The organism is Litoreibacter albidus (assembly GCF_900107015.1).
GTDB classification, from domain to species: Bacteria; Pseudomonadota; Alphaproteobacteria; order Rhodobacterales; family Rhodobacteraceae; genus Litoreibacter; species Litoreibacter albidus.
This window is the reverse complement of sequence record NZ_FNOI01000001.1, coordinates 341,144-398,814: the sequence shown is the minus strand read 5'-3', so window position 1 is coordinate 398,814 and position 57,671 is coordinate 341,144. Positions and strand designations below refer to the sequence as shown.

Genomic DNA, 57,671 nt, shown 5'->3' with positions numbered 1-57,671 from the left:
GGGTGGCGACGTATTTTTCGATGAGCACGACGTCGTTGCCAAAGGCCTTTTGGGCTTCGGTCTGTGCCGCCTCTAACTCTTGCGCAAATTGCGCGGGGTCGTCGACACGGCGCATACCTTTGCCGCCGCCGCCCGCGACGGCCTTGATCAACACTGGGTAGCCAATCTTATCCGCCTCAGCGGCGAGGTTGTCTTGGCCCTCGCCGTGGTAGCCGGGAACGACAGGCACACCGGCCTCCACCATCAACGCCTTCGCGGCGTCTTTCAGACCCATCGCGCGGATAGCATGGGCGGAAGGGCCGATAAACGCCAGACCTGCGCGCTCAACCTCCTCCACAAAATCGGGGTTCTCCGACAGGAATCCGTAGCCCGGATGGATGCCTTGGGCACCCGTTACTTTGGCCGCCGCGATGATCGCGCCCCCGCGCAGGTAGCTTTCCGCAGGTGTGGCGCCGCCGAGCGACACCGCCTCATCCGCCATCTGCACGTGTCGGGCGCGCGCATCTACGTCGGAATGAACCGCGACCGTGCGCACCCCCAAACGGCGGCAAGTGTCGATGATCCGGCATGCAATTTCGCCGCGGTTAGCGATAAGTACTTTAGTGAACATCTGTGACGCCTCGTGTTGCTGCTTGTGCAGGCCACGCGGCAACGCCGCAGGCCTGAGCGATCCGAAGGGGCTCGATGCCCCTTTGGAGCGCCCCCCTTTCGAAGATGACGGAGCTTAACACGCTCACTCTACGCACCCGCATCACATCCGGAACACGCCGAAGCGTGTCTCCTCGATTGGCGCATTCAGCGCGGCGCGCAGGGACAGGGCCAGCACGTCACGCGCTTTGCGCGGGTCGACGATGCCGTCGTCCCAAAGCCGCGCGGACGCATAGAGCGGGTGGGATTGCTCCTCGAACATATCAATCGTCGGCTGCTTGAACGCGGCCTCTTCCTCCACGGACCAAGTCCCCCCCTTGCGCTCAATCCCGTCGCGTTTGACCGTGGCCAAAACGCCGGCCGCTTGTGGCCCGCCCATCACCGAAATGCGGCTATTCGGCCACGACCACATAAAGCGCGGCTGGTATGCCCGTCCCGACATACCGTAATTGCCGGCCCCGAAAGAGCCACCAACCACCATGGTGATCTTCGGCACAGAGGTCGTCGCCACGGCTGTTACCATCTTGGCCCCGTGCCGCGCGATGCCCTCATTTTCATATTGGCGCCCGACCATGAAGCCGGTGATATTTTGCAAGAACACAAGCGGGATGTTGCGCTGCGAACAAAGCTCTACAAAGTGCGCGCCCTTTTGGGCCGCTTCGGAAAACAGCACCCCGTTGTTGGCGACAATGCCAACCTGCATGCCGCAAATCTGGGCGAAGCCGGTCACCAGCGTCTCCCCGAACCGCTTCTTGAACTCGTCAAAGCGCGAGCCATCAACGACCCGCGCGATCACCTCGCGGATGTCATAGGGGGTGGTCAGCGACGCGGGCACCACGCCCAGCAGTTCGGCAGGATCGTAAAGTGGCGCGTCGTATGAGGTACCCGCTAATTGCGGGGAAGCACCTAAGTTGCCCACCGCTTGTCGCGCCAAGGCAAGTGCGTGCGTGTCGTCTTCGGCCAGATAGTCCGCCACGCCGGACAGGCGTGTGTGCACGTCGCCGCCGCCCAAATCCTCGGATGTCACCACCTCCCCCGTTGCGGCCTTCACCAAGGGGGGCCCCGCAAGGAAGATCGTGCCTTGTTCTTTCACGATGATTGTCACGTCGGACATGGCAGGCACATAAGCACCGCCCGCTGTGCATGACCCCATGACCACGGCGATCTGTGCGATGCCTTTCGCCGACATACGGGCCTGATTGTAGAAGATGCGCCCGAAGTGGTCGCGGTCCGGAAACACCTCGTCCTGATTGGGCAGGTTCGCGCCGCCACTGTCCACAAGGTAGACGCACGGCAGATGGTTTTCTTCGGCGATTTCCTGCGCCCGAAGGTGCTTCTTGACGGTCATCGGGTAATACGTGCCGCCCTTCACCGTGGCGTCATTGCAGACCACCATCACCTGACGCCCCTGCACCAAACCGATGCCCGCGATCACCCCCGCGCATGGGGCCGCGCCGCCGTATAACCCGTGCGCTGCTGTGGCACCGACCTCAAGGAAGGGCGAGCCGGGATCGAGCAGGTTCGCCACGCGGTCACGCGGCAGCATTTTTCCGCGCCCCACGTGACGCTCGCGGGAGCCTTCCCCCCCACCCAGCGCCGCGGCCTTGGCCGCATCTTGCACCACGCGCAAAGCGTCAAGGTTTGCCGCCTCATTGGCGCGAAACGCCTCTGATCCGGCTGCGATGTTGGAGGTCAGTTTCATAATAATCCCTCGGTGTTACAGCGTGCAGGGCCCTGCCCGACTTTACCTAAAGCGTCACTCATTCTTTGAACTCACAATATCCGGCGGAGGAGCGCCCTTCCAAACAGGCCGCCAGCTCGCCCGACAGTCCGGCCAACTCACTTACTTCGCATCCCAGCCGCGCGCTTTGAGCGCCAGTTGTTTTGGTGTCGGCGACCTCTTGGCACTTCTGCACGACGTAGCCCGTCCATTGCCCCATCAAATCCAAAAGCTCGGATGATCCGCTGCTGGTCACCGCCTCAATCACTTGACCTTGCAGGTCTTTCACCGTGCCGGACCAGTCTTCGCGCACCTCAGAAAGGCACGCGGCATGCGCATCTGTGCCGGCCTCATACGAGACACAAGGCTGGAACATCAGCTCCACACATTGCGGCCATGTGGTGCCCTGCTCCATGTTTTCCAAACAGGCCAGCACAAGGATTTTATCCTGTGCCAATGGCGTCTCCGCTATGGCGGGGCTGACGGCAAGCGCTGCGATGAGGGCCAAGTATTTCATGGGCGATCCTTCAGGTCACATCGCGCGGGGCGACGGGGGATTTGGTGGCCCAATCGGCAGGACCATGTTGCGTGACTAACCCGCCGAGCGGGCCGACGTGGTATTCATAGTGCCGTGCCGCATCAAACGGCTCAGGCCCGCAAATAACAACCATGCGTGTGGCTTTGGCAGCCGTAGGCCGCGCGCGGCAGTCGGTGCGCTTGGCCTCAGGGTGCGTGTCAAGGTAGCGGGCGGCGTAGGTCTCGATGATCTGGGTCTCGGTCAACTCAAGCGTCGCGCGTTGGTATTGCGCGACGGCGAGGATGCCGACGAGGCACAGCAGGGCGAGACCTGCGTAGTGGAGGGGGCGGAGGGTCACGAACTTTCCTTGTCCCAAGTCGTGTCCAACTTGAGAATAGAACGCTGCGAATGTTGTTTCATGGGCGCAAGGTCAGGTAAGAAAATAGATATCTCGGTGTCACCACTGAGAATTGCCCACCTCAGATCACGGACGATTTGATTTAGAGCAGAAGATTTCTTGATAACTTCATAGTCAAGCCCATGATCCACCTCTTCAAAGCCCAATTTTATACTCTGAGTTAGTGACGAAAGAGAACACTTTTCTTCCCAGCCAACCCATTGGACACCACCACGCATTTCACCAAAAATAGGTTGTCTTTCCCCTTCGTCCGAGAGGATCGACACCTGAAAGGGTTGCCCATCTATTCCTTCCTGAATTCGCCCATGCTTGAAAGCATTCACGGCGTCCCGGTTCTTAATTAGACGTGCTTCCCCAGATATAAACCGAGAAAACTCGTCTCGATCAAAGTCTTCCATCTTTTCCCCAGAAAGGAAAATAAACTCCAACCACTCACTAAATCTAAGCGCTCGCCCATCCTGCAAAATTGCGAACTTCTGAGGAACCTTTCCCAAAGAGATGCTCTCGAGAGCCTTGTTCAACTCGTCATTGCGAAGGGCACTGAGTGTTTTCGGCAGTGGGCCAAATGGATAGGCTGATAACAGGTGCAGTATAAGTGTTTCAGAAGATAGGTATCTAATAAAACGAAAAAAAGATGTCTTCGTTTTGATATGCCGTTCGGCATTGTCGGGTATGAGATCTCGCTCATTTCCAATAGTGTCAGATACAAAAGCGGGCAGCTCAAATTGCGCCGCCAGCCTAAGATAGTACTTCGGGTCAAACGCCTTGTAAAACAACCAATCTGCCTCAAACATCGTGTCCGAGTAACGAGGATATTTTTTGCGAAGAGCAGGGATGCGCTCAGCTTTGAACTGCTCGGAGATCACCCCATCGCCCCCATCAGCTCCCGACCGACCAGCATGCGTCTGATCTCAGACGTACCCGCGCCGATCTCCATCAGTTTGGCGTCGCGGAACAGGCGCGCAACCGGAGCGTCGGCGAGGAAGCCTGCGCCGCCCATGGCTTGCACGGCTTGGTGGGCTTGGACCATCGCTTGCTCGGACGCATAGAGACAGCAGGCTGCGGCGTCTTGGCGGGTGATGTTGCCACGGTCACAGGCACGGCCCGCCTCGTAGACATAGGCGCGGGCGGAGTTCATGGCGGTGTACATGTCCGCGATTTTGCCCTGCATCAGCTGGAACGAGCCGATGGGCTGGCCGAACTGCTTGCGCTCGACCATGTAGGGCATGACCTCGTCCAGACAGGCGGCCATGATGCCAGTACCGATGCCCGCCAGAACCACGCGTTCATAGTCGAGGCCGGACATCAGGACACGCACGCCGCGCCCCTCCTCGCCCAAGACATTCTCGAACGGGATTTCAACATCGTCGAAGATCAGCTCTGCGGTGTTGGAGCCGCGCATGCCAAGTTTGTCAAAATGCGGCGAGGTGGAGAAGCCTTTCATCGACTTCTCAACAATGAAGGCGGTGATGCCCTTGGGGCCAGCCTCCGGATCCGTCTTGGCATATACAACCAGTGTGGAGGCGTCTGGGCCGTTGGTGATCCAATACTTGTTGCCGTTCAGGCGGTAATGATCATTGCGCTTTTCCGCCTTCAGCGACATCGACACCACGTCAGAGCCTGCGCCCGCCTCTGACATAGCCAGCGCGCCGACATGTTCACCGGACATCAGCCCAGGCAGAAACCTGGCCTTCTGCTCGGCTGTGCCGTTCAATTTGATCTGGTTCACGCACAGGTTGGAGTGCGCCCCGTAGGACAGCGACACGGAGGCGGAGGCGCGGGCAATTTCTTCAACCGCGATCACATGGGCAAGGTAGCTCATGCCGGAGCCGCCATCTTCCTCAGGGACCGTAATACCAAGAAGGCCAAGCTCCCCCATCTCCGCCCACAGGTGCGCGGGGAATTCGTTGGAGGCGTCGACCTCGGCGGCCAGCGGCTTAACGCGATCTTGTGCCCAGCGGTGCACCATGTCGCGCAGCGCGTTTACATCTTCACCTAAATCGAAATTCATCGAGGCGTTAAACATGGCCGTTATCCCAGTTATTGAACACTCGTTCAAATATTAGTATGGAGTCTTGCGCCGGTCAACACCATCCGCTCGCTAACGGTTTCTTAAGGTGATCCAGCCATCACGAGGAGTGCTATCAACAAAATTGCGATTCTGCGGGGATTGTTTCGGCGATCACTGCCGAAAGGTAAGGAATACCATACCTGAAATAGCTTTGAGCGCCCTTAAGTCATTGTCAAATCAGCATTTACCTTGCGCTTCAATCAGATTCTGCCTCACTTTCGCCACACTACCTGACCCGACAAATTGAGTATCGAAATGATCTATCTAGCCTTCTACAGGGGAGAGGGTCGGCCTTTAAGCGACACGCTCGTCAAGTGGGTGACCCGCTCCGAGTTCTCGCATTGTGAATTATTAGTGAGTAACCGCCCACCCAAAACCGGTGAAACCCATCGCTGCGCGACAGCGCAAGGCAAGAACGGTGGCGTCTGCGTACGCGACCTATATTTCCGCGAAGGGGCGTATGAATTCGTGCAGGTGCCTTGGGCCCCGCACGACACCTTTGAGCGCGCCGCACGCCATGTCGGTCGCGGCTACGACTACTGGGGGCTGTTGATGAGCCAGTTCATCAACCTGCGCCGCCATGTGGAGGATCGCTGGTTCTGCTCAAAACTATGCGCACAGGCGTTAGGTTTGGCAGAAGCACACACCTACGCCCCCGGGGACTTGAAACGCATCGTCGAGGAACACAACCGCGTCTACCGTATGGCGCATATGGCGGCGAAAGCAGTCCCCGCACCGCACGCGCCCGCTGCAACCGCGCACGGGCTTGGCCCGGTGCCGCCTGCCCATCCGCCCGCAAACAAGCCCAGCCAACCCGTGAGTGGCTTGGGTGCGCTAGCCCGCGAGGGCCGCGCGGCCCTGCAAGGCGCGGGCCTCGCTTTGAATTATACGGGCGATCAGCGCGCAGTCCTCAACGGAGAAAGTCAGCGGCAGGCGCATGTCCAAGAGACCAGAGAGAATTTCATCCGTCCGCGCCAAAGCTTGCGGCCGCGCATAGCGCCAACTGTCGTATCGCGAGGTAAAGGCTTTGGGTTCGGCCGCGCCAAACCACTTAAGCTCCACACCGCGGGCGGCGCAACGCGCGGTGAACTCATTGATTTCTGCACTGGTGGCCTGCGGGAGCCGGAACTGGATTGAGGATCCAACAAAGACCCCGCGCGGGTCGCGCTCGATAACCGACAGGCCGGGGGCGTTGCGCAGACCCGCCTCCATCGCGGCGTAGCGGGCGTTCCAAGCCGCGACCTGCGCGGGCAACTTGACCAACTGCGGGCGCAAGATCGCCGCGCGCAGGTTGTCCATACGGCCGGATATATTCGGCGTGACATATTTTACCTGCTCGAACACCTCGGGCGGCGGTGCTGCCAAGTGCCGCTCGTAGAGCATGTAAGAGCCGGACATGATCGTCGCCCGCGCCATAACCTCCGCGTCATCAGAGACAAGGAAACCGCCCTCACCTGAATTTACATGCTTGTAGGTCTGGCATGAATAGCATCCTGCGACCCCGTGCCTGCCGGACGGCACCCCCTGCCAGCTTGCCCCCATAGTGTGCGCGCAGTCCTCAATCACCGCAACGCCAGCCGCGTCGCAGATTGCCATCAAGCGGTCCATGTCGCACAGATGGCCGCGCATGTGCGACAGCAACAAATACTTCGCGGCGGACGCTTCTATCTGCGCCTCCAGATCATCTAGGTCTATGGTCAGGTTCTCCGCAGTCTCCACGAACAATGGCTCCGCGCCCACCGAGGCAATAGCGCCAGGCACAGGGGCCAATGTGAAACCGTTCGACAAGACGGTGTCGCCCGCTTTGACGCCCACAGCGCGGAGCGCACAACCGATCGCATACCCGCCGGACGCAACGGCCAGCGCATATTTCGCGCCCGTAAAGGCCGCGAACTCCTGCTCTAGCAAGGCAGTCTCACTCAACTCCCCTTCGACCACGTTATAGCGGTGCAGACGCCCGTGCTGGAGCACCGCCATCGCGGCGGCTATGCCTTCGTCGGGGATGGGTTCTTGCTGGGTAAAGCTGCCGTCAAAAACTTCGAACATCGCTTACGTCTCCGGATAGTGCGCCGCGAAGCTTGGGCGGGCGCGGAAATACAGTCAAGCCATGAGGCGCCCAACGATGTCATCAAGGTCATCGAAGTGGTCCATCAACGCCTCCGGCTTGAGGGCAGCAACGTCAAAACTCCCCGGCCCGAACGTGACAAGGATCGACGGCGCGCCTGCATTGGCGGAGGTATCGCGGTCGGTTTGCGTATCGCCGACCAACACGGCCCGCGCAGGGTCTCCGCCTGCCCGTCGCACAGCCTCAATGAACGGCGCTGGATCCGGCTTGCGCACAGGCAACGTGTCCGCGCCCACAAGACTGTCGAAAGCATCGCGAAAATCCAGCGCTGCCATCAGTTGCTCCGCCAGCCCCTCAGGCTTGTTCGTGCAAATGCCGACTTTGTAGCCTGCGTCGCGCAGCCGAGCGATTGCCTCGCGCGCGCCTGGATAGAGTGTGGTGTGGGTGCAGATGTCTTGACCGTAAGCCTCAAGCAGGATCGGGAACTGCGTATCGACGTCACTGTCGTCATAGGACAGGCCCAGCCGCGTGAACCCCGCGTTCAGCATAGCCCGCGCCCCGCGCACCGCCGTGCCCGCATCCGTTTCGGCCGTCAGCACGTCACCGTGGCCCAACCCTCGAAAGCACGCATTAGCCGCCGCAAGCAGGTCACCGCTGGTATCAGCCAGTGTTCCATCAAGATCAAATATTACCGTGCGCATAAAAATGCCTCCTGTAACGCGGCGAAACCTGTTGTGACGCAGGCGCACCTTGCGCCGCAGCCCGATACGGATAGAACGGGGCCAACAAGAAGGAAAGGCCGGGCAACCGGGAAAGGCAGCTATCGTGAGCAGCAAACCAGTCGCATTAGTTCTCTTGGCCGCGGGCCAAGGAAGCCGCATGAACTCCAACCTCCCAAAGGTGTTGCACCAGATCGGCGCGGCCCCCTTGGCGGTGCACGCCCTGCGTGCGGCCTCAACGCTTGAGCCGGAAAAGAGCGTTGTGGTCACAGGCCACGGGGCGGAGATGGTGGAAACCACCCTATCTAAACATGACGACGAACTCATTTTCGTGCGCCAGACCGAGCAGAACGGAACAGCCCACGCCGTTGACCAAGCCCGCGCGGCCTTGGACGGTTTCACCGGCGATGTCGTTGTGCTGTACGGCGATACCCCCTTCGTATCAGGCGAAACCCTGCAAAGCATGGTCGACGCCCGTGAAACCGCAGACGTCGTGGTTTTGGGCTTTAACGCGAAGGATCCAGGACGGTATGGCCGCTTGATCATCAACGGCACGTCCCTTGATGCCATCGTTGAGGCGAAAGATGCGACGCCGGAGCAGCTTGCCATGACCCTGTGCAACTCAGGCGTGGTCATGTGCGCGGCACAAACCATGTTTGAGCTGATAGCTGACGTGAAAAACGAGAACGCCAGCGAAGAATACTACCTGACCGATATCATTGGCCTCGCCCGTGCCCGCGATCTAACCGCCGTAGCCGTGACTTGCGACGAGGCGGAAACGCTGGGCATTAACACACGGTTGGAACTGGCCGCTGCTGAAGCCGCGTTCCAAGCCCGCAAACGCACCGAGGCGCTGGAGGACGGCGTGTCGCTCGCCTCGCCCGAAAGCACATTTTTCGCCTATGACACGGTTTTGGGACGCGACGCTGTGATCGGCCCCAACGTGGTCTTCGGCCCAGACGTGACGGTTGAGTCCGGCGCAGAAATCAAGGCATTCAGCCATCTTGAGGGGTGCCACGTTTCGCAAGGCGCTGTCGTCGGCCCCTTCGCCCGCCTGCGCCCCGGAGCTGAACTGGAAGAAGGTGCCAAGGTTGGCAACTTTGTCGAGATCAAAAACGCTACGCTGGCCGAAGGCGCGAAGGTAAACCACCTCTCTTACGTCGGCGACGCCCATGTCGGCGCTGGCGCGAACGTTGGCGCGGGCACCATTACCTGCAATTACGACGGTGTTTTCAAGCACCGCACGGTCATTGGCGCGGGTGCGTTCATCGGATCGAACACCTTGCTGGTCGCCCCCGTGGAAGTTGGCGCAGAGGCCATGACTGGCTCCGGCACCGTAGTGACTGAAGATGTACCCGACGGCGACTTGGCCCTGTCGCGCGTGCGTCAAACAAATAAGACAGGCCTCGCACGCAAGCTGATGCAAATGCTGCGCGCCAAAAAGATGAAGAAGGACGCTTAAATGTGTGGAATTGTTGGAGTTCTTGGAACTCATGAAGTCGCCCCGATCATTGTCGAGGCCCTGAAGCGGCTTGAATATCGCGGCTATGACAGCGCGGGTATCGCGACGGTGAATGACGGTGCCCTTGATCGGCGTCGCGCAGTCGGCAAGCTGATTAACCTGTCGGATCTGTTGGTTCATGAGCCGCTTGCTGGCAAGTCGGGCATCGGCCACACCCGTTGGGCCACCCATGGCGCGCCCACCGTCAACAACGCGCACCCGCACCGCTCTGGCCCCGTTGCCGTCGTCCACAACGGCATCATTGAGAACTTCAAGGACCTGCGCGCTGACCTCGCAAAAGATGGTTACGCGGCTGAAACGGACACCGACACCGAGACCATCGTGCTGTTGGCGCGCCGGTTCCTAGAGCAAGGTCTCTCGGCACGTGAAGCAGCTGAGAAAACGATCGCCCTGCTCGACGGCGCGTTTGCGCTGTGCTTCTTGTTCAACGGTGAAGACGACCTGATGATCGCCGCGCGCAAGGGCTCGCCTTTGGCCGTCGGCTACGGTGATGGCGAAATGTACGTCGGCTCCGACGCGATTGCCCTCGCCCCGATGACCAACCGTGTGGCCTATCTGGAAGAAGGCGACAGCGCATTCCTCACGCGCACCAGCATCGAAATCGTGGATGCGGACGGCAAACCCGCGAACCGTGCGATCAAGACGCTTGCCCTTGACGAGGCACGCATTGAAAAGGCTGGTCACAAACACTTCATGGCCAAAGAAATCGCGGAGCAGCCAATCGTCTTGGCCGACGCGCTGAAGGCCTACAGCTCCAACGACGCGAAGGGGATCGCGCTGCCCAGTGGCACCATTGACTTCACCAAATGTGACCGCATCACCATGGTCGCCTGTGGCACAGCGAACCTAGCGTGCCAAGTTGCGAAATACTGGTTTGAGCAAATCGCAGGCCTGCCCGTCGACGTCGATATTGCCTCCGAATTCCGCTACCGTAAGCCGGTCGTGTCCGACAAGTCCTACGCCCTCTTCGTCTCCCAGTCTGGCGAAACTGCCGACACTCTGGCCGCGCTTCGCTACGCGAAAGAACGCGCCGCCATGATCTTGTCGGTGGTGAACGTGCCCGAAAGCTCCATCGCGCGAGAAAGCGACTTGGCGCTGCCGATCATGGCCGGTGTCGAGGTCGGCGTGGCGTCGACCAAAGCATTCACCTGCCAGCTTCTTGCCCTCGCCGCCTTGGCGTTGAAAGCGGGCCATCAACGCGGCCACATCTCTGACGCGGAGATGGCGAAGCACATGGATGACCTCAATTTGCTACCTGGCATTTTGAACCAATCCCTGTCACTTGAGAAAGCAATCGAGCGCATCGCGGGCAAGATTGCATCGGCCCAAGACGTGCTGTTCTTGGGGCGCGGGTCAATGTTCCCCTTGGCTCTGGAAGGCGCCCTTAAGTTGAAAGAAATCAGCTACATACACGCCGAAGGTTATGCGTCGGGTGAACTAAAACACGGCCCCATCGCGCTTATCGACAAGACGGTGCCGGTCGTCGTCATGGCGCCAACGGACGAGCTGTTCGATAAGACCGTCTCCAACATGCAAGAGGTGATGGCGCGTGGGGGCAAGGTCGTTTTGATCACCGATGCCGAGGGTGCGAAAGAGGCAAGCGACGGCGTTTGGCAAACCATCGTCATGCCAACCATCAGCCCCTTTCTTGCCCCGATCCTGTACGCGGTTCCGGCGCAGCTTCTGGCATACCACACAGCCGTCGCCAAAGGCACCGACGTCGACCAACCTCGCAACCTAGCCAAGTCAGTGACGGTAGAATGAACGTAGAAGACGCGATTGCGCACCTAGAAAACCTGTCCGACCCCGCGAAAGCAGAGAGCCTTGCCGCCCATCACGGCGTGGAGCGCCCATATCTGGGTGTGCCCACTGCCAAGCTCGACGAACTGGCGAAGGAGTGGCGTGGCGACGATCTGAACGCGCGTCTGGCGCTCGCTAAGGGGCTTTGGGAGAGCAACATTCACGAGGGGCGCATCTGTGCCGCGAAACTTCTAACGCAGGCCCGCCTGCGTCCGGATGATGCGGGCGCATGGGCTTTACTGGTGTCATGGCTGGCTGATCTGGACGAGACCGCCATCGCCGATCACGTTGCCAACGCTGGCGGCAAGCGGGTCGTATGGGACACGTCGCGGCTGGATGAAATGGATGATTGGATCGCGTCGGAGCACGTCTGGACCCGCCGTGCGGCCCTTGCGTTCACCCAACCGTGGACCAAACAGAACAAGTCCAAGCTGGAGGATGAGGCCGTCCGCGACCGCGTTTTAGGCTGGGCTGCCCTACTCGCGGAAGACCACGACCCGCTGATACAGCGCGCCATCGCGTGGTGGCTGCGGGATTTGTCGCGCCACGATGTACCGCGCGTTCAGGCGTTCTTGGAGGAGCACGGCGAGCGGATGACCCGCTCTGCCCGCCGCGAGGCTGCGCAAATGATGAAGCGCCAGTCTTAACTTTTCGAGACAGTCAACGTCGCGAGATCAGTCAAGCTGAGGTTTAGCGCCCGCATTGCAGCCAGAGAAATCCGGCTGCCTGCGGATGCTTCGCCCTCAATCGGGATCAGTTTCACCTGCACCACAGCGCCGCCAGTGGTCTTGACCGAGCCTTGGGTCTCGGCCTTAACCAAGGGGGTCCGCAGCCAGAACCCTTGCTCCGTAGGATCGCCCAATGTGGCGACCGTTGTGCCCAGCACCGCGCCACCGCCCGCAGGAGCTGCCGTCGCTGCGGATTTTTCCGCCGCCGTTGTTTTATCCAAGGAAGCCGCGGTACGTCCAACGCCGCCGACCACACCTGTTTCCGTAGGCCGTGCCACGGGCTTCGCGGCTGGCACGCTGTCCCCGCCTGCCCCCGCCGGTGTGGTCTGAGACCCGCCAAGAGGGTTGGAGAACTGGCCACCACACGCGGATAGCGTGAAGAGGACGACTATGGGAAGGATGTGTTGTTTCATAGGCGATAGGTTAACTGCTCCGAAACACTTCATCAACGACCTTAGTTGGGTTGTCGCGGCTTGCCGCGCACACTACCTTGAGAGAATGAAAACACCTCTCGTCGACCCGTTCCACCGTGCCATCACTTACCTTCGCCTGTCCGTTACGGACCGCTGCGACTTTCGCTGCGTGTATTGCATGTCTGAAAACATGCAGTTTTTGCCGAAGAAAGAGTTGCTGACACTGGAGGAGCTGGACCGCATGTGCACGGCGTTCATCGGTATGGGCGTCGAAAAGCTTCGCATCACCGGCGGCGAACCGTTGGTGCGACGTGGTATCATGGGATTTTTCGAGGGCATGCGCCGTCACCTCGACAGCGGCGCGTTGAAAGAGCTGACGTTGACCACGAACGGCTCTCAGTTGGAAAAATACGCAGCTGACCTATACGCCGCTGGTGTGCGCCGCGTGAACATATCCCTCGACACGTTGAACGAGAAGAAATTCGCCGAGATCACCCGTTGGGGCCGCCTGCCGCAGGTTTTGCGCGGCGTCGACGCAGCCTTGAAGGCTGGACTGAAGGTGAAAATCAACGCGGTGGCGTTGAAGGACTTCAACGAAGACGAGTTGTTCGACATCGCCGCGTGGTGCGCCGATCTGGGCATGGATTTGACGTTTATCGAAGTCATGCCCATGGGCGACATCGGCAATGAAAACCGCATCGGTCAGTTTTGGTCGCTGGACGATCTGCGCGCCAGTTTGGCGGAAGAATTCACCCTGACAGACCTACCCGACCGCACCGGCGGGCCCGCACGCTATATGCGGCTGGAAGAAACCGGCCAAAAAATCGGCCTGATCACGCCGCTGTCCCACAACTTTTGCGAAAGCTGCAACCGTGTGCGCATCACCTGTACGGGTGAAATCTACACTTGCTTGGGACAGGAAGGGAAATCCGACCTGCGCGGCCCACTTCGGGCGTCGGAAAGTGACGGACCGCTGGAGGACGCCATTCGCGCTGCGATCGGCCTGAAACCCAAGGGTCATGACTTTGATTACTCCCGCCAAGAGTTGGGCGGCCAGATGACGCGACACATGAGCCATACCGGCGGCTAACGAGGCCTCCTTTTGATCAGCCTGCGCAAGCCCCGCTGGCCTGCGCAGGATGCATATGCCACATAGGTGGCAACCGCATCACTGGCATCGGACCTTTATGACCTTCTTTGAAATTTTGCTGCTGCTCTCAGCCGCCTTCGGTGCGGGCGTGTTAAACACAATCGCGGGCGGCGGTACGTTCCTGACATTTCCCGCCCTTGTGTTCGTGGGCATCCCGCCGGTTATTGCGAATGCCACATCCACCTTCGCGGCCCTTCCGGGCTATCTGGGCGGCGCGTTGGGCTTTCGCCAAGAGGTCATGGCTTTTGACCGAAAACAACTTTTGCGCCTCATTGGCATTGGCCTTCTGGGCGGCGCGTTCGGGTCATGCCTGCTGCTGGTGTCGTCCGACCAAGCATTCTCTGCACTGGTCCCATTCCTGTTGCTCCTCGCCACACTGATCTTCTTGTTCGGCGCACAGGTTCGCGCGTGGGCGGCCAAACGGTCGCAATCTGTCACGCCATACGGGTTTGTCAGCATGTTCATCGTCTCCACCTACGGGGGCTACTTCAACGGCGGGTTGGGCATTATATTGCTGGCGCTGTTCTCGCTGTGGGGCATGACCAATATCCACCAAATGAACGGCCTAAAAACCGCCATGAGCTTCATCTTGTCCCTGATCTCTGTCGCCATTTTCGCAAGCGCGGGTATCATTGAGTGGAAAGCGGGCTTGCTGATGATGGTCGCAACCACCGCTGGCGGCTATGCTGGTGCCCCGATCTCGCGGGCGCTGCCTATGCCGGTGGTGCGGGGAATCGTGGCCACGGTCGGCTTCGTGATGAGCGGCGTCTTCTTTTACCGCGTCTTCATTGCTGGCTAGCCGCAAAACTCCGCTACCGTGAGTAAACCGTGTGGCGGCCGTGAATTGGGCGCTGCGCGTATATGCACACGCACAACGCTGCTCTAAGCAGTCGGCAGGCACACCCGTATTTTCGTGCCGCTTTGTGTTTTTGTGTGGAGGTCTGTCTGATGGACAGCCTAGGATTTCTTGCCTACGGGTTCGTTTTGCTATCCGCGTCGACCAACGACATCCGCTGGTTGCGCGCGGCGCTGTTCGGCTCGAACCTGTTGTTCATCGCCTATGGCTACGCGCTAGAGTTGATGCCGATCTTCCTATTCAATCTGCTTTTGGGCTGCATCAACGGCTATCAGGCCTACCGTGCGTGGCGTCGCCCGATCATTGTTCTTCATCCGACAGAAAAAGGCGGGGTTCCCCCCGCCTTCGTTCATTCAGCTCGGTAGGCGTTGCTCCACAATTTCGGCCCACCAACTGCAACCCGCAGGGATGGCTTCATCGTTGAAGTTGTACTCTGGGTGGTGAACCATGGCGGTGTCGCCGTTGCCGACAAGGATGTATGCGCCCGGGCGCTCTTCCAGAAGGTAGGCGAAATCCTCCCCGCCCATCACCAACGGTGCCTCTTCACACGCGCCCGATACTTTGGTCGCGACGGAGGCTGCGAATTCGGTCTGCTCCTCGTGGTTCACCATGACGGGATACCCCTTCATGTAGTTCACCTCGGCGGACCCACCGAAGGTTGCAGCCACGCCTTCACAAATTTCCGGCACGCGTTTCGCCGCAAGGTCGCGCATTTCAGTCGACATCGTGCGCACGGTGCCCTTGATGGTAACGGTCTCAGGGATCACGTTGAACGCTTTGCTCTCCGTCTCGAAGGACGTGACTGAGCATACGATGTTCTGAACAGGGTCCGCATTGCGCGACACCAAGGTTTGCAATGCCAGCACCGCGTTAGATGCCATAACCGTTGTGTCCACCGTCTCATGTGGCTTCGCGGCGTGGCCGCCCAACCCCTTCATCGTGACCTCAAATGTGTCGGTTGCCGCAAAAAACGCGCCCGCGCGGATCGAGAAGCTACCCACCGGTTTCCCCGGCCAGTTGTGCATGCCGTATACTTCGTCGATCGACCAGCGGTCCATCAGGCCATCTTCACACATCTCGCGACCGCCGCCGCCGCCCTCTTCCGCAGGTTGGAAAATCACGACGACAGTGCCGTCAAAATTGCGCGTCTCCGACAGGTATTTGGCAGCGCCCAACAGCATGGCAGTGTGACCATCGTGTCCACAAGCATGCATCGCACCCGGCGTTTTGGAGGCATAGTCCAACCCCGTGGCCTCAAGGATGGGCAGCGCATCCATGTCGGCGCGCAAGCCGATGGTCTTGCCGGATTTGTTCGACTTGCCCTTGATAACGGCAACAACCCCCGTCCGGCCAATGCCCTCAACGACCTCATCGCATCCGAACGCTTTCAGTTTCTCCGCGACCAGCGCAGAGGTGCGGTGCGTTTCAAACAGGATTTCTGGGTTCTCGTGGATGTCGCGACGCCATTCAGTGATCTCTGGCAGGAGTTCGGCAAAGCGGTTTTTAACAGGCATGGATAAGTCCTCTTTCGGGTTAGTAGGTAGGGTTATGCGGCAGGCTCAAGTTCATTCGGCAAGATGATCCACCAGCTTTGCCATGAATGCCTGACCTGCCTCGAATTGGGAGACCTCAAGGAATTCGTTCGGCTGGTGGGCTTGCGCGATATCGCCGGGGCCGCAAATGATGGCGGAGTAGTCTTTCTCTTGGAATTGCCCCGCCTCCGTGCCGTAACTGACAACATGGGTCGCGTTGTCGCCGGTCAGTTGTCGCACCAGACGTTCGGCCTCGCCGTCGTTCTCCGGCTGCAATGGGGGCACGTGAAAACGCTCAGTCACTTCGATGCGTGTTTCGGGCACAACCGCCTGCATCGCAGCCTCCACTTCCGCCACACGCGCAAACAAGGCGTCGCGGTAGGTGGCAATGTCGTCGCCAGGTACCAGCCTGAAGTCGATGCCGAATTCACAATCCTTCGCGGTGATGTTGTGCGCTGTGCCACCCCAGATCTTACCCGTGTGGGCCGTCGTGAATGGCGGATCAAACTGCGCGGCAATCGGAGAAGGCGTCGCAGCGATATTGGCGTCGTTGATCTGGTTGGCCCATTCGATCAGTTTCACGCCATACATAATCGCGTTCACACCCGTGTGCAGCAGGGAGGAATGAACCTCGAAGCCATGCACATGGATCCACCAGCCGTAGCCGCCTTTGTGACCTGAAACAGCCTTCATCATAGAGGGCTCCCCCACCACCACGGCGCTGGCGGCGGGCAAGTGTTTACGCATCTCGGCGATCATTGGCGGCGCACCAAGGCAGCCGACTTCCTCGTCGTAGCTGAGTGCGATTTGCAAGGGGCGCTTCACGCCCCGCTCCAATGCGAGAGGTACGGCTGCAAGCGCCAAGGCATCGAATCCCTTCATATCGCAGGTACCGCGCCCGAAGAGTTTTCCGTCTTTTTCCACCACCGTGAACGGGTCGGTATCCCACGCCTGGCCCTCGACAGGAACGACATCCGTGTGCCCAGAAAGTACAACCCCGCCCGCGACATCCGGCCCGACGTTGGCGTATAGAGACGCCTTATTTCCCTCTTCATTATAGACACGGGTTGCGATGACGCCGTGACCTTTAAGGTAGTCTTCCACCCAGTCGATAAGGTCAAGGTTACTGACATTACTGACTGTTTTAAAAGATACTAGCTTGTCGAGAATGGCGCGCGCATCCATGGGCCGTCCTTGCATTTTTGAGAGATTATCAATCGGCAGGTTGGTCCCCCGATGTCCCAGCGTCAAGACCTGTGCTTAAGAATTCACCTCATGCCGCGACAACGCGCATTTCTTTCACAAAAACCGTTGCTATGAAAAATTTCGGTGATAAACTTACGACGAGCGCCGGGGGACACTGGTGCCGTTCAACAGGGGGTATTGAATGCCAGACGGGCCCGCGCCAGTCCTACAGCCCGTACTTGATGTACGGGGTCTAAAGACCGTATTTAAAACTCGCTCCGGCGAGGTCCATGCCGTGAATGACGTCAGTTTTGACGTCCGTCCGGGAGAGTTGTTGGGAGTCGTTGGAGAAAGCGGCTCCGGCAAATCGGTGACGATGATGTCGCTGATTGGCCTGCTGCCTTCCCCACCTGCGGACATCCGTGGCGGGGAGGTGCTTTTTGAAGGCAACGATCTGCTCACAACCGATGCGGAAACCTTGCGCAAAGTGCGCGGCGGGCGGATCGGCTTTATCTTTCAAGACCCGATGACCTCCCTGAACCCCGTGTTCAACGTCGGCTTCCAGATCATGGAGCCACTGCGCAGGCATATGGGCCTGAGCAAAGCTGACGCGCGCATTCGCGCCGCTGAGTTGCTGGAGCTTGTCGGCATCCCCGATGCGCAAAGACGTCTCAAAGACTACCCGCACCAGTTTTCCGGCGGTATGCGCCAGCGGGTCATGATTGCCATCGCCCTTGCGTGCGACCCCAAGGTGCTGATCGCCGATGAGCCGACAACCGCGCTCGACGTGACCATTCAGGCGCAAATTCTGGAACTGGTAAAAGACCTACGCGAAAAGCTGGGCATGGCGATTATCTGGATCACGCATGATCTTGGCGTTATCGCTGGGATCGCTGACAGGGTTATGGTCATGTACGGGGGCCAAGTTGTTGAACAAGCCCCGACCCGTGAACTCTTCGGCAACCCCCAGCATCCGTATACACGCGCCCTGCTGGAAACGATCCCGACGGTGCGCGGCGCGCGCCCCGACAAGTTGAACGTAATTGACGGCCAGCCGCCCATCCTTGGCGCGGCCCCCACCGCCTGCCCGTTCCGCGACCGCTGCCAATACCGTTTTGCACGTTGCGACGCAGAGAACCCGAGCCGCACGCCAGCCGGTCCTGGCCACGATGCCGCCTGCTTCTACGACTTTACCGCTGGAGGACCGCGCGTTGCTTGATACCCCGAAAGAGCCGCTTGTCCGCGTTTCCAATCTGAAAATGCACTTCCCGATTTACGGCGGCTTGCTACGCCGACGCACTGGAGAAGTAAAAGCCGTTGATGGCATTTCCTTCGACATCTTCGAGGGGGAAACCCTTGGGCTGGTCGGCGAGTCCGGTTGCGGGAAATCCACCGTCGGGCGTTCCGTATTGCGTCTCTATGAGGTGACGGGCGGGTCGGTGACCATTGACGGGCGCGACATTGCGCACGCAGCCCCTGAGGAGCTGCGCAAGATGCGCACCCAGATGCAGATGATCTTCCAAGATCCGCAAGCGTCGCTGAACCCGCGCATGAAGGTGTCGGAGATCATCGGCGAGCCGCTGCGCGAACATCACGCTGGCTCCGCTGCGGAGCGCCGCGAGCGTGTGCTGGAGCTGATGGACCAAGTTGGCCTCAACCGTGATTTTGCCAATAGATACCCGCATGAGTTTTCCGGCGGGCAACGCCAGCGCATCGGTATTGCCCGCGCCTTGGCGCTGAACCCCAAGTTCATCGTATGCGACGAGCCGATTGCGGCCCTCGACGTGTCAATTCAGGCGCAGGTGGTTAACCTGCTTGAGGAATTGCAAGAACGGCTTGGGCTGACCTATCTGTTTATCTCGCACGATCTGTCGATGGTGCGCCATATCGCGGACCGCGTGGCGGTTATGTATCTGGGCCGCATCGCAGAGCTGGCCCCGCGCGATGACATCTACGCGGAGCCTTTGCATCCCTACACCAAGGCGTTGCTCAGCGCTGTGCCTGAACCGGATCCGTCCGTGGAGGAAAAGGTCGAGCGGATTATTCTGGCGGGCGATGTTCCGTCGCCGTCGAACCCGCCTAAGGGGTGCAATTTCTGCACCCGCTGCCCGTCCGTCATGGATATCTGCAAGCGCGACGAGCCGGAGTTTCGCGAGGTTCAGCCCGGCCGCTTTGTGGCCTGCCACCTCTTTAACCAGACAACATAGAGCGTTGATAAAGCGCCAAAAACAATAAGCTCAACAAGGAGAGACTACATGAAACTGAAACCAGCCCTCTTAGGTGCTGCCGCCTCACTGGCCTTTGTGCCGATGGCAATGGCCGACGGCCATTCCGGTGAACGTGGCCGCGACGGCGCCGTGTCGATCATTTATTGGCAAGCCCCCTCCATCATGAACCCGTTCCTGTCGGGCGGGACCAAAGACGTTGAAGCCGGCTCCATGGTTGTTGAACCGCTGGCGCGCTACAGCGAGACCGGCGAATTGGTTCCGTGGCTCGTGGATGAAATTCCGACTACCGATAACGGCGGCGTTTCCGAAGACCTGACCACAATCACGTGGAAGATCAAACCCGGCATCGTCTGGTCAGACGGCACCCCGTTCACATCCGCTGATGTAAAATTCACGGCAGACTACTGCATGAACCCAGAAGGCGGCTGCGCGCAGATCACCAAATTTGAGGGTGTCACCAACGTAGAAGCAATCGACGACCTGACGGTCAAAGTCACCTTCGACAAGCCGACCCCCTTCCCTTACGGCCCCTTCGTCGGCGGCGAGAGCCCAATTTTGCAAGCTGCACAGTTCGCGGACTGCACGGGCGCAGCTGCATCCAGCTGTTCGGAGCAGAACTTCAACCCAATCGGCACCGGCCCGTTCAAGGTGGTTGAGTTCAAGCCTAACGACGTGATCACTATGGAAGCCAACGAGAACTACCGCGAAGAAGGCAAACCAGCCTTTGCAACGGTAACCTTCAAAGGTGGCGGCGACGCGACGGCTGCTGGCCGTGCGGTTATGGAAACCGGCGAGTTTGACTACGCGTGGAACCTGCAACTGGCGCCTGACGTCATCGCCAACATGGAGAAAGGCGGCAAGGGCAAGCCTGTGGCAGGCTTCGGCCCGTTGGTAGAGCGCCTGATGCTGAACCAAACCAATCCCTCGCCTGATCTGGGGCCGGAAGAACGCTCCGTCATTCGCCCGCATCCGTTCTTGGGCGACCCTGCGGTTTACAAGGCCATGTCCATGGCAATCGACCGCCCACTGCTTGTCGAAATCGGCTACGGCAAAGCGGGTAAAGTCACCTGTAACTGGGTGCCTGCACCTGATGCGTTCAACTCCACTTCGATGACCTGCGATAAGCAAGACATCGCGGGCGCGAACAAGCTTCTTGAGGACGCAGGTTGGGTCGATAGCAACGGTGACGGCTCGCGCGATAAAGACGGCGTAGAGCTGAGCTTGCTCTATCAATCCTCCACCAACGCCGTACGTCAGGACTTCCAAGCCCTGATCAAACAGTGGTGGTCGGAAATCGGCATCACCGCAGAGCTGCGCAATGTAGACTCGTCGGTGTTCTTCGGTGGCGACGCCGCGTCGCCTGATACGTTCCAGAAGTTCTACGCAGACGTGGAAATGTACGCCAACACGTTCAACGGCACAGACCCGCAATCGTATCTGGCCAACGGCCTGTGCGACAAAGCACCGTCGCCCGCGACCCAGTGGCAGGGTGAAAACATCACCCGCTTCTGTAACGAAGAGTACGACGCGCTGCACAAGAAACTGTCCAACACTGCCGGTCTTGAGGCCCGCGCCGAAATCGGCAAACAGCTGAACGATCTGATCGTCCAAGAAGGTGCCATCATCCCGCTGGTGCACCGTGGTCGTCTGTCCGCGCATGCGAATAGTCTTGGCGGCGTCAAGCTGAACGTATGGGACAGCGAGCTTTGGAATGTGGCCGACTGGTACCGCGTTAAATAAGCCATAACACTTTGTGAGGCGGGCCAGTCCCGCCTCACTCCCCCCACCCTTCCTTAAGACCTGAACCGAGGCGTCGCTATATGTTCACCTTCACGATCCGCCGGCTGATCCTAACGGTCCCGACGCTTCTGTTCATCTCTTTCGTGATCTTCATGATCGTGAAACTCAGCCCGTCCGACCCGACTGGCAATCTGCCCCTCACGATCCCGTCCGAAGTGCGCGAACAAATACGCGAGGCACTTGGGGTCAACAAACCACTGATTGTGCAATACGGCCTATGGTTAAAGCAGTTCTTCTGGCTGGAACCGCGCATCTATCTGGAACACGCTTTCGGCTGGGACTTGGGCACCGCTGGGGAAACCCGCCTGATCTCCTACCAAACCCGCTCGCCCGTTATGGACCTGATCATGCAGCGCATGCCGCAGACCTTGATGGTAGTTGGCACCGCCTATCTGGTCGGCACCCTCATCGCGCTGCCCATCGGTATTATATCGGCGTACAAGCAATATTCCGTCTTCGACCAAATGGGCACGCTGGTGTCGATGATCGGCTTCTCCGTGCCGCCGTTCTTCTCCGGCGTTCTGGTGATCGTTCTATTCTCCGTGATGATCCCGAGCGACAGCTATTTCTGGCTGCCGTCGATTTATGACACCACCCATGAGGTCACGGACTGGGAAAGCTTCAAGTTCCAATTCCGCCAGATGATCATGCCGGTGATGGTGCTGGCCTTGCAGATCACCGCGCAGATATCGCGCTTCACGCGGGCATCCATGCTCGATAACCTGAACCAAGATTACGTGCGCACAGCGCGGGCCAAGGGCATGAAGGAAAAGACCGTTGTGCTGGTTCACGTGCTGCGCAACTCCATGATCCCCGTGGTCACGGTGATCGCCCTTGGGATCCCGTCGATCTTCGGCGGCGCAATCATTACGGAGCAAGTGTTCAAGGTTAACGGCCTCGGCCAACTGCTGATCATCGCCATCCAAGGCGGCGACGTGCCAACGGTGCAAACACTGACCTTCATTTTCGCGATCCTGATCGTGCTCTTCAACCTGATTGCCGATGTGCTCTACGGCATTCTGGACCCCCGTATTAGATATGATTGAGATCCACTATGACTGATACCACGCAGATCACTGCCCCGCCCCGCAACCAATGGTGGGACGTTTGGGACCAGTTCAAAACCCATAAAGGCGCGCTTATCGGCGCCGTCTTCTTCATACTTATCATTCTAGGAGTGATTTTTGGGCCGTGGTTGTGGGGCGTTGATGCGACCCACATCGACATCCGGTCCCGCAATCAGGGCCCTAGCCTCGCCCACCCTATGGGCACCGACCAGTTGGGCCGCGATACCTTCGCGCGCATGATGGCTGGCGGGCGCGTGTCGATGGCTGTTGGCCTGACAGCGATGGCTCTGGCCTTGGGGCTTGGCACGCTGGTCGGCGTTGTCGCAGGCTACTTCAAGAAGCTGGACGGCATTATGATGCGGACCACGGATTTGTTCCTTGCCTTGCCACTGTTGCCGCTGCTGCTGGTTATCATCATGCTGTTTCGCGACAAGCTGAACTCAGCGTTCGGACCTGAGGGTGGGATTTTCATCCTAATGGTGTCGGCCATCGGCGCGACCTCTTGGATGCAAACCGCGCGGATCGTCCGCGGGGATGTGCTTGCTATCAAAGAACGTGAATTTGTGCTGGCCGCGCGGTCCATTGGGACACCAAGCCGCCGCATGATCATCCGCCACATTCTACCGAACGTGCTATCGCCGATCATGGTGTCCGCGACCTTGGGTATCGCCAACGCGATCATCACCGAAAGCGCCCTCAGCTTTCTTGGCCTTGGGTTCCCGCCGGACTTCCCGACATGGGGCCGCCTGCTGTTCGATAGCGTCGACTACCTACAACAATACCCGGAGCGGGTCATGTGGCCGGGCCTAGCGATCTCACTGACAGTGTTGTCCGTGAACTACATGGGCGACGGGCTAAGGGACGCATTGGACCCGAAAATCCGCGGGCGGTAGTCGCGCACAAAAAAGGCCCGATTGCGTGTTGCACCGGGCCTTTTCATTTTGGGCGCCAAGCCCCCTACTCCATCTTTTCGCGAATTCTGTGAACCATCCACCACACGGCCAGCACGACCACGGGGGTCGTAACGGCGGCGAGCACCAGCTTGGGTATTCCCACCGCATAGGCGGCTGGCTGCGCCATGTAGAGCACGAGGTTGACCGCATAATAGCTGATGGCCACGACCGATAGCCCCTCCACCGTCTTTTGCAGGCGCAGTTGCAGATCGGCGCGCTTATCCATGCTTTCCAGTAGCTTCTGGTTCTGGGCGGAGCGTTCCACATCCACCCGTGTGCGCAGCAGATCGCCCGCACGAATGGCGCGTTCGGCCATGGTTTGCAGCCGCCGCTCCGACGCTTTGACCGTCCGCATCGCCGGATCAAAGCGGCGCATCATGAATTCGGCAAAGGTCTGTCGCCCCTCGAAACGCTGTTCACGCAGAACATCAATGCGCTGGTTCACAATCGCCTCGTAAGCCCCCGTGGCCCCAAACCGGAATGACGACTGCGCCAGCAGGCTTTCCAACTCTGCGGAAGTCACGAGAAGCTCGCGAAGCGTGTCTTCCGCGTTCGTGCCGCCCTCGGTCATGGCCGACATTAATGCCGTTAAAGTGGTGTCCAGATCGCGCATACGCGGCCCCAGATCACGCACTCGGGCCAAGCCTAGCATCGACATGCTTTTGTAGGTCTCGATCTCACACAGGCGTTGCACGATCCGCCCGATGCGCCGCTCCCCCGTGACGTCACCGACGAAAATCGCAAGCCGCATGTGGCCCGCGACATCAATGCGAAAATCCGTGGCAATGGTCGCAGCCCCGTCCAATACCTTGCTAACAGCAAGGCTTTCTGGGACGAACCACCCGTCGACACGTTTGGTGATCTCTGCGGGTCCGGGATCCCCTTCCACCCTAATGAGAGCGGATGTAATCCGTGGCCCCGGCGCGGATGCAAGCCACTCGTCGGGGAACCCCTGAAAGGCTTTGGGGTCGAAAGGGCGGTCCTCCAGCGCGGGGGTAAACAGCGTGTAGGTCACGAACTCGGTGTGTTGCTCCCACTTCAGCTTAAATTTGCCAACCTCCCCGAACCAATGCGTCGCACCAGGTTGAGGGTGCGGAGCACCGTAGCGGTCCAGCAGTTGCGTAAGATGTGCTCGCCCTGCGTCGACCTCGTGCGCTTCGGGTTGCTCTGGTCGCTTGATGGCCAGAAATATCGCGCCACATGGTGCGTCCAGTGATGGAAACGGGCGCGCGTGCAACTCGTTGGCCAAAGCGTAACGGAGCGGGTGATCTTCGATAGGGGACATAGAACTAACCGTAAGTGACAATCACTCAAGGCTATGCTGCAATGCGCCCTATTGAAACAATTTTTTCATCTAAATCAGATACTTATCGGCATGCAATTGCATACACTATTATCCGAACAGATAAACACGCCCCGAAGCCTCCCGCCTCCGGAGCGTGCAACTGGTTCAGATGGTTACAACCGCAAGTGGCGGGAAGCCATTGAAACCAATGGAGGAATACGACGATGTGTAGGCTCCGGTATTGCGGATCAGAACACGGTCGCCGGATTTCAAAGTCAGCGGCAGTTGCATCGGGCGCTTCTCATAAAGCACATCCGCGCTGTCGCAGCTTGGCCCCGCCATGACACAAGGGCCACATTCGTCACCGTCACGCGCAGTCTCAAACTGGTAGCGGATCGCCTCGCCTTCTGTTTCGGCCAGACCTGAGAAACGGCCAATGTCGAGATAGACCCAGCGGTGCATGTCGCGATCGGACTTGCGTGACACCAGCATAACCTCTGCCACAATAACGCCAGCCTCCGCGACCATGCCACGGCCGGGCTCTGCCATGATGCGGGGGACATCGCCGAAACGCTCTGTCACTTGCGCCATCACCGCCGCAGCATAGGCCGTCGGGGCCTCAATGGCCTCGCCGTGGAATGCTGGGAAACCACCGCCGATGTTGAGCATGCTCAGGTTGTGGCCCGCATCCTGTGCCGCGTGCCAGATCAGCGCCAGCGCGTCCAGCGTAGGGGTCCACATATCCGCTTTGCGGGTTTGCGAGCCCACGTGGAACGAGAAGCCAACAGGGGCCAGGCCCAGCTCTTTTGCGTAATCAAGCAGGCGCAGCGCAGTGTCACGGTCGCAACCAAACTTGCGCGACAATGGCCAATCAGCCTGCGATACCTCTACGATCAAGCGGATGTAGACCTGCGCACCGGGGGCGTGTTCCGCGATCTTTTCCAACTCTTCGTCAGCATCGGCCGCGAACAGCGTGATGCCAGCAGCGTAAGCGAACGCAATGTCAGACGGGCGTTTGATGGTGTTGCCGAACGAAATATCCGCTGGGTCAGCACCCAGACCAAGGCATAGTTCAATCTCGCCGCGCGAAGCCGCGTCGAAGTGAGAGCCGAGGTTAATCAGGGTCTCGATGACCTTACGCTCTGGGTTGGCTTTGACGGCGTAGTGGATGTCCGCGCGGCCAAGACCGGCTTTCAACGCGCGGTATTGCTGGGCAACCAGTTCAGTGTCGATGACCAATGTTGGGCGATCAAACTCTTGAGATGCAACGAATGCATCCAGACGATTAGGAATAACAGGACGGGCGGACGCGTGCGCGTCCGAGAATTGTACAGTCATGGTCATCTCCAAATAGACCCGGCCATAACGGGATAGACCCGCGCGAGACCGCTCACTTCCAAGGGGAGACGTTACCGTCGCTACGTAAACACGTGTTGCGTAAACTGCTACAGGCCAGAGGCGCGTGCGTTGGCGTCTATTTGCGTCGTATCGACCACAATGTGAGTCGAAGCAATCAAAAAATTTACGTTAAACGAAAAAAGTGCCCCGCCGGTGTGACGGGGCAAATTTCCGCTTACATGCATGGATTAGCCTTGAAGCTTATCCTGTGTCTTGGTGTCAAAGTCACTTGCATCGTGGCGCTCATGCAGCTGCCCTTCAAGCGGCCCAGAGGTCCGGTTAACCATCTGCCCCCGTTGCACCGCTGGACGCGCCGACACCTGCTTTTCCCAGCGTAGAACATGGTCGTACTCATGTACGCTCAGGAATTCGCCAGCGTTATAGGCCTCACCCTGCACCAGTCGCCCGTACCAAGGCCAGGTGACCATGTCTGCGATCGAATAGGTGTCGCCTGCGAGGTATTCATTGTCTTCCAAGTGCTTGTCGAGCACATCCAATTGACGCTTCACTTCCATCGCGAAACGGTTGATCGGGTACTCCTGCTTCGTCGGTGCATATGCATAGAAGTGACCAAACCCGCCACCAAGATACGGCGCTGCCCCTTGCAGCCAGAACAGCCAGTTCATGCATTCGGTCCGCTTCTCGACGTCCGTGGGTAAGAACTCCCCGAATTTCTCCGCGAGGTAGAACAAGATGGAGCCACTCTCGAAAACCCTCGTCAGGGACTTGGTATCGAACAGGGCCGGAATCTTGGAGTTCGGGTTCACGTCAACGAAACCGCTTGAGAACTGATCGCCCTCCCCGATGTTGATCAACCACGCATCATATTCCGCGCCTTTGTGCCCGAGGGCCAGCAGCTCCTCCAGCATGATTGTGACCTTCTGCCCGTTTGGCGTGGCAAGGCTGTATAGCTGTAAAGGGTGCTTACCGACCGGCAAATCCTTGTCGTGGGTCGGGCCGGAGACGGGGCGATTGATGGATGCAAATGTGCCGCCGGACTCAGCTTCCCATGTCCAGACTTTGGGTGGGGTATACTCTTGGGTCATTGAATTCCCTTCCTTTTCACTATTGCGCGTACCAAACCCCGTTGCAGCCGCAGGTGCAAACCGAAAAAGATTAAGGGGCAAAGTTGTCACGGAATTTGCGGTCAAGCCCATGAGGCCAAGAACGCCTTACTGGTATATTTTACAGCGACTTAAAGCATACCCAGCTAGGCGGATCAGTGCTCGTAAACTTCCCGGCATACTATCGCCCCCACCCTGCCCTTCGAAAATAAACTGGGAACATTCTAGCAGAGCCCGCCGTTGTCTCCTCATACAGCGCTTGAAACAAATTCCAGTGCATCAGAAAAGAACCAGGAGATACACCATGACCAAGTTTTTCACATCGACAGTACTCGCAATGACCGTTGCAGCACCTGCTTTCGCCGAAACATCTATCAACGCAGAAGAGTACTTCGCTCTGTCCAACAGCTCCGCAGCTGAACGCATGGTCGAGGAAACCTCCACAGGTGACGTGACCGCCGCCGAGATCAAATTCGCCTTGGGCAACATGAGCGCCGCCGAGCGCACAGTGTTCTTCGAAATGGACGATGAGACACGCATGAATAAGCTGATCGCACTGCGCAAAACCGCGCCGATGGACAGCCCAGCAGAAGCAGCCGCTTCTAACTAAGGTTACTTGGGCCGGCCATCGCCGGTCCACGAAACAAAAACGGGCGCTCCGATTGGAGCGCCCGTTTTCATGTCAGTCGTAGGTGTCAGCCCTGCCCGTCTAGTCGATCTTAGGCAACAGGCTGTCCAGCGATGCCTTCGCATCCCCGTAGAACATCCGCGTGTTGTCCTTGAAGAACAGCGGGTTCTCGATACCCGAGTAACCCGTGCCTTGACCGCGTTTGGACACAAACACCTGCTTGGCTTTCCAGCATTCCAGAACCGGCATGCCAGCGATAGGCGAGTTCGGATCGTCCTGCGCCGCAGGGTTCACGATGTCATTGGACCCGATCACGATAGCGACGTCCGTGTCTGGGAAATCCTCGTTGATCTCGTCCATTTCCATCACGATGTCATAGGGGACTTTAGCTTCCGCCAGCAGGACGTTCATGTGGCCCGGCAAGCGCCCGGCAACTGGGTGGATTGCAAAGCGCACAGTCTTACCCTGCGCGCGCAGCTTGCGCACCAGTTCCGCGACCGCCGACTGGGCTTGCGCCACGGCCATCCCGTAACCTGGTATGATGATCACGCTATCTGCTTCGTTCAACGCCGTAGCGACACCGTCCGCGTCAATCGCAACCTGCTCCCCCTCAACCGCCATCTGTGGGCCCGCTGCGCCGCCGAAGCCGCCCAGAATAACCGACACGAAAGAGCGGTTCATCGCCTTACACATGATGTAGCTGAGGATCGCACCGGAGGAGCCAACCAGTGCCCCGACGACGATCAACAGGTCGTTGCCAAGTGAAAAGCCGATCGCCGCTGCGGCCCAGCCCGAGTAGCTGTTCAGCATCGACACGACGACAGGCATGTCCGCGCCGCCGATGCCCATGATCAGGTGGTAGCCGATAAACAGCGCCGCCAAGGTCATCAGGAACAGCGGGAAGAAGCCGCCCGTGTTGAAATACCAAACAAGGCAGATAACGGAGAGCGCCAAGGCACCCGCGTTCAGCATGTGGCCACCCGGCAGTTTGGTCGCAGCCGAGTCCACCTTGCCCGCCAGCTTACCGTAAGCGACGACGGAGCCGGTAAACGTCACGGCGCCGATGAAGATGCCCAAGAACAGCTCCACTCGCAGGATCGAAACCTCAACCCCCGACTTATGTGCCAGCAATCCCGCGAAGCCTTCCAGCGCGTTGCGCTCTGCTTCGCCCATGGCCATCACGCGGCCCAACTCGATGTGCGCAATCAGTCCCACGAACACCGCTGCCAGACCAACGAGTGAGTGCATCGCTGCCACCAGCTCGGGCATTTGGGTCATTTGGACCTTGGTCGCCAGCTGGTAACCGATTGCCCCGCCGCCCGCGATCAGCAGCAGCGACAAGAACCAATAGCCCGCGCCCGGGCCGACAAGGGTTGCAGCAACAGCCAAGGCCATCCCCGCGATACCATACCAAACAGCGCGTTTCGCGCTTTCTTGGCCGGACAGTCCGCCAAGCGACAAGATGAAAAGTACAGCGGCAACTACGTAAGCCGCGGTGGTAAATCCGAATTCCATGATCTCTACCCCTACCTACGATTTCTGGAACATGGCGAGCATGCGCCGTGTCACAAGGAAGCCGCCGAAAATGTTAATGCCAGTCATGAAGACCGCCAGCGCCGCCAGCAAAACCACGAGGAACGACCCCGACCCGATCTGCATCAACGCCCCCAAAATGATGATGGAGGAGATGGCGTTGGTCACAGCCATCAGCGGTGTGTGCAACGAATGCGCCACGCCCCAAATCACTTGGAAACCGATAAACACCGACAACACAAACACGATGAAGTGCTGCATAAAGCTGGCGGGGGCCACGAGGCCCACGGCCAGCAGCAGCGCGGCACCTACGGCAATCAAAGTCACCTGCGTCTTGGTTTGCTGTTTGAAGTCCGCGACTTCTTTGGCGGCTTTTTCTTCTGCTGTCAGTTCTGGGACAGCGGCCTTTTTCGGCGCGGCTGCAATCGCTGCCACTTTGGGTGGTGGTGGCGGGAATGTGATCTCCTTATCGAAGGTCACCGTCGCGCCACGAATTACGTCGTCTTCCATGTCGTGATCGATCACACCGTCTTTTTCCGGCGTAAGATCGAACAACATGTGTCTAATGTTGTTGGAATAAAGCGTAGACGCCTGTGCGGCCATCCGTGACGGGAAGTCGGTGTAGCCGATAATTGTCACGCCGTTGTCGGTGACGATCTTCTCGTCCATGACGGTCAGCTTACAGTTGCCGCCCTTCTCTGCCGCAAGGTCGACGATGACGGAGCCCGGCTTCATCGCGGCGACCATGTCTTCAGTCCAAAGCTCCGGCGCTTCTCGGTTCGGGATCAAAGCCGTGGTAATCACGATGTCAATGTCAGGTGCCAACTCGCGGAACTTCGCAAGCTGTGCTTCGCGGAATTCTGGGGATGACACGGACGCGTAACCGCCCGAAGCGGAGCCGTCCGCCTGCTCTTCCTCAAAATCGAGGAAGACAAACTCGGCTCCCATGCTCTCGACCTGCTCTGCCACTTCGGGGCGAACGTCAAAGGCGTATGTAATGGCACCCAGCGATGTCGCGGTACCAATGGCGGCAAGGCCTGCGACACCGGCGCCGACCACCAAGACCTTGGCAGGTGGCACTTTACCAGCGGCCGTCACCTGACCTGTGAAGAAGCGGCCAAAGTTATTGCCAGCCTCGATCACCGCGCGGTAGCCCGCGATGTTTGCCATGGACGACAGAGCGTCCATCTTTTGCGCGCGCGAGATGCGTGGAACCATTTCCATCGCGATGACACGGGCACCGGCTTTCTTGGCGGCTTCCATGCCCGCCTCGTTGGCGGCAGGGTTAAAGAAGGAGATCAGGGTTTGCCCGTCACGCAGCCTCTTGCTTTCCGTCTCGCTGGGTTGGCGCACTTTGACGACAACGTCGGCGGCCTTCCACAATGCGGCGGCGGTCTTGACGACCTCTACGCCCGCGTCTTTGTAAGACTTGTCAGAAAAGCCGGCCATCGCGCCCGCACCGGTCTCGATGACACAGGTGTGGCCAAGTTTTTGTATTTGTAGCGCGGATTCGGGCGTCATGGCAACGCGTGCCTCGCCCTCGAAAGTTTCCTTCGGTGCCCCGATTTTCATTGAGGGTCCCCCATCGTCAAAGTGAATTTAATACACAGGTCAGGTCAATATCGTCGCTTTGGTAGATTCACAAGTCGCAGACGCAGTATACGAAAGTATACTGCATGGACGTAACGTCACAACGCAAGAAAATGTCGCTCTAGACGTCCGGCACAGCCGCGTTAGGGTACCCCTCAAATAACAGGGGGAGCACATGGACCTTTCAGGGAAACACGCACTCGTCACCGGTGGCGGAACAGGCATCGGGCTGGCGATAGCGAACGCATTGGCGGCGGCTGGCGCAGATGTCACCATCACGGGGCGACGCATGGAGGTTTTGCAAAGTGTTGCAACTGACCATCTGCACCCGCTTGTGATGGACGTCACCCAAACGGATCAGGTTTTCGACGGCGTGGACGCTGCTGTCGCGGCCCGTGGTCCGATCCAGATTTGCGTACCAAACGCAGGGATCGCCGAGGGCCGAAGCCTCCATAAAATGGACCTCGACTTTTGGCGGCGCACCATGGCGACCAATCTTGATGGGGCCATGCTCACGATACAAGCGTGCCTACCCTCAATGCTTGGCACGGATTGGGGCCGCGTCATCGCGGTGTCCTCCATCGCAGGCGTACGCGGCCTGAAGGGCGCGCCCGCTTACACTGCCTCGAAGCACGGTCTAATCGGATTGATCCGCGGGCTGAGCGAGGACTACATGGGCAAACCCTACACCTTTAACGCACTCTGCCCGGGCTACGTTGACACCGAAATCGTCACCCGCAACACAGCTGACATCGCGACCCGCGCGGGGCTGTCGGAGGAAGACGCGCTGAACACGATGGTGCGTGCCAACCGCCACAAACGCCTGATCAATGCCGATGAAATCGGCGCCGCTGCCGTGTGGCTGTGCGGGGCGGGGTCAGGCTCGGTCAACGGGCAAACAATCGAAATCGCAGGCGGCCAAGTTTAAGGAACACCCTATGGACATTTTCAACAAAACCCGCGCCCTATTTCACCTGCCGGAGGGCATGACCTATCTGGATGGTAACTCTCTTGGTCCACTGCCCTATGCCGCGCAAGAGCGTGTGGACGCGATGATCCGCGATCAATGGGGCGAATTGCTGATCACCGGTTGGAACAAAGCCGGCTGGATGGAGCAACCCTCCCGCGTTGGGGACCGTGTTGCAAAGCTGATTGGAGCAGAGGCTGGCCACGTGGTGATGGGCGACACGCTTTCGATCAAAGTGTATCAGGCCCTTGCCTCCGCGTTGGAGCTGAATCCGGACCGTAAGGTGATCTTGTCCGACAGCGGAAACTTCCCGTCTGACTTGTATATGGCTGAGGGTTTGATTCGTACGCTGGACCGTGATTTGGAGCTGCGCATTGTGGAGCCGGAAGACGTTGAAGCTGCGCTTGGCGACGACATCGCGGTGATGATGCTCACGCAGGTCGATTACCGGACGGGCCGTATGCACGATATGGCGCGGCTGACCGCGCTGGCTCACGATGCGGGTGCTATCGCGATGTGGGATCTGGCGCATTCCGCAGGGGCGGTGCCCGTCGATGTCGCGGCCGCCAACGCAGATTTCGCAGTGGGCTGTAGCTATAAATATCTGAACTCCGGCCCCGGCGGGCCTGCCTTCATCTACGTCGCACCGCGCCATGCTGATCTGGTGAACCCTGCCCTGTCGGGCTGGCTTGGACATGCATCCCCATTCGCGTTTGATCTCAACTATCAACCCGGCGCAGGGATCGAACGGATGCGCGTCGGCACGCCACCGGTCATCCAATTGGCAGCGTTGGAGGCGGCGTTGGATGTCTGGGATATGGTGGACATGGCCGACGTCCGCGCCCGCGCGGTTGAACTATCTGAGATGTTCATCACCGAAGTGGAAAGCCGCTGTCCGGAGTTGAAACTCGCCTCCCCACGTGACGCCACGCAGCGCGGCAGCCAAGTGTCCTTCACCCATCCGGAAGGCTACGCCATCATGCAGGCATTGATCGCCCACGGCGTTATCGGGGACTTCCGCGCGCCGGATATTTTGCGGTTCGGCATCACGCCACTCTATGTTGGTGAGGCTGACATCATGAACGCCGTCACGGCGCTGCAAAATATCATGGACGGGCGCTTGTGGGACCGTGACGCCTACAAGGTGCGCTCCCGCGTCACTTAACGCGCTTGCGCAGATGGTAGTGCAGTGCCGCGTCGACGACATAGTTGAACACCTGCCGCTGCCCGCCTAAAACCAGCCCGCGTTTTCCGGACAACTCCGGTAAAGGGCCGAAGATGGCGCGGGCGTCGTCTATAATCGCGGTGCTGCAAGGCACCATGACAGCTGCCTGCCCGCCAATGAGACCTAATCTCAATGTGGTGCCCGTTTTTGGGGCACACGTCAGGTAGGCTGGCTCCCCCCATTTCATGGTCTCGTCCAACTGCCCGACCTCATTCGAAGCCGCTGCAGCACGTAAGATATCTAGGCGCGCCGCACGCAACGTCGTCGCCACATCGGCTGGCATAGAGGCAAACACTTGGAAAATGGCGTCAGGAATATCATTTGAGGCCAGCATCATTGTCTCCTTTGGCGATGGCTTACCTTAAACCACGTGCAAGTCGCAAATCTTGCTATAGTTTGCGTAGACCCGATCTTGAAAATAGCGTCTTCTGCTGAGGCGTCCCTAGCTGGATATATTTATGGATTCCTTTCTATTCGCCTCGACCCTTTATCTTTTGGTTGCCTGCATCGCCGTGCCTTTGGCCGTGCGTTTGGGGCTGGGGTCGGTTTTGGGCTACCTCACAGCTGGCATTATGATCGCGCCGCTCGAAGGGCTGGTCGGGTCGGAGACGCAAAGCCTGCAGCACTTCGCGGAGTTCGGCGTGGTGATGATGCTGTTCCTCATCGGGTTGGAGCTGGAGCCGCGCTCTCTATGGAATATGCGCCACAGGTTATTGGGCCTTGGCGGGCTACAGGTTGGTCTAACCACGGTGCTGGTGTCGGGCGCTGCAATGCTGATGGCTGTGCCGTGGCAAGGTGCTTTGGCAATTGGCTTGATCTTCGCGCTGTCGTCCACCGCCATCGTGCTGCAAACGCTGACCGAAAAGAACCTGATGCAAACCAACGGCGGTCGATCCAGCTTTTCGGTTCTGCTGACGCAAGATATCGCCGTCATCCCCATGCTCGCGCTGGTACCTTTGTTGACATGGCCCGGTTTGAACAACCGCGCCGCAACAGACGGGGGGCACGGCAGCGAAGACTTAGGCGCAGCCAGTGACGTCATGCATATGCTCGACGGGTTGCCAGGTTGGGGGGTCACGCTCGTCACCCTTGGCGCGATCATTTTAATCGTGATCGGCGGGCATTACACCACCCGCCCCGTCTTTCGCTACGTCCACCGCGCGCACATGCGCGAGATGTATACCGCTGTGGCCCTGCTCATTGTCGTCGGCGTCGCCGCTTTGATGGTGCTGGTTGGCCTTTCGCCAGCTTTAGGAGCGTTCCTTGCGGGTGTGGTTTTGGCTAACAGCGAGTTTCGCCACGAACTGGCCGCCGACATTGAGCCATTCAAAGGCCTGTTGCTGGGTTTGTTCTTCATAACCGTCGGCGCTGGCATCAATTTCGACGTTCTCATGGGCGCGCCCCTCGTGATCCTCGGCCTGACGCTGGGCGTTATGGCAATCAAGGCGGGCGTCCTCTTTGCGCTTGCGCTTCTGTTCAAGATCAAAGGGCGTGACCGTATGTTGTTCACCTTGGGTTTGGCACAGGCCGGTGAATTCGGATTCGTGCTGACGAGCTTCTCCGTGCAGAACAATGTCCTCCCGACAGAGATGTCGGAAACCATTTTGCTGGTGGTCGCGCTTTCCATGTTGCTGACACCGCTGTTGTTCATCGCCTACGACAAGCTGCAACATCGTTTCCTAGAACAACGCGAGCACGTCCCCCAAGACGATATAGATGAGCAGCAACCGATTATCATCGCAGGCGTCGGGCGGTTCGGGCAGGTCGTGAACCGCCTTCTGCAAAGCTCCGGCTTCCAGACGACCGTGTTGGACCACGACTTACCCCTTATCCAACTGATGCGCCGCTTCGGCTTTAAGGGCTACTTTGGCGACCCTACCCGCCCCGAGATGTTACATGCGGCTGGCCTGTCCGAGGCAAAGGTACTTGTGGTGGCAGTCGACGACCCGAAGGCCGCGACAAAAATCGTTAAATTCGCCCGCCGCGAGCGTCCGGACCTCACCATCATTGGCCGTGCTCGCGACCGCGTTCACATGTTCGAACTCTATCAGGCGGGAGCCGACAAAATCGTGCGCGAAATGTTCGACAGCTCTCTGCGCGCTGGCCGGTATGTACTGGAAGAGATGGGCCTGACCGATCACGAGGCCCATGAGCAGGAGGTCGCCTTCTTCCGCATGGACCGCCATGCGATGCTTGACTTGGCCGAGTTGTGGGATCCCGACATCCCCGTCAGCGAGAACGAGGCTTATCTAGAGCGGGCGAAAGAGCTGAACCGCGACCTCGAGATCGAACTGCTCTCCAACCTCTCAAAACCTGAGGCGGCTGAGTAATCAGCCGTCGCTAACCCCGGCCTCCGCAAAGGTCGCCATTCCAGAGTGACATGCGACTGCGGCCTTTAACACCCCAATGGCGGCAGCCGCCCCTGACCCTTCGCCAAGCCGCAATCCCAACGACAGAAGCGGCTCCTTACCGAGGCCCTCCAGCATCTTACCATGCGCCCCTTCTGCGGACAGATGCCCCGCCACGCAGTGATCCAACGCGCCGGACTGCGTTTTCTCCAAAACAGAGGCTGCGGCCGTGCAAATGAACCCGTCCAAGATAACGGGAATGCGGTGTGCCCGTGCGGCCGCAATTGCCCCCGCCATGGCAGCGAGTTCTCGACCACCCATGCAGCGCAAGATTTCTAAGGGATCGCGCGAGGCGTGCAGCGCCAAACCTTCGTCGACAACCCGTGCCTTGTTGGCCAGCCCCGCGTCATCAACGCCGGTACCGCGGCCAACCCAGTCTTCACCGGCGCCGCCAAACAGCGCAGCCCCAAGGGCCGCGCCCGACGTCGTGTTGCCAATCCCCATCTCGCCGGTCACCAGCAGGTCTGCCGATGGATCAACCGCGTCCCACCCCGTTTGCAGCGCGGTCACGCAGTCCCGCTCACTCATCGCGGGGGCCTTGGTGAAATCCTCGGTGGGCCTGTCCAACTCCAAAGCATGTACCGTCATGGACGCACCGAAAGCCTTCGCCAATTGATTGATAGCTGCGCCGCCGTGCTCAAAATTTGCGACCATCTGCACCGTCACTTCAGACGGGAATGCCGACACGCCTTGTGCACACACCCCGTGGTTGCCCGCGAAAATAACTATCTGTGGGGCCTCCAGTGTCGGGCGCGCGGAACCGCGCCAGCCCGCATACCAGATTGCAAGCTCTTCCAACCGCCCCAATGCGCCGGGCGGTTTTGTCAACTGCCCGTTGCGCTGCTCGGCCCCATCGCAAGCGGCTAAGTCGGCATCCGGTAGCTTCGCCAACACATGCGCAAATTCGGTGAGGGTGGAAAACTGGGACATCAGACGCTCGCAATTGTAAAAACCGTTGCACCTGTTTACCCCTGAGGGTCCCGAACACAAGCGAATGACGGCGTCACTTAATGGACAATACCGACACGACCCCCGCCAAGCCTGAAGATATCTGGGTGGCGCTTGGCCTTCTGACCCGACTTCCCCTGCCCGCGCGGGACTGGGATAACGCGCGCCACGCGGCGCTGGCCGCGTGGGCGTATCCCCTTGCGGGGTTCATCGTGGGCGTGATTGCCTGCCTTTTGGGAACGCTTGCGCAAGCCTTCGGGCTTCCCGCAGGCATGGTCGCCGCCCTGGTCCTGCTGGGCTTGACCCTTTTGACAGGCGCCATGCACGAAGACGGCTTGGCCGACACCGCAGACGGTTTCTGGGGCGGCGCGAATCCCGCGCGCCGGTTGGATATCATGAAAGACAGCCATATCGGCGCATACGGTGTCATCGCGTTGATTACCGGCTTCACGCTGCGTTGGAGCGCCCTAACGGCACTGCTCTCCGCCGGATGGCTTTGGACCCCGATCCTTGTCACCGCGATGACATCACGGGCGGCGATGGCATATGTGATGAACATATTGCCCAATGCCCGTGCATCAGGGCTTTCCAGCCTCACGGGCCGTCCCGGAAAAACTGGCCCCCGCATAGCAGCCGCAATTGCTGCGGCAGGCGCTATACTCGGGTTTGGGCTCTCGGGGATTTGGCTGCTCATCATTGCGGGCGCGACACTACTTGGCTGCGCGGCGCTGGCACGGCAAAAAATTGGCGGGCAGACGGGCGATATTCTGGGTGCGACACAGCAAGTGACGGAGATCACCATGCTCGCGACGGTATGTACTTTGGTTCTCTAGAACAAAAAAACCGCCCGCCAGTGATGGCGAGCGGCTTTAAAAATTAACAGTTTTGGGCAGTTTAAGCCGCCGAGACTGTCCGGCTCACCAGCACATCGTCGATCTCCTTCATCGAAGACGGCTCATCCTTGCCTTGCACGACTGCGATCTCACGCGTCAGACGCTCCAGCGCAGCCTCATACAGCTGACGTTCCGAATAACTTTGCTCGCGCTGGTCGCCATGACGGTGTAAGTCGCGCACAACCTCAGCAATGGCGATCAAGTCGCCGGAGTTAATCTTTTGCTCATACTCCTGCGCACGGCGTGACCACATCGCTCGTTTAACACGTGCTTTGCCCTTCAAGGTTTTGAATGCCTGTCCAACCAGATCAGGCGACGACAATGGGCGCATGCCGACTTCGATGGCTTTGTGCGTCGGAACGCGCAGGGTCATTTTGTCCTTCTCGAACGCAACAACAAAGAGCTCCAGCTCGATACCGGCAACTTCTTGGGTCTCGACATTGATCACTTTACCAACGCCATGCGCCGGATACACCACGAACTCATTCGCACTAAAGTCTTGTTTCTTCTTGCTCATACATATTCATTCCCAACTGGGAACGCCCTTCTAAAACAGCGAAAAAGACGGGCCGGAGAAGCGTCTCCGGTCAATCCTAGACCCTGTTTGATTTAAAGCACCCGAGTGAAACATAGCGTGGGTGCTCCCCATTCGTTGAGAACACCATAACACAGAATCGGGCATATCGGAAGTCATGCCGATTTCAGCGCCGGATTAACGCGAGAAGCTAATCCCTTTAGCCGCCCTCGCCGGGCTTTTCAGAGAAGTACTTTTCCAACTTGCCTTCTTCGCCGTCGCGTTCCTCGGCTTCTGGCAACTGATCTTTCTTGGTAATGATAACAGGCCACATTTCCGAGTACTTGCGATTGAACTCGACCCATTTCTCCATATCCGGCTCGGTGTCCGGACGGATGGCATCTGCGGGGCATTCGGGTTCACATACACCACAGTCGATGCATTCATCAGGGTGGATCACCAGCATGTTCTCACCCTCATAGAAACAATCTACGGGGCAAACCTCAACACAATCTGTGTATTTGCAGGCGATGCAGGCGTCGTTGACAATATAGGTCATGTGCGGTGTCCGATTTTTCTTATCGCGATTGTCCTAAGCCTCAGGGACGGATCATTCAAGGCCACGATCCCGTGAAAGATCAAGACTGCGCCGATCTTTCTTCGTGGGACGCCCACCAACGCGGTCCGCGCCGAACGCTTTTGGCTTGGACACATGTGCTGGGGTTTTGTCCAAATAGAGGGTCTGCGCTTCGGGGGCGGGGCCGCGCCGTGTACCGCAGGCCAAGATTTCGACCACTCTTATTCTATCGCCTTGGGCGAAGGTCAGAACGTCCCCGGCCCCGATTTTATAGGCTGCTTTGTCGATTTTTCCCGCGTTCACACGAACATGCCCACTGGTCACCTGTTTGGCCGCCAGCGTGCGGGTTTTGAAAAACCGCGCATGCCAGAGCCACTTATCTATTCTAAGCGTCTCTGACATCACGCGCGGCATCGCTGCACGGAAAACTCTGTATCAGAGTTTTCCCAAAAGTCTCTTGGAGACTTTTGTCCAAATGAACCGCTCAGTCTTTCTTCAGCCCCATCAGGGCTGCCGCAAACGGATTATCGGGGTCGATTGCCTTTTCTTTCTTTGGCGGTCGGGCTTGGTAGGTCTTCGCGCTTGCGTCGCGACGCGCGCCGCCCTTACCCTTCGGTTTACCGCCGGGCTTCCCTTTACCACGTGCGTCACCTTGCGGACGCGCGCCCTCGCGCGGTTTGCGTGCCCCTTGTCCGCCCCATGTGAAGGTGTAGTACACCTCCATCTCCGGCGCAGCGTTTTCTGCCTCGGCGGGAGCGTCTACAATAGCCTTACCATCTGACGCACCCTCGGCTACAGCCGCTGCCGCGTCTTCGGCTGGTGACGTCTTTTCCTGCGCAGACACTGTGGGGGCCGCTTTGATCTTCGGGCGCTCTGCCTTCTCGGCTTTATAGCCCAAACCCGTCATCAAATTAGAGAACTGCTCCAGCGTCATCCCCGTGATCGAGAGCATATCGGCCTTGGCCTCAAATCCGCCACGGCTGTTTTCCGCACGCAGTTGGTCGGCCAAGCGCTCTAGCATGTCAATACGGATCGCGCGGTCACCCGCTAGACGGTAGCCAGCTTGCGTATAATATCCCTCAGGCGCGTCAACAACTGCAGGAACAGTAACCAAACCAGGTGGCGGGGATTCGGGGAACTCGGCCAGATCCTTTTGCAGCGACCAAAGCACCAAACGCAAACGCGTCGGGGCGGGTTTCAACAGCAGGGGCATGAAGATTGTGAACTGGCCGAAACGAATGCCGTGCTTGCGCAACGCGCCGCGCGCCTCCTGGTCCAGCGCTTTGACATCGTTGGCAACCGCGTCACGTGGCAGCACGCCCAGAGCTTCTGACATCTGAAACGCAAAGCCTTTTGCAAGGCCCGTCAGTGTCTCGTCGTTCGACAGCGCCATCATCGGCTCAAACGCCGCAGTCACTTTGCGGTCAATGAAGTGCTGCAAGCGGCGTTTGACCTTCTCGGCAACATCGGCGCCAGCTTCTTCGTCAACGAAGGCTTCAACATCCGGCTTCAACGCAGACGCGCCTTTCACCAGCTTGCCAACGGCCATCTCACCCCACATCAATCCACCTTGCTCGGTGAAATCCATCTCAGTGTCCGGCGCATTGTAGAATTTATCAGCGCGCAGGTTGAAGTGCGGTGTTAAAGCCGCCAGCGCCGCTTGGCGCAGCATCTTTGCCTCGTCTGGGCTAGAGGTTTGATCCTGCCGAAACCGGAACCCATCAAGACGGCCGATCATCTCGCCCTCAACCGTCACTTCACCCTTGTCGTTTACGTCAGCCACGAGGCTCTCCTTCTGCTTCAACCGCCGCAACAACACGGATGTGCGCCGGTCGACAAATCTTTGCGTCAGCGCGCCATGAAGCGCATCTGACAGGCGGTCTTCTACAGCACGGGTTTCCCCGCGCCAATGGCTTTCGTCCTGCACCCAGCCTTTGCGCTGCGCGACATAGGTCCAAGTGCGAATAAAAGCCAACCGCTTGGACAGCGCGTCAATGCCGCCGTCCGTGCGGTCGATACGGGCAACTTGGCCGGCGATATAGTCGCGCGGAACTTCACCCTTGTCGTGCAAATAGCCGAAAATCGCCTCCAGCAAGGCGGAATGCTCTCCTTGGCTGATTCCCCTGAAATCCGGTATCCGGCACACATCCCATAACAGCTTCACGTCATGGGGCGTGGACACACGGGCGTCCACTTGCGCCACATCACGCAGGGACTTCAGCGCGATCACGTCATCGGCGTCGCGGGCGCGGCTCAGCCAGTCGTCATTGGTGCGCATCTCCAGGCTTTGCAGCAAACGCCCGATCGATCCGAATTCAAGCCGGTCGTTGCGCCACTGCAGCTTCTTGATCGGCGTAAACCGAGCGGATGTGATCGCCTCCACCACCTCCGGCTCCAAATCAGAAGCCTCTCCTGTCACGCCAAAGGTTCCGGGCTGCATGTAGCGGCCCGCCCTGCCCGCGATCTGCGCCAATTCATTGGGCATAAGGCGGCGCATGCGGCGCCCATCGAACTTTGACAAAGCCGAGAACGCGACATGGCTCACATCAAGATTCAGCCCCATGCCGATCGCATCTGTGGCGACCAGATAGTCGACGTCCCCGTTTTGGTACATCTCCACCTGCGCGTTACGTGTGCGCGGCGAAAGCGCTCCCATAACCACGGCGCAGCCACCTTTTTGGCGGCGGATCAACTCCGCAATGGCATACACATTTTCAACAGAAAAGCCGACGATGGCGCTGCGCGGCTTCAGTCTGCTTATCTTTTTCGAACCTGTATAGGTCAATTCGCTAAATCGCTCACGCCGCATGAATTGCGCTTTCGGCTCCATAGCGGCGATGGCACTTTTCATGGTGTCGGACCCCATGAACAACGTCTCCAGCTGACCGCGAGAGCGCAGCAATCTGTTCGTGAAGACATGCCCGCGTTCCGGATCGGCACACAGCTGGATTTCGTCAATCGCCAGAAAATCCGTGCCCATGCCCTCCGGCATCGCCTCCACCGTGCACACCCAGTAGGCGGCACGGTCCGGCACAATGCGCTCCTCGCCGGTGATCAGCGCCACAACGGACGGACCACGCAGAGCCACAATCTTATCGTAAACCTCGCGCGCCAGAAGCCGCAGCGGCAGGCCGATAATGCCGGTGCGGTGCGCCAGCATGCGCTCGATAGCGTAGTGGGTTTTGCCAGTGTTGGTCGGGCCAAGAACCGCAGTGACGCGTGCCTGTTGGCTCATATCTTGCCCTTAGAGTTCGGGGGCCGGAAGTTTCCGGCCAGCCGTCTAGATGTCTTGGCCGGAGATCGTTTTCTCCAACCGCTCGATGGCCTCTTTTAGGCCCTCACGCTGGGGATGTATAGCGGCCGCAGATTGATACGCCGCAAGTGCATCCTCCTTGCGGTCCAACTCCTCCAAAATACGCCCCAATCCTTGCAGCGCGGCGAAGTGGCGTGGGTTCAGCGCCAGCGCGCGCTGGATGTCAGCGATTGAAAGCCCGTATTCATCGGCATTGAAAAACGCCGTCGCACGGGCATTCCAGCCTTCGGCGAATTCCGGCGCATGGTCGGTTAATGCGGTCAGGTGGTTAATTGCCTTGGCAAAATCACCGTTCTCCATCGCGCGTCGCCCTCGCGACAGCAACAGGTCCATCGACGCAGAGCCCGACCGCGACCATTCCGCCCAGATCTGACGCTCGACGCTTTGCGGATCTTCCAAATCGGGCGCGCTTAGCTGATCGTACAACCCGTCCAGCTTCGTCTCATCTGCCAGACTTGGCACGCTGAAAACGGAAACCGACAGAAATGCCGTAACGAAAATATTGAGGACTGTGCGGGAAACTACCATAACGCCTTTAACTCTAGCGGATGATTTGCAAAAATCAAAAGGTGCAGGCATCCGTCCCATCACTTTTTCAGGAGAACTCTTCATGAGCGACGTAATTAACCAAGCCGTAACTGCTTTGTCAGCTAAAATGGACGGCGGCTTTGACGGCTCCGTAAAATTCGTGATCGAGGACGAAGGTGCGATCATGGTTGACGGCGACGGTGTACGCGCGGGCGACGACGAAGCGGAATGCACGATGACGGCAGACGCCGAAACCTTCGAGGCAATCCTGAGCGGCGAAATGAATCCCACTGCAGCCTTCATGAGCGGCAAGCTCACCGTTGACGGTGACATGGGCACAGCCATGAAGCTCGGCTCGGTCCTGTCGTGAGCTTAACCCCTGCCCCCTTTCACGCTGATGTTGCGAATGGGCCAGACGGCGGCTCTGCCTACTGGTTAACCACCTCCGACGGTGTTCGTATCCGCATTGGCGTTTGGGGCGGCGGGGACAAAGGTACCGTGCTGCTGTTTCCCGGTCGTACGGAATTTATTGAGAAATACGGCGCCGCGGCCCAAGGTTTTCAGGACCGCGGTTTCTCTACGGTTGCGATTGACTGGCGCGGCCAAGGACTTGCCGACCGTGCGCTGGACAACGCTGCAATCGGCCATGTCGACGATTTCCAAGAATACCAAAAAGATATTGATGCCGTTCTTGCCGCATTGCCGGAGTTAGACCTGCCCGATCCAACGGGCCTGTTCGCGCATTCCATGGGCGGTTGCATCGGCCTACGTGCGTTGATGAACGGCTTGCCCGTCGATGCCGCCGTGTTCACCGGCCCGATGTGGGGCATATCGCTTGATCCGGTTCGGCGCGGCGCGGGTTGGGCATTGTCGACCCTGTCGCGCAAGACCAACTTCGAGAAACTTCTAGCCCCTGGTACCACTGGGCAGTCCTATGTGATGGTGCAGCCGTTCGAGGGTAACCTGCTGACCCGAGACGAGAACATGTACGCGCAGATGCGACACCAGTTGATTGCGCATCCAGAGCTGGCCCTTGGCGGGCCGTCGATGGCTTGGCTGAACGAGGCCTTGAAAGAATGCCGCGCCCTGTCGCTAAGCCCCACGCCCAATGTGCCGACGATCACCTTCCTAGGCACGAACGAGCGCATCGTAGACACCAAAGCCGTTCACGACCGCATGGCGCGGTGGAACACCGGAGAACTGCGCCTCGTTGACGGGGCGGAGCATGAGGTTGTCATGGATCGGCCCGACGTGCAGGCCGATGTCTATGACGCGACTGTAGAGCTGTTTTTGGGCGCGTCAGAGGACGCCTAAGCGTCCACCAACACCCCGTTTTCCAACCGCACCACACGGTCCATTCGTCCCGCCAACTCTAGGTTGTGCGTGGCGATCAGCGCCGCCAAGCCAGTGTCGCGGGCCAGCGTCATCAGCGCGTCGAACACCTGATCGGAGGTGCCCGGGTCTAGGTTGCCGGTCGGCTCGTCCGCCAACAGCAAACCCGGTTGGTTTGCCAGAGCACGGCAGAACGCAACCCGTTGCTGCTCCCCGCCTGACAATTCGCCCGGACGGTGCGCAGCGCGCGCAGCAACCCCCACCTTGCCAAGCAGATCAAGCGCACGCTCTTGTGCCTCACCCTTCGGCACGCCAGCGGCAAGTTGCGGCAGCACAATGTTTTCCAAGGCTGTGAATTCCGGCAGCAGGTGATGGAACTGGTAGATAAAGCCGATCTTGGAGCGCCGCGCCGCCGTCCGCGCGCGGTCGCTTTTGCCGCTCAGATCATCGCCCGCAATGGTGACGCGCCCCGCATCCGGTGTGTCGAGCAACCCCGCCATATGCAGTAGGGTCGATTTGCCCGCACCAGACGGTGCCACCATGGCGACCACCTCACCCGGCGAGACCTCCAGATGCACACCGCGCAAAACCGCGATCTCGTTGGGTTTGCCTTGGTTGTAAACTTTCTCGACCCCGTCGAGCAGTAATGCCGCGTTACTCATAGCGCAGGGCCTCCACTGGGTTCATGCGGGCCGCACGGCGGGCCGGAAAGATGGTGACGACAAAGCTGAGGAACAGCGAAAGCGAAATGGCGGACACCACGTCCCCCCACTCCAATCGCGCCGGTAGCTTGGAGATCAGGCGCACGGACGGATCCCAAACGCCACCGCCAGCGACCCAGTTCACGAGCCCGAAAATCTGGTCGATGTAGATAGCAAACAGGCACCCAAGGATCATCCCCAAGATGGTGCCAATCACGCCAATAGACGCGCCGCAAATAAAGAACACCCGCAACACGGAGCCCTCCGACAGGCCCATGGTGCGCAAAATGCCAATGTCACGGCCCTTGTTTTTCACCAACATGATCAAACCAGAGACGATGTTCATCGACGCGATTAGCACCAGCACCGACAAGATCAGGAACATCACGTTGTCTTCCATTTCCAGCGCATTCAGGAACGCGCCCGAACTGTCACGCCACGTCCAAAGCAACGCACCGTCACCGGCCGCCGCCAGCAGGTCGCGCTCGTGCGTGCCAACGTTCTCGGGGTCATCAAGAATAACCTCAATTTCGTCCGCAACGCCTTCACGGTTGAAGTATTCTTGCGCCTTGTCGAACGGCATGTAGACGCGTGTGCGGTCGATGTCGTAGCGGCCCACTTGGAAGACATAGACCACCTCAAACGCCACGATGCGTGGTGAAGTGCCAAATGCCGTCTTCGTGCCATTTGGCGAAATCAGCTTAACTTTGTCGCCGACTGATACACCCAAGCTGCGCGCAACGCCCCAGCCGATAGCAATGGTCATACCGTTGTTCGCCACGCCAAATTGCGCCAGATCACCAAGGCGTTGCTCCGGCTCCGCCACGCGGCGCACGGAGGACAGGTCTTGCGCACGGATGCCAAACACCTCCGCCGCGGCATTGCCGCCCGCGGGCGCTGCCGCCATGACCTGCCCTTTCACGAGGGGTGCCGCACGTACAACCCCCGGCGCGTCGGCCATCTTGGCGGTCAGCCCGTCATAGTCTTGAATGACCTGCGCGAAAGTCCCCGCGTCGTTGGTTTGACCGGACGAATACACGGTGACATGGGCGTTCGCGCCCAAGATCGTGTCTACGAATTCGTAGCGAAAGCCAGACCGCACGGCCAAGGTGATGATCAACGCGGCCACCGCCAATGTGATGCCGATCAGGCTGATCCATGTCATGACAGACACGCCACCTTCGGCGCGTTTAGCGCGCAAGTAGCGCCATGCGATCATCCATTCAAACCCCGCAAACGGGGTGGTAGAGGTGGGGCTGCTGTTGCTCAACTGCGCTCTCCTGCTCGATTTTGTCGTCACATTTGCGCTGATCGCCTTGGCGGGTCAAGCCTATGACGGCGGCTCGCCGCCGAGCCTCGCGCGCACGCCGAACCTGCCCCCGCGTCACCTTCGGACGAATTCGGTCCCAATATTGACGCTTTTCACGCCCGTCTCGCCGGATTTGTCGTGGTTTTTACGCATAATCGTCTAAGCTTGCAGGTGAGAGACAATAGAAAAACTTGACCGCTAATACGCGCTTAGGCCTTCAAATTAGAAGTTATACGTCTCTTGCCAACGCGCGAAACACAAGATGGGCGGTCGCAATGGGAGACAGTACTATGTCAACGAAATTGGTTATCGGCCTAGACGGGCACAGCTCGGGGGATCGCGCGCTTGAATTTGCGAAAACTCTGGCGACCCAGATTGGCGCGTGCGAATTGCTCGTGGTTTATGTTATTGAGTGGTCGCCCTATTCCTTCCAAACCGCCGAAGAAAACGCGCAGCGCCATAAACGGCGCGAGGAGGAAATCTCCACCGCGAATGAACGCGTCGTCGCCCCTGCCGTTGCGTCCCTGTCGGACAGTGGCCTGAATGCCAGCGGGCGGGTTCGGCACGGCAACGTGGCCGACACACTGAACAGTATCGCCAAGGAAACCGGCGCGTCACAGATCATCGTCGGGCGCTCCACGGAATCCGGTCTGTCCAAGCGCATCTTCGGCAGCTCAACCGCAAACCTTGTGATGGAGGCCAGCGTGCCCGTCACAGTCGTCAACTAAGGGGGCTGACATGAAACGTATTCAACACCTCGCAGCCTCTGCTGCTTTGCTCATGGCTGCCGCTGGCCCCGCGCTGGCACAAGAGGCCGAAGGCCTCGACGCCCGTGTAAACGCCGCCTTCGCGGCAGCCACAGGCCCGTTCGTCAGCTTTATCTTCGCCCCACTTCCCGGCACAGCCTTCCCGTGGATCGTGATGTGGCTGGTGATCGCGGCAACAATCTTCACCATCTACTTTGGCTTCGTACAGTTTCGCTTCTTCAGTCACGCGATCGGGCTGGTCAAAGGCGACTACTCCGACCCGAACGACGCGGGTGAGGTGAGCCACTTTCAGGCGCTCGCAACGGCGCTCTCCGGCACCGTGGGCCTTGGCAACATCGCAGGCGTTGCAGTGGCCGTGGGTATCGGTGGCCCGGGGGCCACATTCTGGATGATCCTCGCGGGTCTTCTGGGCATGGCGTCAAAGTTCACCGAATGTACGCTTGGCGTGAAATACCGCAACGAATACCCCGACGGCAGCGTCTCCGGTGGGCCGATGTACTACATCTCCAAGGGCTTTACGGAGCTGGGCCTTCCCGGTGGGAAAATCCTAGCCATCCTGTTCTCGGTCTTTTGTATTCTGGGCGCACTTGGCGGTGGCAACATGTTCCAAGCCAATCAGGCCCACGCGCAGATATCAGGCATTGTGGGCGAGTATCCGGGCTGGATCACAGGCGTCATCTTCGCCGCTGTCGTCTTCGTCGTGATCGTGGGCGGCGTGAAGTCCATTGCACGCGTCACCGAGAAGGTCGTGCCTCTTATGGGTATCCTCTATGTCGGCGCGGCGCTGATTATCCTGTTGGTGAACTACGACAAAATAGGCTGGGCCTTCGGCCAGATCTTCGCAGGGGCCTTCACCGGTCTGGGCGTTGCTGGCGGCATGGTCGGTGCGCTGATCCAAGGCTTCAAACGGGCCGCCTTTTCGAACGAGGCGGGTGTTGGTTCTGCCGCCATCGCGCACTCCGCAGTGCGGACCAAAGAGCCCATCACCGAGGGCTTCGTGTCCCTTTTGGAGCCGCTGATCGACACCGTCGTGATTTGCACCATGACCGCGTTGGTTATCGTGATCTCGCAACAGTTGATCATCGACCCGACCACCGGAAACTACGTGCTGAATGATGCGGGCAGCGCCATCGCAACGGTAGATGGTAACAGTGGTGTCGCGCTGACCTCCGCCGCCTTCGGGTCCGCCATCGGCTGGTTCCCCTACGTCTTGGCCATTGCCGTGGTACTGTTCGCCTTCTCAACCATGATTTCTTGGAGCTACTACGGCTTGAAGGCGTGGACCTACCTGTTTGGCGAGGGCAAGACGACGGAGCTGGTGTTCAAACTGATCTTCTGCGTCTTTATCGTCATCGGCGCAGCGGCATCGCTCGGCCCAGTAATCGACTTCTCCGACGCGGCGATCTTCGCCATGGCGGTGGTCAACATCTTCTGCCTCTACTTCCTGATGAAGCTGGTGCGCACAGAGCTGGCCTCCTACGCCGCGCGCCTCAAGTCAGGTGAGATCAGGAAATTCGAGCACTGAGTTGACCTAAACGCAAACTGGAGCGGGGCACCTCGGGGTGCCCCTTTTTGACTACTCTACCGCACGGTTATCTCCTCGCGCCAAACAGCTGCGGAAAGCTCAGTATCCAGCATGATCCGGCTATCTAGCGCCTCTAGTCCGTATTGTTCGAGCAAGGTCGGCGCCGCCTTTAGCAAAGATGTCCCCAAACCGGCATGGCTTTGTCCCTCGGGAAGCCACCCCAAGGAATCGAGCACAGTTGGGAAAACATCTACCATAGAGCCAAGCTTCTCAATCTTCTCACCAGCACGGCCATCGTCCAGAAATAGCACGGTATTCCGGCGCGGGTAGCGCATTAGATCGACGTAGGAGTTCGATCTATGAGCGAGGTGATCACTCATCAGCACAATCTTGGTATTCGTCCCCGCGGTACGCGCACGTACCTCCGACACAAAATCTTCGATAAGCCGCGCTGAGCACCTGACCGCATCCACAATATTTTCGCTGAACCACTCACCACCAGTCTCGTTGCAGGCTTCACCCATGAAAGCACGAGGGCCGTGGGTATCCATCGTGGCGACAGTCAGAAAATATGGGCGTTCTGCAGCCCGCAATTCGTCAAGGGTACGTAGCGCCTGCGACAAGGTAACGTCGTCTCGGTAGCCCCACCCGTCTTCACCCGAAAAGACCCGCCCCGTTTCGCCGAGTTGGTTTGCAATCACAGATCGGTCGACAACTACGCCGTGGCCATGTGTATCAAAGAAATTTACATACCCGAAATATCCCTGCTGGTCGCCAATAAGCTCGGTGCCAGCCACATACATATTCGAGTAGCCAAGCTTTGCGGTCAGATCAGACAAGCAGGTGACGCCCGCCACCAATGACGTGTCGGCGGCCTTGGCGGTCAATGCCGAGAGGCCATCCATCACCAGCGGGGCACCGCATTGTGTCGCGACGGTGCCCGCCAGGCTCCAACCGGTCGCGGCTATTTGCGCGACATTTGTGAAGCTAACTCCCTGCGCCCGCAGCCGTGCAATAGGCGCGTAAGCATCGCCGAATTCATCCTCTTCATAGGTTTGCTCTAAACCCTCCATAAAGATGAAGACGATATTGGGCCGATCAACTCCCTCATGCACATTGACGCTGGCGAGCCGCGGCGCGAGGCTCTCTTGTGCCTCCGACCATGCCCATCCGCGATTTACGCCAGCCTCAGTTACTAAAGGATTGATTAACAGCACCCCCAATCCCAAAGCCACGTCCATACCTCGGAACCGGCATAGAAACGGGTCCAGACGGATGATCGTCCACCCGATTACCACCCAATATGTAATCGCAGTCACCACAAACGGCAAAACATCCCAAATGGGCACTCCACGCGTCCCAAAAACCCAGTGAAAAACGAAAGCGGCCACGTCGACGCGCCCGAAAATGAGCGAGACAACCGTAATCGGCAAAATCAGGACAATTGGTACGATCCACCAAAGACGCGAAATTCGCCGCCTTACCGAGCGCGTCACGGGAGTGGCGACAGGCAGTCGCACGAATAATGTCGCACCGAAAAGCAGCGCTACCACGGTAGCGTAGCGCATGTCGCTTGTGTCGCCATCAAACCTAGCGCGCAAAATTAAGAATGCTGCAATCACAGCCGGAAACATCAGCGCGCCAAGTTTCAAAATGAAAATGGCACGCGCGCGTATGTGTGTCGTCATTCCCCCCCCGAAAAAACTAGTTACTTAACTCCTACCGATGCGTAAATCGCGGCCACCTTCTTCACGGCCTCTTCTGGTGGCAGTTCTTCGCTTTCGCCGGTGCGGCGGGAGGTCAGTTCTACCACGCCGTTTTTCAGCCCACGTGGGCCGACTGTGATCCGCCATGGCAGGCCAATCAGGTCCATCGTCGCAAACTTGCCCCCTGCCCGCTCATTGCGGTCGTCGTAGAGGGGCTCCAGCCCCAATGCGGCGAATGATTTATACAGGGCCTCGCACGCGGCGTCGGCCTCGTCGTCGCCCTGCTTGAGGTTCACAATGCCAACGTGGAACGGTGTCACGCCTTCAGGCCAAATGATGCCCTTGTCGTCATGGCTGGCTTCAATGATCGCACCCAGAAGCCGCGAGACGCCGATACCGTGCGATCCCATGTGAACCGGTACGGACTTGCCATCTGGCCCTTGGATCGTGGCTTTCATCGCTTCGGAGTATTTCGTGCCAAAATAGAAGATTTGCCCAACCTCGATGCCGCGCGCAGTTCTGCGGCGTTCTTCGGGCACTTCGTTGAACAAGGCCTCGTCGTGGGTTTCATCCGTGCGGGCATACTTCGTGGTGAATTCCTCCATCACGCCCGCGCATTGCGCCACGTTGTCATAGTCAATCTCGCGGGCGCCGAACGACAGGTCCGTGACGGCGCTATCGTAGAACACCTCCGACTCGCCGGTTTCCGCCAGCACCAAAAACTCATGCGTGTCGTCGCCGCCCATGGCACCGCTGTCCGCGCGCATCGGGATCGCCTGCAGGCCCATACGCTCATAGGTACGCAGATAGCTCACCAGATGGCGGTTGTAGGCGTGCAGCGCGTCTTCCTTGGTCAGGTCAAAATTGTAGCCGTCTTTCATGTAGAACTCGCGGCCCCGCATCACGCCAAAGCGTGGGCGGCGCTCATCGCGGAACTTCCACTGGATTTGGTACATGGTCAGTGGCAGGTCTTTGTAGCTGCTCACATGGGAGCGGAAAATATCTGTCACCAATTCCTCAGCGGTTGGGGTGAACAGCATGTCGCGGTCGTGACGGTCCTTAATGCGCAGCATCTCGTCGCCGAATGCCTCATACCGCCCGCTCTCGCGCCATAGGTCAGCGGACTGGATCGTGGGCATCAACATAGGCATGTGGCCCGCGCGTTGCTGCTCTTCGTGGACGATATTCTCGATCTTTTTGAGAACCTTGTACCCCAGTGGCAGCCACGAGTAGATTCCCGCAGAGGCCTGCTTGATCATCCCAGCCCGCAGCATGTAGCGGTGCGACACGATCTGCGCCTCCGCAGGAGTTTCTTTCAGGACGGGCAAAAAGTAACGGGACATGCGCATGGGCTTGGATCTCTCTGATAGGTGGTTGCATTGGGGTTACGCGAATGCCCGCGCCTTGCCAAGTTGGGGCGCGGTGTTTTTCACAAATAGCACAGGCAGCGGCCCAGCCGCAGCGCCCTAGGTGACGATGGTTTCCGCGTCCAAAGCGGAGGCCAAGGATGCAAAGCGCGCTTGCGCAACTTCCCCGAACAGCCCTTTAGTGTCGGGGTGCAACTTCAGCTTCAAGACGCGCTTTTTGGGATGCCATTTCAGTTGCCCCATAAGCTCTGGCCGCTGGACCGAGAACATCGCCCCGAACCGCATGGCTTTGCCGAGCACCTCCGCATCGCGCAACTCTCGTTCGGACAGCAGGTCGAACAGCTCTTGGAAATGTGTGCCAGAGCGGGAATTCTTGTAGCGGTGCAGCAGTGCTGTGCCCAAGAAGATGCGTCCGGGGTGATCCAACCCGCCAAGGTTCGCGCGGGTCGCGTTGTCGAAACACACCTCCGCACGGTAGTCGGGGTGCGCACGCCAGCTCACGTCATGCAACAGGCAGGCGGCTTTGACCAAACGGATGCGTTCCGGTGAGGCCTTCTCGAACAATGGCTCGATAAAGCGGTACAAGAAACGCCCGAATCCGGGGATGCGGGCGTTCATCGCCTCGTCGTAGCGGCACGCCTCAATCAGCGGATCGCGGCGCTTCAACTCGAATGGCATCTGCTCGTAGAGCAGGCCTTCGCGGATACCGTAGCTGGAAACCGCGACCGACTTGGGCTTGAAGCGTTGGATAAGGGATTTCAATACTTGCGACGCGATCGGCACCAGTCGCATCCGCGCCTCGGAGTTTCCGGTCATCGCGCGCAGTTCATCCACCGAAAACTTGTTGATCCATTTGACCGTCTGTAAGATCGACTTCGCGGTCATGCGGTACTCATGCAGAACCTTGAGCGGGTAGCCGCGCCGCTCCATATCCAGCCGCGCGATGGCACGCCAAGACCCACCCACGAGGAACAGGGTTTTATAGTCGCCATCGATTTCGTTGCGCAAATCGTCGATTGTCTCGTCGATCAGCGCTTTGCGGGCCTTGGCGCCGCCCTTCAGGCTCATTAGCTTCAGCGGCCCGATCTGTGACGACACCCGCCGCCCGACAACACCGTCGCCAAGCTCTGCCAATTCCATCGAGGAGCCGCCGATGTCGCACATCAATCCGCGCGCCTCGGGCCAGCCCAAGAACACACCCTGCGCCGAAAGCCGAGCCTCTTCGGCACCCTCCGCGACCCACAGATTTAAGCCCGTTTCGCGCGCAACCTCTGCGCGAAAGTCCGGCCCGTCCGCCGCGTCACGAACGGCTGCCGTCGCCACGCAGGTCATTGGCGAGACGCCCATGCCTTGCGCCAACAACGCAAACCGGCGCAAAGCAGCCAGCGCACGGTCGCGACCTTCAGGGTTCAGGTGACCCGTTTCGGACACCCCCGCCCCAAGGCCCGCCATGACTTTTTCGTTGAAAAAATAGGCGGGGCTTCGCGCCGCGCCATCAAAGACCACCATCCGCACCGAGTTAGAACCAACGTCGATGGCCCCCACCCGCTTCAGCGCCTTGGATTTGGGGTCATTGAACAGGGGCCGCCCGAAGGGGCCGTCTTCGTCGTGGTGTCCGTCCAAAGCTCGTCTCGCTTTTTGGTTCGTGGCGTGCACTTAACCATGACGTCGCCGATGGGCGCACGTCAACGCGAAAGGCGCGCTCTGCGCGAATTTGGTCAGCTTGCCGTGCCGTCATGCCGTTCCGCAGGGAAATCGGGGCCGAGCTTGAAATTAAGAACTGCTGCCCCACGACAGCTCAAATCCAAGCACACAGCACCATCGTTAAAGGTTAAACCGGAATATTATCCCTCAAACATTCACCGCTTCGCATGTATTGTTCAGCATCGGCGGTTTGACTCGGCCTAAATCAGACAGATATCCCGCACACAACCACTGCGGAGAAAACGACCATGCTGCTCGAAACCTACGACTGGGGCCTAGAGGCCCGCACGCTGCAACTGCTGTTCGGCTTGGGGCTGGGCCTTGTCTTTGGCGTCGCCGCCCAGATCACGCGGTTCTGTTTGCGGCGCGCCGTCGCCGGTGACCGTGCGGAGCGCGGACCAGCGGCTGCCATATGGCTGACCGCCTTTGCCACCGCTATCGCGGCCTTTCAGATGGCACAGGCTTTCGGGTTCGTCGCAATCGAAGACCACCGTTTCTTGGCCAGCGACGTCGCAGTGCTCGCCATTGTCATTGGCGGGGTCGCCTTCGGGGCTGGCATGGTACTGACACGCGGCTGCGTGTCCCGCCTGACCGTGCTGAGTGCCACGGGCAACATGCGTGCAGCCACCGTGTTGATTGTCTTCGCCGTAACCGCGCACGCCATGCTGAAAGGTGTTCTCTCCCCTGTTCGCACGTCCCTTGGGGCCTTCACGGTCGATGTGCCCTTCGCGTCCTTGGCTGACCTGCCGGGCGGTGCCGCGCTCGGCGTTGCGGTCGCTGCTATCGCTGCAATCTTGACGATCCGCCGCTTTCGCCCCGCGCCATCGCACCTGCTGCTTGGCGCGGTCATCGGCTTGGTGCCCGTCGCGGGGTGGGCCACCACCAGCGTGTTGCTTTTTGATGAGTTCGATCCCCTTGCGGTGCAATCAGCCGCTTTCACGCTGCCGTGGTCGGACACGTTGTTTTGGGTGATCGCGTCCACGGCCGTGCCTGCGGGCTTTGGGACTGGTTTTATCGGCGGCATTCTCGCGGGCAGCTTTGCCAGCGCCGCCCTGCGCGGCGAATTACAAGCCGCCGCGTTTGAGAACGCCAAACAGACAGGGCGTTACACCCTCGGTGGCATCCTGATGGGATTTGGTGGCGTCTTGGCTGGCGGTTGCACCGTCGGGGCCGGTCTTAGCGGCGCGTCTTCCCTGAGCCTCGCTGCACTGTTGGCATTGGCAAGCGTGATCGCTGGTGCGTGGGCAGTCAGCCGCGCGGTCAACCCTAGCGCAGTCGCAGTCCCCGCCTAATCCGGCGTATGGGTTAGCTCCGGCACGTCACCCGCGCCTGCTGAGCCGCGCCCTGACAGTGACGGATTTTCCATGAAGAAGCGGTGACAGTTGAACGGGTTCTCCTGCGCGTCAACATCTGCCCGCACATAGGATCCATCCGGCGACAGCACCCAGCTTTGGGCGGTGTCCGCTAGGTTCGCGGCCATAATCTGGCTCATCACCTGCGCTTGAACGGTTTTGTTGCTGATTTCCACCAGCGTTTCCACGCGGCGGTTCAGGTTGCGGCTCATCCAGTCAGCGGAGGACATGTAGACCTTGGCCTTCTTCGACGGCAAACCGTGACCGTTGCCGAAGCACACAATACGCGAATGCTCCAAGAAGCGGCCAACGATGGACTTCACACGGATGTTCTCGCTCAACCCCTTGATGCCTGGGCGCACGGCACAGATGCCGCGCACGACGAGGTTGATTTTCACCCCCGCCTGCGATGCACGGTACAGCGCGTCGATCACATCCACTTCCACGATGGCGTTCATCTTCGCCCAGATTTCGGCGGGCTTGCCCTCAGCGGCGTAGCTGGCCTCTTTGTCGATCATCTTGATCAACTTCTTCTTCATACCCGTCGGCGACAGATACAGGTTCTCCAAGCGCTCCGGCTGGGCATAACCGCCGATGTAGTTAAACACCTTCGTCGCGTCGCGCCCCAAGGATGCGTCACAGGTAAACAGGCTCAGGTCAGTGTAAATTCGCGCCGTGATCGGGTGGTAGTTGCCCGTGCCGTAGTGCGTGTAGGTCACGAGCGAGTTCCCCTCGCGGCGCACCACGGTGCTAATCTTAGCGTGGGTTTTGTAGTTGATGAAACCATAGACCACATGCGCGCCGGACCGCTCCAGCTTGCGCGATTGGCGAATGTTGGCGGCTTCGTCAAAGCGTGCTTTCAGCTCCACCAGCGCGGTCACGGATTTGCCGTTCTCCGCCGCTTCGCACAATGCCTCCACGATGGGGCTTTGATACGACGTGCGGTAAAGCGTCTGCTTGATCGCGACAACGTCAGGGTCGCGCGCCGCCTGCGCCAGAAAGCGCACAACCATGTCGAAGCTCTCATAGGGGTGGTGCAGCAACATGTCTTTTTGGCGAATGGCCGCGAACATGTCGCCGTCATTGTCTTGCACACGCTCTGGCACGCGGGGGCTGAATGGCGGCCAAAGCAGGTTCGGCGGCGCGGCAGACACCAGCTCCCCCAGATCGGACAGGCCAATCATGCCCGAAATCTCGATCACGTCCTTTTCGGTCACTTCGAGCGACTTCATCACCAACGCACGCAGCTTCGCAGGCGCGCCGGAGCTAATTTTCAGCCGCACAACCTCACCGCGCCGACGGCGCTTCAACGCCACCTCGAATTCGCGCACAAGGTCTTCGGCCTCTTCCTCAACCTCTAGGTCGCTGTCGCGCAGCAACCGGAAGGCGCATAACCCTGACGCCTGATAGCCCGGAAACATCTCGCTGATCTTCAGGATCAGAAGTTGCTCCATCGGCAAAAAGCGTTGCTGCCCCTGCCCACACGGCAGGGACACGAAACGCTCGATCTGCGCAGGGATGGGGAGCAGCGCCTGCAACGTCCGCCCGTCGCTGGGCCGCTCCAGTTGTAACGCCAGCGAGAAGCCCTCATTCGGGATGAACGGGAACGGGTGCGCGGGGTCAATCGCAAGCGGCGACAACACCGGAAACACGTTTGACATGAAATAACTGTCGAGGAATTCGCGATCTGCGTCGCTCAGGTCTTCGGCATCGTGAAGGCATATCCCGCTGGCCTCCATCTCATCCTTCAAAGCTTCCCAAACACTGTCCTGCTTGGTGATCAAGGCGCGGGCGTTCTGGTCGATCAAGACCAACTGTTCCTCAGGTGTGCGCCCGTCCGCAGACGGCGTGCGGTTGCCAGCATTCGCAAGCTCCCGCAGGCCAGCAACCCGCACGGTGTAGAATTCATCAAGGTTGGTGGAGGATATCGCCAGAAACCGAACGCGCTCCATCAAGGGAACACGCGGGTTCGCTGCCTCGTCCAGCACACGCCAATTGAACGCGAGCCAGCTCAGCTCACGATTGAAGAACCGGCTAGGCCCCTGCGCATCAAGATCGTCGATCTCTACGGCTTCAGGGTAGTCGGCAGTTAGAAAGTCCGCTCCACACATGGGCAAAGTCTTAATTTGGGAATGTAACGTCACAGTGACGAATGTGGGGACAATCCGCGGCCGAGTCCAGATCGTTTCCGGTTAATCGGCGTCAATCTGCGCCAAGACGTCTCGGGCCAAGCCTTTGCCAATCGGGCGCTTCTCGGCCAAGGCGCGGGCGTCCATCTTCATCACGAAACCCCGCACCGCCTCAAAACTGCGCGGCAACCGTGGCATCACGTAGTTCAACAGGTCCGGCTTGATCGCAATCTGGCGGTCCGAAAACATCTTCATCACCAGCGCCATCAGCAAGGCATCGTCCAACGCTTCCAACGCGGCAAGCGACGTGCCCTCCATCCGGCTTCGCAAATCGGGCAGGACGAACGTCATTCGTGCAGGTGCAAGCGCCGAGGTGATCAGCAGCGGGTACCCGCCCTGCTGCATCAGGTTGTGCAAGTGAAACAGCTGCGTCTCATCGGCGCGGCTCCCCGCGATGCGGTCAAGGTCTTCAACCACCAGCGGCCCGTGCGCCAGCGCCGACGGATCATCCAACGCATCGGCAGAGACCACCGCCGCTTCGGTTTCTTGCGCCCACACCATTGCCAGATGGGTCTTGCCCGATCCGGACGGGCCAACAAGCACCAGCTTGCTCAGGGGCCAATCAGCCCAATTTTCAACGGCAGCCACGGCAAGGGCATTCGCACCGGACACGAAATAGTTTTCGCGCCCAAGCGCCTCTTTGGCGGGCAGGGAAAAGGCAAGTTGCTCTGACATTTGGTTACTCGGCACTTTCCGTGTCGTCTGGATCGTCGAGCCCCTTATAGAGCCTGCTCATGCGGTATTGTTCGGTCCCGAACCGCATGATGACGCCCATGGCCGCCGCCACAGGAACCGCCACCAGCATGCCGACGAAGCCGAACAACGTTCCGAAAACCGACAGCGCAAACATCAACCAAACAGGGTGGAGCCCCACGCTTTCGCCCACCAGTTTTGGCGTCAGTACGTTGCCCTCTAGGAATTGGCCCGCCACAAACACCGCCGCCACCGCGCCGATCATCGCTGGCTCCCCCCAGAACTGGAACAGCGCCAGACCGACGGCCAGAACGCCGCCAATCACGGCGCCGATGTAGGGGATGAAGGAAATCAGACCCGCGATGAACCCCACGACCAGACCGAATTGCAGCCCCACCAACATCAACCCGACGGCGTAAAACACCCCCAAAATGGAGCACACCGTCAATTGCCCACGCACAAAACTGGCAAGGGTCAGGTCAATCTCGGAGGCAATCTTGCGGATTTGAGGCGCGTGATCACGGGGCAGAAGGCTGTCTATCTTGGCGACAAGATTGTCCCAATCCAGCAGCATGTAGAACGCAACCACGGGCACGACCACAATGAAGACCACCGCATTGATGACCCCCAGCGCCGAGGAAAACACGCTTTTCGCGAATTCCCCGCCACGCTCTTGGATGGTCGCCCCGATTGAGGCAAGCGATTGGCGAAGCGTAGAGTTAGCGTCGCCCAACTGCGGAAACCGTTCCGACAGGAAGTCACG

General features: G+C 59.1%; 52 protein-coding genes (2 of these 52 running past the window's edge). 21 read left to right on the top strand and 31 right to left on the bottom strand.

Going from position 1 to position 57,671, the window contains the following annotated elements:
* The 8 genes from BLW66_RS01995 to BLW66_RS01960 all read right to left on the bottom strand — a co-directional run.
* Positions 1–610: the beginning of an acetyl-CoA carboxylase biotin carboxylase subunit gene (locus BLW66_RS01995; protein WP_089945628.1), read on the bottom strand. The gene continues 1,328 nt to the left of window position 1, outside the view; only the first 610 of its 1,938 coding nucleotides appear in the window; the start codon lies at positions 608–610; the stop codon falls past the left edge of the window.
* A 141-nt stretch (positions 611–751) separates the two neighbouring features.
* Positions 752–2,350: a carboxyl transferase domain-containing protein gene (locus tag BLW66_RS01990; protein ID WP_089944208.1), complete on the bottom strand. Its 1,599-nt coding sequence runs from the start codon at positions 2,348–2,350 to the stop codon at positions 752–754.
* Positions 2,351–2,408: 58 nt separating this feature from the next.
* Complete coding sequence (locus tag BLW66_RS01985; protein WP_089944204.1) at positions 2,409–2,885, bottom strand: hypothetical protein; 477 nt, start codon at positions 2,883–2,885, stop codon at positions 2,409–2,411.
* 10 nt (positions 2,886–2,895) lie between these two features.
* Positions 2,896–3,243, bottom strand: coding sequence for a hypothetical protein (locus tag BLW66_RS01980; protein ID WP_089944201.1), 348 nt, complete (start codon positions 3,241–3,243; stop codon positions 2,896–2,898).
* The gene (locus BLW66_RS01975) at positions 3,240–4,169 is read right to left on the bottom strand and encodes a hypothetical protein (protein ID WP_089944197.1); all 930 of its coding nucleotides are present in this window, start codon (positions 4,167–4,169) and stop codon (positions 3,240–3,242) included. Before BLW66_RS01975 ends, BLW66_RS01980 begins: the two co-directional genes overlap by 4 nt.
* Complete coding sequence (locus BLW66_RS01970) at positions 4,166–5,329, bottom strand: isovaleryl-CoA dehydrogenase (protein ID WP_089944192.1); 1,164 nt, start codon at positions 5,327–5,329, stop codon at positions 4,166–4,168. The genes BLW66_RS01975 and BLW66_RS01970 overlap by 4 nt, the downstream gene beginning before the upstream one ends.
* Before the next feature lie 879 nt (positions 5,330–6,208).
* A complete protein-coding gene (locus BLW66_RS01965; RefSeq protein ID WP_089944189.1) occupies positions 6,209–7,420 on the bottom strand; it encodes a DegT/DnrJ/EryC1/StrS family aminotransferase in 1,212 nt (403 codons plus the stop codon).
* 54 nt (positions 7,421–7,474) lie between these two features.
* Positions 7,475–8,140, bottom strand: coding sequence for an HAD-IA family hydrolase (locus tag BLW66_RS01960; RefSeq protein WP_089944185.1), 666 nt, complete (start codon positions 8,138–8,140; stop codon positions 7,475–7,477).
* A 121-nt stretch (positions 8,141–8,261) separates the two neighbouring features.
* Here BLW66_RS01960 and glmU point away from each other — a divergent pair, with 121 nt between their 5' ends.
* The 3 genes from glmU to BLW66_RS01945 are packed head-to-tail and all read left to right on the top strand — an operon-like array spanning position 8,262 to position 12,127.
* Positions 8,262–9,620, top strand: a complete 1,359-nt coding sequence (glmU, locus tag BLW66_RS01955) for a bifunctional UDP-N-acetylglucosamine diphosphorylase/glucosamine-1-phosphate N-acetyltransferase GlmU (RefSeq protein ID WP_089945626.1) — start codon at positions 8,262–8,264, stop codon at positions 9,618–9,620.
* Complete coding sequence (gene glmS / locus BLW66_RS01950; RefSeq protein ID WP_089944182.1) at positions 9,621–11,444, top strand: glutamine--fructose-6-phosphate transaminase (isomerizing); 1,824 nt, start codon at positions 9,621–9,623, stop codon at positions 11,442–11,444.
* Positions 11,441–12,127: a DNA alkylation repair protein gene (locus tag BLW66_RS01945; RefSeq protein WP_089944178.1), complete on the top strand. Its 687-nt coding sequence runs from the start codon at positions 11,441–11,443 to the stop codon at positions 12,125–12,127. The genes glmS and BLW66_RS01945 overlap by 4 nt, the downstream gene beginning before the upstream one ends.
* On the opposite strand, the gene BLW66_RS01940 is transcribed toward BLW66_RS01945, so the two are convergent.
* The gene (locus tag BLW66_RS01940) at positions 12,124–12,621 is read right to left on the bottom strand and encodes a hypothetical protein (RefSeq protein WP_089944175.1); all 498 of its coding nucleotides are present in this window, start codon (positions 12,619–12,621) and stop codon (positions 12,124–12,126) included. The two genes, BLW66_RS01945 and BLW66_RS01940, sit on opposite strands and share 4 nt — an antisense overlap.
* 85 nt (positions 12,622–12,706) lie before the next feature.
* Here BLW66_RS01940 and moaA point away from each other — a divergent pair, with 85 nt between their 5' ends.
* From moaA to BLW66_RS01925, 3 genes are all read left to right on the top strand, one after another.
* The gene (gene moaA / locus BLW66_RS01935; protein WP_089944172.1) at positions 12,707–13,711 is read left to right on the top strand and encodes a GTP 3',8-cyclase MoaA; all 1,005 of its coding nucleotides are present in this window, start codon (positions 12,707–12,709) and stop codon (positions 13,709–13,711) included.
* Positions 13,712–13,808: 97 nt separating this feature from the next.
* Positions 13,809–14,570, top strand: coding sequence for a sulfite exporter TauE/SafE family protein (locus BLW66_RS01930; protein ID WP_089944169.1), 762 nt, complete (start codon positions 13,809–13,811; stop codon positions 14,568–14,570).
* A gap of 149 nt (positions 14,571–14,719) precedes the next feature.
* Entirely contained in the window at positions 14,720–14,992 is a 273-nt protein-coding gene (locus tag BLW66_RS01925; RefSeq protein ID WP_089944166.1) for a hypothetical protein, read from the top strand.
* Here BLW66_RS01925 and BLW66_RS01920 read toward each other — a convergent pair.
* Together BLW66_RS01920 and argE are read right to left on the bottom strand one after the other, a co-directional pair.
* A complete protein-coding gene (locus BLW66_RS01920; protein ID WP_089944162.1) occupies positions 14,981–16,141 on the bottom strand; it encodes a M20 aminoacylase family protein in 1,161 nt (386 codons plus the stop codon). The two genes, BLW66_RS01925 and BLW66_RS01920, sit on opposite strands and share 12 nt — an antisense overlap.
* Positions 16,142–16,192: 51 nt before the next feature.
* Positions 16,193–17,344: an acetylornithine deacetylase gene (gene argE / locus BLW66_RS01915; protein ID WP_089944159.1), complete on the bottom strand. Its 1,152-nt coding sequence runs from the start codon at positions 17,342–17,344 to the stop codon at positions 16,193–16,195.
* 202 nt (positions 17,345–17,546) lie between these two features.
* Between argE and BLW66_RS01910 the strand changes: the two genes are divergently transcribed.
* From BLW66_RS01910 to BLW66_RS01890, 5 genes are all read left to right on the top strand, one after another.
* On the top strand, positions 17,547–18,563 hold the full coding sequence (locus BLW66_RS01910) for an ABC transporter ATP-binding protein (RefSeq protein WP_089944156.1): 1,017 nt from the start codon (positions 17,547–17,549) through the stop codon (positions 18,561–18,563).
* Positions 18,514–19,551: an ABC transporter ATP-binding protein gene (locus BLW66_RS01905; RefSeq protein WP_089944153.1), complete on the top strand. Its 1,038-nt coding sequence runs from the start codon at positions 18,514–18,516 to the stop codon at positions 19,549–19,551. The genes BLW66_RS01910 and BLW66_RS01905 overlap by 50 nt, the downstream gene beginning before the upstream one ends.
* A 48-nt stretch (positions 19,552–19,599) precedes the next feature.
* On the top strand, positions 19,600–21,312 hold the full coding sequence (locus tag BLW66_RS01900) for a peptide ABC transporter substrate-binding protein (protein ID WP_089944150.1): 1,713 nt from the start codon (positions 19,600–19,602) through the stop codon (positions 21,310–21,312).
* Positions 21,313–21,392: 80 nt separating this feature from the next.
* A complete protein-coding gene (locus BLW66_RS01895; RefSeq protein ID WP_089944147.1) occupies positions 21,393–22,418 on the top strand; it encodes an ABC transporter permease in 1,026 nt (341 codons plus the stop codon).
* 8 nt (positions 22,419–22,426) lie between these two features.
* Positions 22,427–23,332, top strand: a complete 906-nt coding sequence (locus BLW66_RS01890) for an ABC transporter permease (RefSeq protein WP_089944144.1) — start codon at positions 22,427–22,429, stop codon at positions 23,330–23,332.
* Between the two features lie 64 nt (positions 23,333–23,396).
* Here the strand turns inward: BLW66_RS01890 and BLW66_RS01885 are convergent, their stop codons facing one another.
* From BLW66_RS01885 to yghU, 3 genes are all read right to left on the bottom strand, one after another.
* A complete protein-coding gene (locus tag BLW66_RS01885) occupies positions 23,397–24,677 on the bottom strand; it encodes a DUF3422 family protein (protein ID WP_089944141.1) in 1,281 nt (426 codons plus the stop codon).
* A gap of 165 nt (positions 24,678–24,842) precedes the next feature.
* A complete protein-coding gene (locus BLW66_RS01880) occupies positions 24,843–26,015 on the bottom strand; it encodes a type III PLP-dependent enzyme (protein WP_089944138.1) in 1,173 nt (390 codons plus the stop codon).
* Positions 26,016–26,263: 248 nt separating this feature from the next.
* The gene (gene yghU / locus BLW66_RS01875) at positions 26,264–27,121 is read right to left on the bottom strand and encodes a glutathione-dependent disulfide-bond oxidoreductase (RefSeq protein ID WP_089944136.1); all 858 of its coding nucleotides are present in this window, start codon (positions 27,119–27,121) and stop codon (positions 26,264–26,266) included.
* A gap of 322 nt (positions 27,122–27,443) precedes the next feature.
* Between yghU and BLW66_RS01870 the strand changes: the two genes are divergently transcribed.
* Positions 27,444–27,749, top strand: coding sequence for a hypothetical protein (locus BLW66_RS01870; protein ID WP_089944134.1), 306 nt, complete (start codon positions 27,444–27,446; stop codon positions 27,747–27,749).
* A 99-nt stretch (positions 27,750–27,848) separates the two neighbouring features.
* Here the strand turns inward: BLW66_RS01870 and BLW66_RS01865 are convergent, their stop codons facing one another.
* Positions 27,849–29,282: an NAD(P)(+) transhydrogenase (Re/Si-specific) subunit beta gene (locus BLW66_RS01865; RefSeq protein WP_089944131.1), complete on the bottom strand. Its 1,434-nt coding sequence runs from the start codon at positions 29,280–29,282 to the stop codon at positions 27,849–27,851.
* A 15-nt stretch (positions 29,283–29,297) separates the two neighbouring features.
* Positions 29,298–30,872: a Re/Si-specific NAD(P)(+) transhydrogenase subunit alpha gene (locus BLW66_RS01860; RefSeq protein WP_089944128.1), complete on the bottom strand. Its 1,575-nt coding sequence runs from the start codon at positions 30,870–30,872 to the stop codon at positions 29,298–29,300.
* A gap of 193 nt (positions 30,873–31,065) precedes the next feature.
* On the opposite strand from BLW66_RS01860, the gene BLW66_RS01855 reads away from it, so the two are divergent.
* Both BLW66_RS01855 and kynU read left to right on the top strand, forming a co-directional pair.
* Positions 31,066–31,818: an SDR family NAD(P)-dependent oxidoreductase gene (locus BLW66_RS01855; RefSeq protein ID WP_089944125.1), complete on the top strand. Its 753-nt coding sequence runs from the start codon at positions 31,066–31,068 to the stop codon at positions 31,816–31,818.
* A gap of 10 nt (positions 31,819–31,828) precedes the next feature.
* Positions 31,829–33,022, top strand: a complete 1,194-nt coding sequence (gene kynU / locus BLW66_RS01850) for a kynureninase (RefSeq protein WP_089944124.1) — start codon at positions 31,829–31,831, stop codon at positions 33,020–33,022.
* Here the strand turns inward: kynU and BLW66_RS01845 are convergent.
* Positions 33,015–33,416, bottom strand: a complete 402-nt coding sequence (locus tag BLW66_RS01845) for a hypothetical protein (protein WP_089944121.1) — start codon at positions 33,414–33,416, stop codon at positions 33,015–33,017. The genes kynU and BLW66_RS01845 overlap by 8 nt on opposite strands.
* A 124-nt stretch (positions 33,417–33,540) precedes the next feature.
* On the opposite strand from BLW66_RS01845, the gene BLW66_RS01840 reads away from it, so the two are divergent.
* Positions 33,541–35,412 (top strand): cation:proton antiporter domain-containing protein, encoded by a 1,872-nt coding sequence (locus tag BLW66_RS01840; protein ID WP_089944119.1) that lies wholly within the window; start codon positions 33,541–33,543, stop codon positions 35,410–35,412.
* On the opposite strand, the gene cobT is transcribed toward BLW66_RS01840, so the two are convergent.
* Complete coding sequence (gene cobT, locus BLW66_RS01835) at positions 35,413–36,420, bottom strand: nicotinate-nucleotide--dimethylbenzimidazole phosphoribosyltransferase (protein WP_089944117.1); 1,008 nt, start codon at positions 36,418–36,420, stop codon at positions 35,413–35,415.
* A gap of 80 nt (positions 36,421–36,500) precedes the next feature.
* On the opposite strand from cobT, the gene cobS reads away from it, so the two are divergent.
* Complete coding sequence (cobS, locus tag BLW66_RS01830) at positions 36,501–37,271, top strand: adenosylcobinamide-GDP ribazoletransferase (protein ID WP_089944113.1); 771 nt, start codon at positions 36,501–36,503, stop codon at positions 37,269–37,271.
* Between the two features lie 61 nt (positions 37,272–37,332).
* On the opposite strand, the gene BLW66_RS01825 is transcribed toward cobS, so the two are convergent.
* The 5 genes from BLW66_RS01825 to BLW66_RS01805 all read right to left on the bottom strand — a co-directional run bounded on the left by BLW66_RS01825 (position 37,333) and on the right by BLW66_RS01805 (position 42,263).
* Entirely contained in the window at positions 37,333–37,848 is a 516-nt protein-coding gene (locus BLW66_RS01825) for a CarD family transcriptional regulator (RefSeq protein WP_089944111.1), read from the bottom strand.
* Between the two features lie 217 nt (positions 37,849–38,065).
* Positions 38,066–38,404, bottom strand: coding sequence for a ferredoxin FdxA (fdxA, locus tag BLW66_RS01820; protein WP_089944108.1), 339 nt, complete (start codon positions 38,402–38,404; stop codon positions 38,066–38,068).
* Positions 38,405–38,455: 51 nt separating this feature from the next.
* Positions 38,456–38,836, bottom strand: coding sequence for an RNA-binding S4 domain-containing protein (locus tag BLW66_RS01815; protein ID WP_425283318.1), 381 nt, complete (start codon positions 38,834–38,836; stop codon positions 38,456–38,458).
* A 70-nt stretch (positions 38,837–38,906) separates the two neighbouring features.
* Entirely contained in the window at positions 38,907–41,657 is a 2,751-nt protein-coding gene (locus BLW66_RS01810) for a helicase-related protein (RefSeq protein ID WP_089944105.1), read from the bottom strand.
* Positions 41,658–41,702: 45 nt separating this feature from the next.
* Positions 41,703–42,263, bottom strand: coding sequence for a tetratricopeptide repeat protein (locus tag BLW66_RS01805; protein ID WP_089944101.1), 561 nt, complete (start codon positions 42,261–42,263; stop codon positions 41,703–41,705).
* A gap of 82 nt (positions 42,264–42,345) precedes the next feature.
* Here BLW66_RS01805 and BLW66_RS01800 point away from each other — a divergent pair, with 82 nt between their 5' ends.
* Both BLW66_RS01800 and BLW66_RS01795 read left to right on the top strand, forming a co-directional pair.
* On the top strand, positions 42,346–42,633 hold the full coding sequence (locus BLW66_RS01800) for an SCP2 sterol-binding domain-containing protein (protein WP_089944098.1): 288 nt from the start codon (positions 42,346–42,348) through the stop codon (positions 42,631–42,633).
* Positions 42,630–43,577, top strand: a complete 948-nt coding sequence (locus BLW66_RS01795) for an alpha/beta hydrolase (protein WP_089944095.1) — start codon at positions 42,630–42,632, stop codon at positions 43,575–43,577. The genes BLW66_RS01800 and BLW66_RS01795 overlap by 4 nt, the downstream gene beginning before the upstream one ends.
* Here BLW66_RS01795 and BLW66_RS01790 read toward each other — a convergent pair.
* Both BLW66_RS01790 and BLW66_RS01785 read right to left on the bottom strand, forming a co-directional pair.
* Positions 43,574–44,257, bottom strand: a complete 684-nt coding sequence (locus tag BLW66_RS01790) for an ABC transporter ATP-binding protein (RefSeq protein ID WP_089944091.1) — start codon at positions 44,255–44,257, stop codon at positions 43,574–43,576. The two genes, BLW66_RS01795 and BLW66_RS01790, sit on opposite strands and share 4 nt — an antisense overlap.
* Positions 44,250–45,515 carry a lipoprotein-releasing ABC transporter permease subunit gene (locus BLW66_RS01785; RefSeq protein WP_089945623.1) on the bottom strand — a complete coding sequence of 422 codons (1,266 nt, stop codon included), beginning with the start codon at positions 45,513–45,515 and terminating at the stop codon, positions 44,250–44,252. The genes BLW66_RS01790 and BLW66_RS01785 overlap by 8 nt, the downstream gene beginning before the upstream one ends.
* A 380-nt stretch (positions 45,516–45,895) precedes the next feature.
* Between BLW66_RS01785 and BLW66_RS01780 the strand changes: the two genes are divergently transcribed.
* Both BLW66_RS01780 and BLW66_RS01775 read left to right on the top strand, forming a co-directional pair.
* Positions 45,896–46,333, top strand: a complete 438-nt coding sequence (locus BLW66_RS01780; protein ID WP_089944088.1) for a universal stress protein — start codon at positions 45,896–45,898, stop codon at positions 46,331–46,333.
* Positions 46,334–46,343: 10 nt separating this feature from the next.
* The gene (locus BLW66_RS01775; protein ID WP_089944086.1) at positions 46,344–47,897 is read left to right on the top strand and encodes an alanine/glycine:cation symporter family protein; all 1,554 of its coding nucleotides are present in this window, start codon (positions 46,344–46,346) and stop codon (positions 47,895–47,897) included.
* Between the two features lie 56 nt (positions 47,898–47,953).
* On the opposite strand, the gene BLW66_RS01770 is transcribed toward BLW66_RS01775, so the two are convergent.
* The 3 genes from BLW66_RS01770 to BLW66_RS01760 all read right to left on the bottom strand — a co-directional run bounded on the left by BLW66_RS01770 (position 47,954) and on the right by BLW66_RS01760 (position 52,593).
* Complete coding sequence (locus BLW66_RS01770) at positions 47,954–49,585, bottom strand: sulfatase-like hydrolase/transferase (protein ID WP_089944083.1); 1,632 nt, start codon at positions 49,583–49,585, stop codon at positions 47,954–47,956.
* 20 nt (positions 49,586–49,605) lie between these two features.
* Positions 49,606–50,952: a proline--tRNA ligase gene (proS, locus tag BLW66_RS01765; RefSeq protein WP_089944079.1), complete on the bottom strand. Its 1,347-nt coding sequence runs from the start codon at positions 50,950–50,952 to the stop codon at positions 49,606–49,608.
* A 117-nt stretch (positions 50,953–51,069) separates the two neighbouring features.
* Positions 51,070–52,593 (bottom strand): Ppx/GppA family phosphatase, encoded by a 1,524-nt coding sequence (locus BLW66_RS01760; RefSeq protein ID WP_089944076.1) that lies wholly within the window; start codon positions 52,591–52,593, stop codon positions 51,070–51,072.
* A 329-nt stretch (positions 52,594–52,922) separates the two neighbouring features.
* Here BLW66_RS01760 and BLW66_RS01755 point away from each other — a divergent pair, with 329 nt between their 5' ends.
* On the top strand, positions 52,923–53,966 hold the full coding sequence (locus tag BLW66_RS01755; protein WP_089944073.1) for a YeeE/YedE thiosulfate transporter family protein: 1,044 nt from the start codon (positions 52,923–52,925) through the stop codon (positions 53,964–53,966).
* Here BLW66_RS01755 and BLW66_RS01750 read toward each other — a convergent pair.
* The 3 genes from BLW66_RS01750 to BLW66_RS01740 all read right to left on the bottom strand — a co-directional run.
* Entirely contained in the window at positions 53,963–56,137 is a 2,175-nt protein-coding gene (locus tag BLW66_RS01750; RefSeq protein WP_089944070.1) for an RNA degradosome polyphosphate kinase, read from the bottom strand. The two genes, BLW66_RS01755 and BLW66_RS01750, sit on opposite strands and share 4 nt — an antisense overlap.
* Positions 56,138–56,218: 81 nt before the next feature.
* Positions 56,219–56,890 (bottom strand): AAA family ATPase, encoded by a 672-nt coding sequence (locus BLW66_RS01745; protein WP_089944066.1) that lies wholly within the window; start codon positions 56,888–56,890, stop codon positions 56,219–56,221.
* Positions 56,891–56,894: 4 nt separating this feature from the next.
* Positions 56,895–57,671, bottom strand: the 3' portion of a protein-coding gene (locus BLW66_RS01740; protein WP_089944064.1) for an AI-2E family transporter. It continues 303 nt past the right edge of the window; the window shows 777 of its 1,080 coding nt (coding positions 304–1,080); its start codon lies off the right edge, out of view; its stop codon occupies positions 56,895–56,897.

Coding starts and splice junctions, on each gene's coding strand:
- BLW66_RS01990 (WP_089944208.1), bottom strand. CDS start 2,350: ATGAAACTGACCTCCAACATCGCAGCCGGATCAGAGGCGTTTCGCGCC.
- BLW66_RS01985 (WP_089944204.1), bottom strand. CDS start 2,885: ATGAAATACTTGGCCCTCATCGCAGCGCTTGCCGTCAGCCCCGCCATA.
- BLW66_RS01970 (WP_089944192.1), bottom strand. CDS start 5,329: ATGTTTAACGCCTCGATGAATTTCGATTTAGGTGAAGATGTAAACGCG.
- BLW66_RS01965 (WP_089944189.1), bottom strand. CDS start 7,420: ATGTTCGAAGTTTTTGACGGCAGCTTTACCCAGCAAGAACCCATCCCC.
- BLW66_RS01960 (WP_089944185.1), bottom strand. CDS start 8,140: ATGCGCACGGTAATATTTGATCTTGATGGAACACTGGCTGATACCAGC.
- glmS (WP_089944182.1), top strand. CDS start 9,621: ATGTGTGGAATTGTTGGAGTTCTTGGAACTCATGAAGTCGCCCCGATC.
- BLW66_RS01945 (WP_089944178.1), top strand. CDS start 11,441: ATGAACGTAGAAGACGCGATTGCGCACCTAGAAAACCTGTCCGACCCC.
- BLW66_RS01940 (WP_089944175.1), bottom strand. CDS start 12,621: ATGAAACAACACATCCTTCCCATAGTCGTCCTCTTCACGCTATCCGCG.
- moaA (WP_089944172.1), top strand. CDS start 12,707: ATGAAAACACCTCTCGTCGACCCGTTCCACCGTGCCATCACTTACCTT.
- BLW66_RS01930 (WP_089944169.1), top strand. CDS start 13,809: ATGACCTTCTTTGAAATTTTGCTGCTGCTCTCAGCCGCCTTCGGTGCG.
- BLW66_RS01925 (WP_089944166.1), top strand. CDS start 14,720: ATGGACAGCCTAGGATTTCTTGCCTACGGGTTCGTTTTGCTATCCGCG.
- BLW66_RS01920 (WP_089944162.1), bottom strand. CDS start 16,141: ATGCCTGTTAAAAACCGCTTTGCCGAACTCCTGCCAGAGATCACTGAA.
- argE (WP_089944159.1), bottom strand. CDS start 17,344: ATGGATGCGCGCGCCATTCTCGACAAGCTAGTATCTTTTAAAACAGTC.
- BLW66_RS01910 (WP_089944156.1), top strand. CDS start 17,547: ATGCCAGACGGGCCCGCGCCAGTCCTACAGCCCGTACTTGATGTACGG.
- BLW66_RS01905 (WP_089944153.1), top strand. CDS start 18,514: ATGCCGCCTGCTTCTACGACTTTACCGCTGGAGGACCGCGCGTTGCTT.
- BLW66_RS01900 (WP_089944150.1), top strand. CDS start 19,600: ATGAAACTGAAACCAGCCCTCTTAGGTGCTGCCGCCTCACTGGCCTTT.
- BLW66_RS01895 (WP_089944147.1), top strand. CDS start 21,393: ATGTTCACCTTCACGATCCGCCGGCTGATCCTAACGGTCCCGACGCTT.
- BLW66_RS01890 (WP_089944144.1), top strand. CDS start 22,427: ATGACTGATACCACGCAGATCACTGCCCCGCCCCGCAACCAATGGTGG.
- BLW66_RS01885 (WP_089944141.1), bottom strand. CDS start 24,677: ATGTCCCCTATCGAAGATCACCCGCTCCGTTACGCTTTGGCCAACGAG.
- BLW66_RS01880 (WP_089944138.1), bottom strand. CDS start 26,015: ATGACTGTACAATTCTCGGACGCGCACGCGTCCGCCCGTCCTGTTATT.
- yghU (WP_089944136.1), bottom strand. CDS start 27,121: ATGACCCAAGAGTATACCCCACCCAAAGTCTGGACATGGGAAGCTGAG.
- BLW66_RS01870 (WP_089944134.1), top strand. CDS start 27,444: ATGACCAAGTTTTTCACATCGACAGTACTCGCAATGACCGTTGCAGCA.
- BLW66_RS01865 (WP_089944131.1), bottom strand. CDS start 29,282: ATGGAATTCGGATTTACCACCGCGGCTTACGTAGTTGCCGCTGTACTT.
- BLW66_RS01860 (WP_089944128.1), bottom strand. CDS start 30,872: ATGAAAATCGGGGCACCGAAGGAAACTTTCGAGGGCGAGGCACGCGTT.
- BLW66_RS01855 (WP_089944125.1), top strand. CDS start 31,066: ATGGACCTTTCAGGGAAACACGCACTCGTCACCGGTGGCGGAACAGGC.
- kynU (WP_089944124.1), top strand. CDS start 31,829: ATGGACATTTTCAACAAAACCCGCGCCCTATTTCACCTGCCGGAGGGC.
- BLW66_RS01845 (WP_089944121.1), bottom strand. CDS start 33,416: ATGCTGGCCTCAAATGATATTCCTGACGCCATTTTCCAAGTGTTTGCC.
- BLW66_RS01840 (WP_089944119.1), top strand. CDS start 33,541: ATGGATTCCTTTCTATTCGCCTCGACCCTTTATCTTTTGGTTGCCTGC.
- cobT (WP_089944117.1), bottom strand. CDS start 36,420: ATGTCCCAGTTTTCCACCCTCACCGAATTTGCGCATGTGTTGGCGAAG.
- cobS (WP_089944113.1), top strand. CDS start 36,501: ATGGACAATACCGACACGACCCCCGCCAAGCCTGAAGATATCTGGGTG.
- BLW66_RS01825 (WP_089944111.1), bottom strand. CDS start 37,848: ATGAGCAAGAAGAAACAAGACTTTAGTGCGAATGAGTTCGTGGTGTAT.
- fdxA (WP_089944108.1), bottom strand. CDS start 38,404: ATGACCTATATTGTCAACGACGCCTGCATCGCCTGCAAATACACAGAT.
- BLW66_RS01815 (WP_425283318.1), bottom strand. CDS start 38,836: ATGCCGCGCGTGATGTCAGAGACGCTTAGAATAGATAAGTGGCTCTGG.
- BLW66_RS01810 (WP_089944105.1), bottom strand. CDS start 41,657: ATGAGCCAACAGGCACGCGTCACTGCGGTTCTTGGCCCGACCAACACT.
- BLW66_RS01805 (WP_089944101.1), bottom strand. CDS start 42,263: ATGGTAGTTTCCCGCACAGTCCTCAATATTTTCGTTACGGCATTTCTG.
- BLW66_RS01800 (WP_089944098.1), top strand. CDS start 42,346: ATGAGCGACGTAATTAACCAAGCCGTAACTGCTTTGTCAGCTAAAATG.
- BLW66_RS01790 (WP_089944091.1), bottom strand. CDS start 44,257: ATGAGTAACGCGGCATTACTGCTCGACGGGGTCGAGAAAGTTTACAAC.
- BLW66_RS01785 (WP_089945623.1), bottom strand. CDS start 45,515: ATGATCGCATGGCGCTACTTGCGCGCTAAACGCGCCGAAGGTGGCGTG.
- BLW66_RS01780 (WP_089944088.1), top strand. CDS start 45,896: ATGTCAACGAAATTGGTTATCGGCCTAGACGGGCACAGCTCGGGGGAT.
- BLW66_RS01775 (WP_089944086.1), top strand. CDS start 46,344: ATGAAACGTATTCAACACCTCGCAGCCTCTGCTGCTTTGCTCATGGCT.
- BLW66_RS01770 (WP_089944083.1), bottom strand. CDS start 49,585: ATGACGACACACATACGCGCGCGTGCCATTTTCATTTTGAAACTTGGC.
- proS (WP_089944079.1), bottom strand. CDS start 50,952: ATGCGCATGTCCCGTTACTTTTTGCCCGTCCTGAAAGAAACTCCTGCG.
- BLW66_RS01755 (WP_089944073.1), top strand. CDS start 52,923: ATGCTGCTCGAAACCTACGACTGGGGCCTAGAGGCCCGCACGCTGCAA.
- BLW66_RS01750 (WP_089944070.1), bottom strand. CDS start 56,137: ATGTGTGGAGCGGACTTTCTAACTGCCGACTACCCTGAAGCCGTAGAG.
- BLW66_RS01745 (WP_089944066.1), bottom strand. CDS start 56,890: ATGTCAGAGCAACTTGCCTTTTCCCTGCCCGCCAAAGAGGCGCTTGGG.